We start from the raw sequence: 57,331 nt of genomic DNA, 5'->3' as shown, positions 1-57,331 counted from the left end.
GGCGCGAAGACGAACTGGAATCGGATCGCTTGGCGGTGCAGTACACCGCCGATGCCGGCTACGACCCCCGCGCCATGATTCAGGTAATGCAAATCCTGGAGCAAGCCGGCGGTGGGCAAAGCCGGGGACCGGAGTTTATGAGTACTCACCCAAATCCGGGCAACCGAGTGAGCGTGCTGGAGCAAGAAATTACGGAGCGTTTTCCGGGTGGCGTGCCTAGCGGACTGAAGCAGTAACGTTTAAACGCTGAAAAAATGAGCGGGGAGAAGTAAGGACGAGTTCTAGTAAACTCAATAATCGCCTTATTTCCCCCGCTTTTTCTCTTACAACTACTATTCAATGGCTGCGGAAACCCACCCTCACCTGCATTCGCTGCTGTTTGTGCTGAACCCCATTTCCGGCGATATCAACAAGCAGGATCTGGAGAGCACTATTACCGAATTCTGCGCCACGCGCGGACGGCAGGCAAGTTTTTTCCATACCACCGGCGAGCAAGACCTTGACCGGTTACGGGCCCATCTAGCTGCCCAAACTTACGATGCTGTGTTTGCCGCAGGCGGCGACGGTACCGTAAACTTAGTAGGGGAGGCCCTGCTGGGGGGCAAAATTCCTTTGGGTATTTTGCCTTTAGGATCGGGTAATGGCTTATCGAAAGACTTGCGCATTCCGCAGAACCTGGAGGAGGCCCTCACGCTCATTTGGCAACACGACCTGCGCCCCATCGATACCCTGCACGTCGGGGGGCATTTTTCGGTGCACCTCGCCGATTTAGGATTTAATGCCTTGGTAGTGGAGCGCTTTTGCAGCGGCGACTCACGCGGACCTGGTGCCTACGTGCGCATCGCTTTGCAGGAATACCTGAACTACGAGCCCACTACCTATCGCATAGAGACGGACCGGGAGGTGTTTGAGGGGTCGGCTTTTATGCTCACCATTGCCAATGCCAGTACGTTTGGCAGCAATGTGGTTATCAATCCCAATAGCCACCTGGATGATGGCGAGTTCGAAATATGCTTGATTGAGCCGTTTCCCGCTACGGCAGCTTTAGGTATTCTCTATCACCTCTACACCGATGCTTTCGATACGTCGGTGTACACGAGGCGCCTGCGCTGCCACCGCGCCAGCATCCAGGTACCCGGTCAAACGGACGTACTCGTGCAAGTAGATGGTGAGCCCGTATACGTAACTACGCCCATCAGCGTGGAGATTAACCCCTGGAGTTTGCAGGTGCTGATTCCCGCGCCGCAGTAGGGCTCCCATTGTAAATGCCCCCCAGAGCCGGCAACAAGCGTCGGCGGAAGGCTTCAGGGGCCCGCTCGGTACCGTCGGCATTGCCGGGCTCCAGAGTGCGCAACCAGGCCTCGCCATTCTCATAAAAATCGAGCGCGAAAAAGCCTTTGTGCTCGTGCGTAAACGTGGCTTTGCCACCCTTGCCTACATAAGCCGTTTTGCTACCCGAACCACTGACCAGATAGTGACCATTCTTGTAGTCAAAATACTGCAGGTTGTGGTCGTGACCGGCAGCGTAGATGATGTTGGGAAACTGGTGCAGAACCCGCAGCAGGCGGCGGCGCATTTTGCGGTAGCGCGGATGAGCCATGTCTTCTTCAGCGCCCACTAAACGTCGGTATATCGGGAACAAGGAGCCAATGCCTGGCAGAGGCACGTAGGCGCGCTTGTGCACGGCAGTGAGCGGAAATACGTGCTGCTTGGTGGTGAATTGACCCCCGTGCAACGCATTTGAATAAAGCGGGTGGTGGCCAGCAATTACTATTTGCTGGTGCCGGTTGACTTCCAAAATCCTGAGTAGTTGCTGAAACGGCATGCGGCTATCGGTGGCTGTGCAGCCATCCGCAGCACCCAAAGGACGTTTGCCATGCTGCACCCACCATTGGGTATTGAGCACGACGAGTAATAGCTTGTCAGCTAGTTGTACCGTTACGGGGTCCGGGCAGCCGCCGGGGGGCAAATACTGAGCATTGGGCAAATGCTCCCGCACATAAGCCTCTTGGCGAAGCAGGTACTCCAACCCGTTGCTGCGGCCTTTGTTCCAGTCGTGGTTGCCGCTCAAAAACACGACGCGGCCGGGGTAGCGCAAGGCTTCCAGCTGTATATCCAAGCGGCGCTCGGCGGCTGTGCGACCCAGGGCCGTTTCGGCCGGCAATCCTGTAGGATACACGTTGTCGCCGAGCACCACGACAGTGCTATTGGCGCCGGCCTCTTCCAGCCAGCCGCGCAGCAGGTTTAGCACTGGGTCGCGCCCATCGGTGGCTACGGCGCCCAGGTCCCCGACCAGCGCAACCCGGTGGCGCAGGCGAACTGCGGGATCTGGCTCCTGCTGCTGCCAGTCGCGCAGGGCGGGGGCAATGTAAGGTAAGCGCCGGTAGCGCCGCTCCTGGGTATAGCGCCACAGCAGCCAAGCTATCACCACCACATTGATGGCCAGCAGAATATAGAATAGAAGAGTGGTAGTTGGCAAAGCAAAAGTCAGATGTACAGCAGCTTATACGCACTATATGCCGCGTAGTATAGAAGCTTATAACCTTAGAAAGTGTTTTGCCCGCACATTTCGACTCTAGGTGGCTTTTTCAATGTTAAAGCTCTGGCAACAAGGTAGACCGTTGTTTCGACTTATTCACCAAATGCTTAAAAGCCAAGCTTGCTAATAGGAGCTGACTTCCAGCCGGTTCGCCTAGACACTGTCGAGCGAATTTCCTGGCAAAAAGATGAGCCCAAAAGCTGGTTGGGGTGAGCATAATGCCAGCCGCAGCTCCACAAAACTTGCGTTCTATACTTAGCGTAGCTTATCTTAGAAAGGCCCCCTAGAGCCCCGCAATGCAATGCGGGCACACGTACCTCGCCGCCCCGTACGCTCACACAGGCAGAGGTAGACGGATGATGAAGATCACTTCTTAGAGTGACTTAAAACAGTGCCGCTGGACAACAGAACAGCCACATTTGCCTATTATCTTAACGGGTTCTACTGCCATGACTCCTACGCTACTTATCCTCACTGACTTTCTCATGGGAGCCCACCGGGCCCTGAACCTGGCCGTGCAGCTGGCCCAGCCCCTGAATGCCCACATTGTGCTGCTGCACGTGCACCGCAACTCCCTGCTCGATCCGGAGCGGCTGACGGGTAAGCTCACCAACCGGACCGAGGAGGCAATAAAGCTGGCTATGGATAGCCTGACCAGCAACCAGCCTGTACCAGTAATAGCGGAAATTGGGGTGCGCGATATGCAGGAGGCGGTGCAGGAAAGCATTAAGCGCTACAATCCGATGCTGATTGTGCTGAGTCGGCCCGAAACGGAGGCTTCGCCCGATGAGCTGGTAACGACCACCGCGCTCAAGCTGCTGCGCTCACACCCATATCCCTTACTTATTGTGCCCCCCGACACAAGCCAAGTAGGGCTGCCCAAGCAGGTAATGCTCGCTGCCGATGGCGACCTGTTTGCCCTAGGCGAACATACGCATGCCATCCGCGACGTGCTTAATGCCTTGCAGGCTCACCTGACTGTGGTGCACGTCACCGAATCGGCTACCCGGCACACTACCCACCAAGCCTTGCAAACAGTAGTGCGCACCGGCCTTATCCACGACCTGCCCCGCGTAACTACCTCCCACATTTGCCACACGTATCCGGCCGAAGGCATCATGCAGGCCATTGCCGAGCAGCGCCCCGATTTGCTGGTACTCATTGCGCGCAAGCATCGCTTCTTGGAAAGCTTGTTTCATAAAAGCGTGACGGCGGAGCTGTTGCTGCACAGTCCGGTGCCAGTGCTGGTGTTGCCCGCCTCACGGGAAGCGCGAACCCAGAGTAACCGGTCAAACACTCGTCAATTTTTCGCGGCTCCGTAGGCTGTACGCCGCCGGATGCATGAATTAGGGTTGGGTGGCTTAACAGGAAAATCAAGCTAAGCTTGAGACCAATCATCTTACTTGCTGATTGATCTCATGGAGCCTGACGGGGAAAAAGTGAACCTTTGAGCTGCAATAAGCCAGCTGCATGAGCACTTTCTCTCAACGCTGGCTGGCTATTGCGGGCGCTTTGCTTGTAGCAGCGCCCGGTCCGCTGCTCGCCTCGTTTCATCTTTCCTTTATGACCCATCCGTTTAAGGCCCTCAGTCTGTCGTATAAGCAAGCTCCCCTAGCAATCCGAGAGCAGGTATCCCTCGACGAAGAGGCCTGCGATAAGCTTCTAGCCTACCTGCACCGCCAAGGCCTCACCGACTTGCTGGTACTTAGTACCTGCAACCGCACAGAAGTATACTACGCCGCCGAAACCGACCAAAGCCATACCATTATGATGGCTTTGGGGCACGTAAAAGGTCTGGCTGTCACCTACGCCTGGCAAACCTATTTTACCAGTTTTACCTCCGCCTCAAAAGCTGTTCAACACCTGTTTGAAGTGGCGCTTGGCCTCGATGCGCAGGTGGTAGGCGATATGCAGATCAGCAGCCAAGTGAAACGGGCCTACCAGCGCTCGGCGGATGCGAACGTTGCAGGCCCATTTTTACACCGCCTGTTGCATACCATCTTCGCCACCAACAAGCGCGTGCAGCAGGAAACCGCCTTCCGCGACGGAGCCGCTTCCAGCTCGTACGCCACTTTGGAGCTGGTGCAAGAACTCACCGCCACCCTCAGCCAGCCGCGCGTCCTAATCGTGGGATTAGGAGAAATAGGGACTGATATCTGCCGGCATTTTGGCAAAAGCAAGCGCTTTGCCCAAGTCACCATCTGCAACCGCACCGCCGCTACTTCCGCTGCTCTGGCCACCGAGTGCGGCTTGCAAGTGCTCGATTTCGCCGACTTAATCCAGGGCTTGCAGGAAGCAGATGTCGTGATTTCCGCCATCTCTACGCCTTCGCCCTTTTTCACCCGGGAGCTGCTAGCCGGCCTCGCTATTTTGAGCCCTAAGTTCTTCATCGACCTCTCCGTGCCGCGCAGCATTGCGGCCGCTGCAGAGCAAGTGCCCGGCGTGCTCGTCTACAACATCGACGCCATTCAAAACAAAGCGTCTGAGGCCCTGGCCCGCCGGGTAGCGGCCGTGCCGCACGTGCGCGCCATCATTGCCGAAAGCATAGCAGAACTGCTGGAGTGGAGTCGCACCATGCAAGTGTCGCCCGTTATTCAGAAGCTGAAAAGCACCCTAGAGGAGATGCGTCAGCAGGAAGTAAGCCGGTTTCAGAAGAAGATGAGCCCCGAGGAAGCCAGCCGGCTAGACGAGGCCACCAAGTCCTTGACCCAGAAGTTTCTGAAGCTGCCCGTGGTGCAGCTCAAAGCTGCCTGTCAGCGCGGCGAAGCCACTGAACTGCTGGCTATGCTCACCGAATTGTTTGCGCTAGAAGAGCTAGAGCCGCAAGAGTAGCGCTACGGGACGAGGCGGTGATATAGGCTAGTCTTCTCCCACCAAAAAATGCCCCCCAGCATATTGTTTTGCGTCGCCCAAAAGCTGCCCTGCACACAGTTCATCTGAGAGAAAAGCCAGGTGTACTTAAAAGCAGTGCACCACTGTTTTACGAATGCATCATAGGTCACAGTAGAAGCAAAAAGCCCCCCAGGCGTCAGTTGACGCCTGGGGGGCTTTTTTCGGTCAGGTACGGTTTTTAAACTACCAAATAACCACCCGTTCGCTGACTGGCCGCCACATGGCGTCGCCTTCTTTGATGTTGAACGCCGTATAGAATGCCTCCAGGTTTGAGAGCGGGCCATCAACCCGGAACTTAGCGGGGGAATGGGGGTCGGTGAGCACTTGCGTCCGCAAGCTTTCATCCCGGGCTTTGGTGCGCCAAATAGCGGCGTAGGATAGGAAGAAGCGCTGGTCGGGCGTCAGACCGTCAATGAGTTGGGTGCTCTTGCCCTGGGCCGTTTTCTTGAAGGCCTGATAAGCGACCGTCACGCCGCACAAGTCGCCAATGTTCTCGCCCAGGGTGAGCTTGCCATTGACGTGCAGCGTGTCGAGGGCTACGTATTGGTTGAACTGCTTGGATAGGGCTGCGCCCCGCGCCTTAAAGTTTTCCAGGTCCTCTTTGCTCCACCAGTTACTGAACCGCCCTTGCGCATCGAACTGGCTGCCCTGGTCGTCGAAGCCGTGGCTGATTTCGTGCCCGATGACCGTGGCAATGCCGCCGTAGTTGACCGCGTCATCAGCCTTGGGGTCGAAGAAGGGCGGCTGCAAAATGCCGGCCGGGAACACAATCTCGTTGTTGAGCGGGTTGTAATACGCATTCAAGGTGGGCGCTGACATGGTCCACAGATTGCGATTCACAGGCTTGCCTACCCGGCCAAAACCATCCCGGAATTCAAAGGCCGTAGCCGCTTTGACGTTGCTGAAGTAGTTGGGCCCAATTTGCAGGGCAGAATAGTCTTTCCATTGATCGGGGTAAGCAATCTTTCTTCTGATGGTGCCCAGCTTCTGCATCGCCTTTTCTTTGGTTGGGGCAGTCATCCAGCTGTTGGCTTGAATGCGCTCACCGAAGGTAGTTATCACATTTTGCACTAGGTCGTCCATGCGCTTCTTGGCATCGGCCGTGAAATATTTCTCCACGTACACTTTGCCCAGAACTTCGCCCAGCATGGCATCCGTGACATTTACTATCCGCTCGTTTCGGGGCCGCATCTCCGTTTGGCCGGACAAAGCAGTAGCGTAGAAGGCAAAGTTGGCGTCGGTGAAAGGCTTGCTCAGGTACGGGGCCGCGTTACTGAGCAGGCGCACCTTTAGGTAGTCTTTCCACGTGTCGAGGGGCGTAGCGGTCAGTTCTTTGCTGAGGCCGTCCAGAAACTCGGGTTGCGCCACAATTAGCTTGGTCGAGGGAATGTTCAGCTTCCGAAACATAGCCTCCAACCCTAACAGCGGAAACTGCTGGGTCGATTTTTCCGGCGTATAATAATTCAGTAATTTCTGGATATTCCGGTTCTCTGTAGCGGTCCGAGCACCCACGGCCAAGCGGGTTTCCAAGGCCATAATAGCCCCGGCTTTAGACTTGGCGGCCGCTTCGGGAGTGCCAGCGAGCTGGAGCAGCTGTTGCAGGTAGGCAACGTACTTCTCCCGGATGGCCACGGCTTTTGGACTGGCATCGGTGTAGTACGACTTCTCGGGCAGCCCCATTCCTCCCTGGCCAAGTATCACCGTTTCGACGTCGTTGCTAATTGGGTCGGCAATGTGCCCAAGACTAAACAAGGGCGAAATATTACCGCTTAGCCCCGTCGCAAACTGCGTTGTAGTTTCGGTCACAACTCCTTGCGGGCTGGTGATGGCATCAATGCGCTTCAGGTCAGCTTGTATGGGTTGAAGTCCCAGCTTGTCAATGGCGGCTGTATTCATGCCGCTGTTGTAAAAGTCCTGTAGCTTTTGCGCGTCGCTGCCGGGTTTGTTTTTCTGGGCGGCAGTGGATTTTATTAGTTCCTGTAGTCGAGCCCGGGTTTGTTTTCGGATGATGCCCCAGCTCCCCCACGAAGCCTCCGTAGCGGGAATCTCATTGGCTTTAAGCCAGCCGCCGTTCGCGTAGCTGTAAAAATCATTACCAGGCTTCACCGTTCGGTCGATGGTAGTCTGGTCCAAATGATTTTGCTTGGCTTTAACAGAGTAGGATTGCTGGGCTTGCACGGAAATAGCGCAAGTGAAAATCAAGAGGGAAGACTGAATAAACGTTTTCTTCATACCATCGGCGTTGAGAGTTAAGCCGAAAGCTATATTAAATACTTTCAATAAAATACTGTAATTTTTTGATGCTATTGGATTAGTGCCTGTATAATGAGTGAGACGTTCTTCTGTTGAGCTTAAATAGAAAATATCAGTGCTTTAAATTAAAACGTCCTCAAGCCTTTGAGCTAATGCCTTGGTTTAATTAGGTAGAAAATTACCTTGAGTATGCTCATGTCCCTAGTTCGCTTAAATAGGAAAATCATAAGGACTAAATACGTCCGCTATTCGAACCATGACACACCTAGGCCTTATGATTTTTAACCGGTTAGTACAATTTGCGCTAAGCCCACTCTATGTCTTTGCGCAGCCAGGCTTGGGTAGCTGCTTCGGCCGAGCCGGGGGCGGGCTGATAGTCGTAATGCCAGGCGGCCAGCGGGGGAAGGCTCATCAGGATAGATTCGGTGCGCCCGCCAGTTTCCAGGCCGAAGCGGGTGCCTCGGTCGATGGCCAGGTTGAACTCCGCGTAGCGGCCTCGACGCACCAGCTGCCACTGCTTTTCCGTTTCCCCGAAAGGCAGGTTAGCATTCTGGCGCATAATAGTGGAATAGGTGCGGCCGTACACTTCGCCCACCGCTTGTATGAAGGCAAACAGGTCGTCGAAGCTGCCATCTTTACCAACCGTTAAACGGTCGAAGAAAATGCCCCCCACGCCCCGGGTTTCCTGGCGGTGAGGCAAGAAAAAGTACTCGTCGGCCCATTGCTTGAAGCGTGGGTAATAGCTGGCATCGTGCTGATTGCAAACCTCCCGGATCTGCTCGTGGAACCAGCGGGCCTGCGCCTCGTCCACATAAATAGGCGTCAGATCGAGCCCACCGCCAAACCACGCTTCACCATTACCAGCCTCGAAGTAGCGTACGTTCATGTGGGAGATGGGTACCATGGGGCTGCGTGGGTGCTGCACCACCGATACGCCGGTGGCAAAATAGTTCGGGTCGGGCATGAGCAACTGGCGGGCCGCTGCTTCGCTCATCTGGCCCCACACGGCCGAAAAGTTTACGCCGCCCTTTTCCAAAATATTCCCGTTGCCGATCACGCGGGTGCGGCCACCACCGCCTCCTTCGTGGGCCCACTGGTCTTCCTTAAAAGTAGTGCCGCTATCGGCCTGTTCGAGCTGCTGGCAAAGCCAGTCCTGGAAGCTGCGCATCCATGCTTCGACGGTAGCGCGGGTTGTTTGGGTATCGGTGGTGTTAGCGGTTTCGGTAAGCATATGTTGACTTATAAGTTGTTTGTCAGCACGGTATGGAGACGCCATAGTTGGAGTCTGGTCGTTGCTGATGTTGTTTAAATATGTAGTAGTTGTCATCCTGAGCTTGCGAAGGACCTTATGCCCGATGAACGACTTGCTCAGGCGTGACAAGGTCCTTCGCAAGCTCAGGATGACAAACGACTGCCGTTCAATGGCGGGACTTCAACTATGGCGTCTCTACAGCAGTTTGTGCATTATTAGCTTAAAATGTTACGGTTTCAAGGCGAATCAAACTCCGGTTTTCTGCGGCTTGGCGCAAGGCGCAATGGTCGCAGCAGGCTTTGGTGGGCAAGGTGCTGGTGGGCAGCAGCAACACAGGGATGCGCAAGTGATAGGCGTTGGTTTTGATATAATGGGGATTGAAGAGGCGGCGAGTCAGGCAGCCATCAGCCGTGGCAAGAACCAGGAGCTGAGCGTTTTGCTGGGCGCAGAATTCGCTGATGTCTTCCAGCGCATCTTCCTCGGGCAATAAATGCACGGCCGCTTCGGGTAAGCTGGCGTGCACTTGCAGCATGGCTTTTTTCAGCACTCCAAGTCCTGTCGTGTTTGAGGGATAAAATTGTACCAGGTCGAAATGAGAATCGGAGGTGCGGGCCAGGGCCGTGAGCTGCGACAGGTGCTTGGTGTCGAGGGTGGCGAAGTTGCCGGATACAACCACCCGACTAGCTAGCTCGTGGCGGCCGGGGGGCACGATAAGCACTGGGCAGCTCACGCACTCTGGCAACTGGGTGAGGGGAGTGCCGGCGGCCGTAGCGGCGGCGCAGTCGGTGAGGGTGAGGCCAGTCACGACCAAGTCGGCGCGGTAGCCGGCTACCAGCACTTCGAGGCCGTCGGGTAGAGCCTCGGTGGCTAGGTGGTAGTGGTAGCTGAGGCGACGTCCATTCTGCCGGCTGAGCTGCTGGTAGCGCAGGCGCTCGGCTAAGGCTTGCAGGCGACCAAGCAAATCGGCGCGCTGCTTCGTGTCTAGCGAGGCACCGGTACACACCAGCACAATCTCGGCCGACAGGCGCAGGGCTAGCTTATTGGCATAAATCAGCGCGTTTTCGGACGCTGCCGTGAAATCAATGGGCACAAGAATGGTTTGCATGGCAACGACGCGTTGAGAGTGATCCGGAAATCCGGCTTGGTTCAGTACTTATTTTGAGTTGGGAGTCGGTGTGGGCGTTTCGCCGCGGCAGTAGTGCATAGTGGCCGGCATCTGGCTGGAGCGCTTGGTAGTTGTAATAACCTCGTGGCTCAGCTGTGGGCTGAGATAAGGAATGCCCAAGCCGAGCCCGCGCACGATAAACAACAGGGCTAAACTCGTTGCCAAAACTGGCACTGCCTGCCGCATCCGAGCCCGCCATGCGAAGGGCACTAGCTGTCCGGTAAGCGAAAGCGCTAGCATTAGGGGCAGCGTGCCCAGGCCAAACAGCGCCATATACTGCATGGCACCAAGCACGCCCGGCACGCTCAGCGCCCCGGCCAGCGCTAGATACACCATGCCACAGGGCAACAGACCGTTCAGAAGACCCGTGGTGTAGAGGGCGCCGAGAGAAGGTCGCTGGTAGAAATAGGCCAGCTTGCTTTTCACTTGAACCAACACGCCATCCAGTTTCAGGAAGGCAGCGGCCTGGCTCAGCCACCGCTCCGGTGCCACTACCAGTAATAAAATAAGCCCCCCAGAAACCAGCGACAGGCTTTGCTGCCAACCGGCCAACTTCAGGCCCTGACCCAACAGACCCGCCGCCGCTCCTAGCAGTGTGTAGGTAGTCACGCGGCCCAGGTTGTAGAGCATGCGCCCGGCTACGTAGCGCCAGCTGGGGCCACCCGCGCCCGGCAGCGCCAGCGCAATGGCCCCGCACATGCCTACGCAGTGGAAGCTACCCAAAAGCCCGAAAAGAAAGCCAGCCCAAAGCATTGGCGAGGTGGTGAGATTGTGAAGTGGGGAGTTTTTGCGCTAATAAGCTAGACTCTACTTAATGGTCAGTTCTTCTTCGACGAAGTACTGCTGGCCGCCGGCCTTAAAATCGATGCGCAGGCGCCAGTAGCCGGGTTGGAGCTTGCTGGTATTGAGCTGCTGGGGGGCTTTTTGGGTGGGCGTGAAGGGTAGCTTGAAGTCCAGCTTTTGATCGGAGGGGCGGAAGAAATGCACGGTGCCTGCTACCTGTTGTCCGGCCATGCTGGGGGGCAATTCCAGGGTCAGGCGCTGGGTATCTTCATTGTAGTGCACCTGTACCGGAGCCGGCAAGGCCGCCGTGCGGGCCACCGATTCCATGCGCTTTTGGTAGGCTATTTCCTGCTGGTAATAGTCGGCGCTGACCAGGTCGACGCTGGTGCGCATGGCCTGCTGCACCATAAAGCCGATGTAGCTGGCGAAGAGCACGAAGGTGGCAATGATGGCGTAGGGCCAAAAATTAAAGCGGGAGGTGGTCATGCGAACGGTCGAGGTAAGGCGGACGGCGAAGTCTGCCGATGATGAGGCGGCGCGGGCTACTGCGCTGGCCCGAGGAACTTGGTTTTGGTTTCGGCAATCAACTTCCCCTCGCTAAAGACGCCAATGCGCAGCTTCTGATTGGTAGCGTGCAGGGCCGACTTCGGCAGCTCGGCGAAAAACACGCCTTCCGTTATTCCCTGGGCGGGCAGCGTCAGGCCATTGGTACCGACGAAGGAAATTTGCCCCCCAGCCGGCTCCAGCACCTTTAGCGTAATTGGATAAGGATGATTGGTCTTGTTGATGACCGACACGTTGTAGAGATTGGTGATGGTGCCACGGTCGGTTTTTTGGAACAATTGGCCCGGCGTGCGCAACACCGTGGCCTGCACGTTGGAGCGCGACACCAGTAGAAACGTCAGCCCCATCAGCAGCACCACTAGCACGCCCGATAGCACTTTCACGCGGCCCTGCAACCGGAATTTGGTGCCTTGAGCAATGTTGTTTTCCGAGGCGTGCCGGATCAAGCCTTCGGGCTTGTTAATCAGGGCCATGATGTTGTTACAAGCATCGATGCAAGCTGTGCAGTTGGTGCATTCGAGCTGCTGGGCGCCGTTGCGAATGTCGATGCCGGTGGGGCAGACCTGCACGCACTGGTGGCAGTCGATGCAGTCGCCAGCGGTGCGCGTTTGGTTTTTGCGCAGCTTTTCGCGGGGCTCCCCGCGCTGGTAATCGTAGGCGACTACCAGGCTGTCTTTGTCGAGCATCACGCCTTGCAAGCGGCCGTAGGGGCAAGCAATGGTGCAAACTTGCTCCCGAAACCGGGCGAACACCGCGTAGAAAACGCCCGTGAACAGCACCATGAAAGTCAGGCCGCCGAGGTGCTGGCGAGGCGGGTCGGTGATAATGCTGACCAACTCATCGGACCCGATAATGTAAGCCAGAAACGTGTTGGCAATTAGAAATGAAATGACCAGAAACAGCGCGTGCTTGGTGGTTTTGCGCCAGAGCTTGTTCCAGTCCCAATCGGCGCGGTCGAGGGCTTTTTGCTGGGGCGCGTCGCCTTCGAGCCAGTACTCGATGCGGCGAAAAACCATTTCCAGAAAGATGGTTTGGGGACACACCCAGCCGCAAAACGCCCGCCCGTATACCACCGTGAACACGATGACAAACAGCACAAACGTGAGGGCCGCCAGCAGCAGAATAAAGAAATCTTGGGGCCAGAAGATTTGCCCGAGGATGATAAACTTCCGCGCCGGCAGATTCAGCATCAGCACCGGCAAGTCGTTGATGCGCAGCCAGGGGCCGGCAAATAACACCAGCAGCAAGCCGTAGCTGATCCACATACGGGCGCGGTAGAAGCGGCCGCTCGGCCGCTTCGGATACAGCCACACACGCTTACCCGCCGCATCTACCGTGGCGATAGAGTCGCGAAAGTCGTCTTTGGGATGGTAGGTGGTGGCTGACATCGAGGTGTGCTGATTAATGTGCGGCGGCTATGGTTTTGCTGGTTTTGCTAGCCGTTTCTTTTTCGCCCTGGGGCTCCTTGGCATTTGCCGGTTTGGAGCCTTGCAGCGATTGGATGTAGGAGGAAACTTGCAGAATCTGCTTGCCGGCGAGCTTGCCTTTCCAGGCTACCATGCCTTTGCTGGTGACGCCGAACTTGATGGTTTTGTACACCTGATTGATTTCACCGCCGTGCAGCCAGTATTCGTCGGTCAGGTTGGGGCCAACTTTGCCCTCGGCGTTGGCGCCGTGGCAGGGGGCGCAGTTGGTGGTATAAATCGACTTGCCGGCGCTCAGATCGGCGGGGGCTGTGAGGGCGGTATAGGTCGTGAGCTTGTTGGGGTCGTCGGGCTCGGTAGATACCAGCAGGGCGGCCTGCTGCATTTCGGTTTCATATTCAGCCGTTTGCAGCTGCCCGGCTTTGGCCACGTGGTAGTAGCCCAGGTAGCCAATGGCAAACACGATGGTGAAGTAGAAGCCGTACTTCCACCAGGGCGGCAGGTCGTTGTCGAACTCCGTGATGCCGTCGTACTCGTGGCCCATGTCCTCGTCTCGATACTGACCGGTTACCAAGCGGGCGTCGCCAATGAGCAGTCCCAGCACCTTGCCGCTCCAGGTGTCGTGCACGGTGGGCAGTTCGTACACTTTGCGCAGCTGGGGCTTCATCTTCACGATAATCATCGTGAAGAGCAGCACAAACACCATCAGCACGAGGGCCAGCGTGCTCAGCAGAAACCAGAACAGCAGCATCTGCGCATCGGGGCTTCCGGCTGTTGCGGGCGCGGTGGCCGTCGGCTGGGCCAGCGCGACAGTGCCGGACAGTAGCAAGCCTGCAGCCAGCGGCCAGCGTTTGGGATTCGGTACGCTTACCATGAGGTAACTCCTTTCTGCTCTTGGTTGAAAGACTTGTTGACTGCTTTAGCGCGGGCATTCCGGAAGTGCCGGTGCGTAGCCGAGGCCATAGAGGCGCCCGTGACCAGCACGACAATAAGCACGATGCCTAAAATGCCCCCCAGCAGCCAGAATAGCAGATCGGGACCCGTGGGAGCTGGCGCCGTGGGGGCAGTTTGGGCTGCTGCGAGCTGGGTGCCGAGCAGACCCAACGCAGTAAAGACGGTAGTGCGCTTGGTTAGCATATAACATCGTGTTCGAGGTGATTTTTCAGGGCTTCGTCTTCGTTGAGCAAGGGGAGCTTGCTCATGGTATCCAGGTGCTGACGGTTGGCGATGACCACGTAAATCAGCAGGGCCAGAAAGAAGAGGAAGAAGATGACGAAGGAGATAATGGGATAGATCTCGACGCCGGCAATGGACTGCAATACTTTCTTATCCATGGTGGATTGAGGTTGATTTATGAGGCGGTCATACAGAGCGCAGCGAAGCATCTCGCGTGTTTAGTTGTTTAGCTGGGCAACATCAGCACGCGAGATGCTTCGCTGCGCTCTGTATGACCGCCTTATTGGTGAGTTACTGAGCCGAGGCCGCAGCCTGCTCGGGCTTCACTTTGATATCAGTGCCTAGGCGCTGGAGGAAGGCAATCAAAGCCACGATTTCCTTGTCTGATTTCACTTCGATGTCTTCCTTTTTCAGCTCCTGCACGATGCCCTCAGCCTGGCGGCGCGCATCGGCCACGGCTTGCTTGTCGTAGCCAGCGGGGTAGGGCGTGCCTAGCTGTTGCAGCACTCTGATTTTGGCGGGCAGGTCGGAGTAGTCAATCTCGTTTTCAAACATCCAGGGGTAAGGCGGCATGATAGAGCCGGGCGACATACTGGTGGGGTCCATCATGTGGTTGTAGTGCCAGGAGTGCGGATATTTGCCCCCCAGGCGGTGCAAATCGGGGCCGGTGCGCTTAGAGCCCCACAGGAAGGGCCGGTCGTACACAAACTCGCCCGCTTTGCTGTACTCGCCGTAGCGCTCGGTTTCGGAGCGGAAGGGACGCACCATCTGGGTGTGGCAGTTCGAGCAGCCTTCCTTGATGTAGAGGTCGCGGCCCTGCAATTCCAGCGACGTGTAAGGCTTCACCGAAGCAATGGTCGGCACGTTGGAATCGACGAGGAAGGTGGGCACCATTTCGACTACGCCGCCAATCAGGATGGCAACCGTGGCACCAATGGCTAGCTGCAAAGGGCGGCGCTCGATCCAGCGGTGCCAGTGGCCGGCATCGGCGTGCGGATCCTGGCTGGCGGGCAGCAGGGCCGGCGCGTGCGCTTTCTCAGCGGCCAGCAGCGTACCGGCATTAGCTGTTTTTATCAGGTTGTACACCATCAAAAACACACCGCTCAGGTACAGCACCCCACCGATACCACGCATGTAGTACATGGGCACTATTTGCAGCACAGTTTCGAGGAAGTTAGGGTATTGCAGCATGCCTTCGGCATTAAACTGCTTCCACATCAAGCCCTGAGTAAAGCCGGCCCAGTACATGGGCAAAGCATAAAATAGGATGCCGATGGTGCCCAGCCAAAAGTGGGCGTTGGCGAGTTTCTTGGAGTGCAGCTCGGTGCGGTAGAGGCGGGGCCACAGCCAGTAAAGCACGGCGAAGGTGAGAAAGCCGTTCCAGCCTAAGGCGCCAACGTGCACGTGGGCTACTATCCAGTCGGTGAAGTGGGCAATGGCATTTACGTTTTTCAACGAGAGCATCGGACCCTCGAAGGTGGCCATGCCGTAGGCCGTAATGGCCACCACCATAAACTTCAGCACGGGCTCCTCGCGCACTTTGTCCCAGGCGCCGCGCAACGTCAGCAGGCCGTTGATCATGCCGCCCCAGCTCGGAGCAATCAGCATCACGGAGAATGCTACGCCCAGACTTTGAGCCCAGTCGGGCAGGGCGGTATAAAGCAAGTGGTGAGGTCCGGCCCAGATATAAATAAAGATCAGGGACCAGAAGTGAATGATGCTTAAGCGGTAAGAATACACCGGCCGGCCGGCGGCCTTGGGCAGGAAGTAGTACATCAGACCCAAATAAGGCGTCGTCAGGAAGAAGGCTACCGCGTTGTGGCCGTACCACCACTGTACCAGCGCATCCTGGACCCCGGCGTAGGCCGAGTAGCTTTTCATGAAGCTTACCGGCACTTCCATGGAGTTCACGATGTGCAGCACGGCTACCGTCAGGAACGTAGCGATGTAAAACCAGATACCTACGTACAGGTGCCGCTCGCGCCGCTTGGCAATGGTGCCAAACATGTTCCAGCCAAACACCACCCACACCAGCGTAATAGCAATGTCGATGGGCCACTCCAGCTCGGCGTATTCCTTGCTGGTAGTGTAGCCTAATGGCAAAGAAATGAGGGCGCTAAGAATGATAAGCTGCCAGCCCCAGAAGTGAATCTGGCTGAGCTTTTTGGAGTACATGGCCGCTTTGCACAGGCGCTGCAGGGAGTAATACACGCCCATGAAAATGCCGTTGCCGACGAAGGCGAAAATAACGGCGTTGGTGTGCAAGGGCCGGATGCGCCCAAACGTGGTAACGGCCGTGTTCATGTTGGCCTCGGGCAAGGCCAGCTGGAAGGCGGCCAGAATCCCGACCAACATGCCGGCAATTCCCCAGAATACGGTGGCGATACCGAAGTCGCGGACGATCTTGTTGTCGTAGAAAAACTCATCGACCGCGCGGGTTAGGGGGCGTTTTACCGGCGGCGGCTCGGGAAGAGTAAGTAGAGGAGTAGGAGCGACTTCCATACGTGAAGAAGTAAGTGGTTTACTGCTTCAAAGGTCTTCCGCGGCGTATTCCGGTAGCATGACGGATGTCAAGCCTGGGCGTGATTGATGTCAACCAGGCTAGGTTGCCGTTACCCCACACGCAAACCGCCCCAGCAACTCCTGCTTATGAGGAGTTGCTGGGGCGGTTTAATTATTGAGATGAATACGAAGTGGCTACGACACCTTCACAATGGCTTTGCCCGTATTTTCACCCTCAAACAAACCCAGGAAAGCTGCCGGAATCTGGTCGAAGCCTTCGGTGATGGTTTCATCAAATTGCAGCTTACCCTGCCTGTACCATTCACCGAGTTTCTGCATGCCCTCGGGCCAGCGACTTAGGTAGTCGCTCACGATAAAGCCCTGGAGCTTCGTGCTCGTCTTCAGTAGCTTGCCTTCAGGGCGCGGGCCCATAGGTACTTCAGTGGCGTTGTAAGTGGAAATTTGGCCGCAGAGGGCAATACGGGCGTGCTTGTTCAGCAAATCGTACACGGCATCGGTAATTTTGCCCCCCACGTTGTCGAAGTAGCAGTCGATGCCGTTGGGGGCGGCAGCGGCCAGCGCAGCCGGAATGTCGGCGGTTTTGTAGTTGATGGCCTCATCGAAGCCCAGTGACTTCAGGTACGCTACTTTCTCGTCGGAGCCAGCCGTGCCGATGACGCGGGCGCCGTGAATTTTGGCCAGCTGACCCACTACCGAGCCCACTGCTCCGGCCGCGCCCGAAACGACCACCGTTTCGCCGGCTTTGGGCTGGCAGATGTCAAGCAGACCGAAGTAAGCCGTCAGGCCGGGCATGCCCAGCAAGCCGAGGTAGTAGCTAATGGGCGCCGGTCCGCTGGGCACGCGGTTCAGCCCCTGCCCATCCGATACGCTGTAAAGCTGCCAGGGCAGGTTGCCGACCACGATGCTACCCACTGGCAACGTGTCGTTCTGACTTTCCACTACTTCCGCCACCACGCCGCCTGCAATGGGCTGGCCTACGTCAAACGGCTCTACGTAGGACTTGGCATCGCTCATGCGGCCGCGCATATACGGGTCAACGGATACGTAGCGCATCTTGAGCAGCACCTGGCCGGCGCTTGGCTGGGGCATGTCACTGGTTACAAACTTGAACTGTTCAGCCGTGGGCCGACCCTTGGGGCGACTGGCTAAGAGGATGGTTTCGTTTTGCATAAGTGGGAAGTATCAGGTAATGGCAATAAAAAAGGTCATCCTGCCTACACCTTAGTCAAGATGACAAACGGGTGTACGCAGGATGACCAGTTGGCAAACGCAATTAGGCGTTCGTCGTGGTGGTGAGATTTACTTCAATGTTGCCGCGGGTGGCGCGGGAATAGGGGCAAATGCCGTGGGCGGCTTCTACCAAAGCCTCGGCCTGGTCTTGGGCGACGTTGGGAATGTTGATGCTCAAATCGGCGGAGATGCCATAGCCGCCATCTTCGGCTTTGCCAAAGCCAATCAGGGCTTCCACGGTTACGTCGTTGAGCTTCACGCCGGCCTGACGGGCCGCTACGCCGAGGGCGCCTTCAAAGCAAGAAGCATAGGCCGCTGCAAACAACTGCTCGGGGTTGGTGGTGCTGGGTTTGCCGGGGCCACCCATTTCCTTGGGCGTGCTCAAGCCCAGGTTCAGTACGTCGTTGTTGGTAGTGATGCTACCGTCGCGGCCACCTTTGGCTTTGGCTTGTGCAGTGAAGACTTTTTCGATTTTCATCGGAAGAGAAATTGGGTTGGAGTAAAAGACAGCTCGCCTACTCAGGCGAGCTGGGTTAAAAGCTGGTGTAGCTGCTTGCGCAGGATGGTAAATTCAGTGGAAGTGAGCTTAAGTTTTTCAAGGAGCTTTTCCGGTATGTGGCTGGCGCGCTGCTGAAGTGCGCGCCCGGCAGGCAGCAACCGGATGAGCACTTGTCGTTCGTCGCTGGGGTCGCGGCGGCGACTCAGCCACTGCTTCTGCTCCATGCGCTTAAGCAAGGGCGTCAGCGTGCCGGAATCGAGTAGTAGCTGCTCGCCTAGGGCCTTCACCGTCAGCTCCTCGTGCTCCCACAGCAACAGCAGCACCAGGTACTGCGGATACGTCAGCTCCAGCTCTTGCAGGTAAGGCTGATACGCTTTGGTCAGCATGCGCGAGGCGGCATAGAGCGGGAAGCACAGCTGATTTTCAAGCTGCTGGGCTGGGTTCGAAGGAGAAGGAATGATAGGCTTGCTCATAGATTTCTGAGTGGTAAACCAGGATGGATTGTATAAGTTTTAATTGTGCACAATTGAAATGATAAATAAATATGAATTGCTAGAGTATAAGAGGCGGTCATGCAGAGCGCAGCGAAGCATCTCTACTGCAACGGTAATCTCAACGAAGCGGGAGAGATGCTTCGACAAGCTCAGCATGACAGTTACTGTGGCAACGACCGTGAGGAGATGCTTCGCTGCGCTCTGCATGACCGCCTGTTTTATACAATACCCTCTATAATTACTTCCCCATTTTTGCCGGCGCTGGCTCATCTTCTTCATCAAACAGCATGCGCACTGACGGCGTGTATTCGTCGTCGTATTGCCCGCTGCGGACGGCCCACAAAAAGCCCCCCAGGAAGGCTAGCGCCACTAATAAGCTGATTCCAATCAGCAAAAAGATAATGGTCATGGTGGTAGCGTTATAGGTTGTGGCGGCATGCGGCCCAGCGCACGAATACCGTGGCTACGATCATCACGCTCAGAGAGCTGATGGGCATAAGAATGGCCGATACAATGGGCGTAAACAGGCCTTGCACCGCCAGCGCCAGCCCGAAGCCATTGTAGCAAAACGATAAGGCAAAGGTGCCCAGCACCACCCGCAGGCAAGCCCGCGAAAAGCCCAAGAAAGTAGCCAAGCGTCCAAATTCGTCGGCGTCCAGAATGGCGTCGCAGGCGGGGGAGAAGTTGGTGAGCTTATCGGTAAGAGCAATGCCGACGTCGGCGGCGCGCAGGGCCCCGGCATCATTGAGGCCGTCGCCAACCATCACGACCGTGTGGCCTTGGGCGCGCTGGGCCGCGATGTAAGCCAGCTTATCGGTGGGCGACTGACGGAAATGCAGGTCGGCATCTTCTCCGAACAGCGTTTGCAAGCGGGTGCGCTCGGCATCAGTATCGCCGGAGAGCACGGCTAGGCGGTAGCGTTGGCTGAGGCTGGCTAGCACCGTTGCAAGCGCAGGCCGGTACACATTGTGGAAAGTGAAATAGCCAGCCGGCTCCTCATTCAGCGCCACGTACACGCGGGTTTCGGGGGCTTCGGGCGGGGCCTCAGCTGCCGTTGCGGCTACTTGGGGGGCTTTTTTGAGAGCTAAATTTGATAGGAAGCTGCTTGTAGAAGCTACATTCGCAAAGGGCGTTGAATTGCTGCTTCCTTTCACAAATGCCGCCCCCCCGAGTCGCACAGTGTCGCCCGCTGCGGAGGTGGCGCTGAGGCCCTGGCCGGGGTGTTCCTGGCAAGTCGTTAGCGGCAGCGCCTCAGCAGCCAGCTCCCGTGCTAAGCGCTGGCTAAGCGGATGCGTAGACTGCGAGGCGGCCGTAGCAATCAGCTGCTTTTCGGCGGCAGATAAGGGGCGACCGTGGTAATGCACCTCGGCTTGAGTGGTATCGGTGAGGGTACCAGTCTTGTCGAAAACCAGCGTGTCGGCGCGGCCCAGGGTTTCAACTACTGCTGAGTTTTTGAGGTAAAACTTATGCCGACCTAGCACCCGCAACGCGGCCCCGAGGGCGAAAGGCGTAGTAAGCGACAAAGCGCACGGACAGGCGATAACCAGCACCGAGGTAAAGGCGCGCCACATCATGGATGTGTCGCGCGGGCCCCAGTACACGAGTGTACCAGCCGCCAGCAGCAGCGTGACGGCCACAAAGTAGCGGCCCACGCGGTTGGCGTAAGTTTCGAGGCTGCCGTGGCTTTCTTCTTTGGCAAAGGCGGGATTATTCCAAAGCTGAGTTAAGTAGCCCTGCGACACCTCGCGCACTACTTCCAGCTCCACGGCCTCGCCCAATTGCCGGCCGCCAGCGTACACCAACTCCCCAGAGGTGCGCGCCACCGGCGTACTCTCACCCGACACAAAGGAGTAGTCGATCTGCCCGGCGCCGCGCAGCAGCACGGCATCGGCGGGCACTACCTCCTGGTGCCGCACCCGAATGCGGTGGCCTACTTTCAGCTCTTTGACGGAAATAGACTGCTCGCCAGCAGGCGTGAGCAAGGTCACGGCGACGGGGAAATACGACGTGAAGTCGCGGTCGAAGCGCAGGGCGTCGTAGGTGTGCTGCTGCACCCATTTGCCAATCAGCATGAAAAAGACCAGCCCGGTAAATGAGTCGAAATAGCCCGGCCCGCTGCCCGTGAGAACCTCGTAGGTGCTCACGCTAAACAGCGCCGCCAAACCTAGGCTGATCGGAAAATCCAGGTTGATGTAGCGTTGGCGCAGTCCCTGCCAGGCCGAACGGAAAAACCCCTGGGCGCTAAACAGCAGCACGGGCAACGCTAGCACCAAGCTCACGTAGCCGAAAAAGCGCCCAAACTCGCCCTGCAATTCCTCCACAAACGAGAAGTAATCGGGCAAAGCCAGCAGCATCACATTACCAAAGGCAAAAGCCGCCAGCCCCAACTGATAGTATACCGTGCGGCCGGCGCGGTGGGGCTGGGCACCTAGCTCGGCCAGCGTAATCTGTGGTTCGTAGCCCACGGACGCCAGCAGCTGCACTACCGCTTTCAGGTTGGTTTCGGCCAATAAATAAGTGATGGTGATTTCCTTGCGCAGAAACTGCACCCGCGCTTCCACAATGCCAGGGTTGAGGCGAGAGAGATTTTCGAGCAGCCAGATGCAAGAAGTGCAGTGCATCTGAGGTACTTGCAAGGTAAGGCGGGCCCGCTCGGCTGAACGGAAGCTCAGAAGCTGGGCCTGCACGGTGTCGGAATCCAGGTAGTCGAAGCGGCCGGGCAGCTCTACTTCTTTTACCTTCAGGCCGGGCCGCTCGTCGAGGCGGTAGTAAGTGCAGAGGTTGTTGGCGTCGAGCAGCTCGTACACGGTGCGGCAGCCGGCGCAGCAAAACGATTTATCAGCAAGCTGTAGGGGCTCTGGGTGGCATTTATCGCCGCAGTGGGCGCAGGCAAGCTGGGTTGCGGGTGGGTCGAGAACGGCGGACACGGCAGCTACAGTAGGTTCAGTTACAAAGCTCCGCGCCGGCCCTATCCGGATCGATGACGACTATCAAGCACGCGCTTGATTGATGTTAAGCCAAGGGGAGCAATCGTACGTGACCTTTGGGTTGCAGCACGGAATGTATAAGCCGTGTATTTCGTAGTTAATCAGCGGGCTCCGCCGTCCGCGCTACAGGCCTTGTTATGCGTCAGTCTTTTTCGCTTGTATTGGTAGCCGCTCTCTTTGTGTGGGCTGGCATGGTGGGGGGCATTTCTTTCCTGGAAGCGCCGCTCAAATTCACGGCCCCGCACATCACTGTGCCGCTCGGTGTGGGCATCGGCCGCATTGTATTTCACGCCTTAAACAAGGTAGAAATCGGGCTCTGCACCTTGGCCGTAGTGAGTGCTTTGTGTGTGGGAGTCAGCAAACGCGTAGGAGTGGGGCTGGCTCTGCTCAGCCTTTTGCTGCTGCTGCAAACCTTCTGGCTGCTACCGGCCCTGGACGTGCGCGCGGAGGCGCTGCTAAATGGTACTCCGCCGCCGCCCAATTCCCTGCATCTGGTGTACATAGTAGTGGAGGTCATTAAGCTGCTCAGCCTGCTCGCTACGGGTGGGTTGGCGTACTTTGCTTTGAATAAAAATATCTACTCCCGCGCCGTGCGCCAGCTGATGCAGTCCGCCTAAAATGCCCCCAGGGCCTTTTCTTTGCTCGTTCTAGCCATTGCCTTCTATGCCTACTTCCCGCCCCGATATCCAGACTGAAACCGACATAAAACTGTTGGTTGATACCTTCTACGATAAGGTGAATACCGATGCGCTGCTGGCGCCCATCTTCAACGACGTAGCCCACGTCGATTGGCTGGCCCACCTGCCGCGCATGTATGATTTCTGGAGCGGCCTGCTGCTGCACACCTCGCGCTACCAGGGCCGACCTTTTCTCAAGCACATTCCGCTGCCCATCGACGGCACGCATTTTCAGCGCTGGCAAGCCTTGTTTTTTCTGACTGTCGATGAGCTGTTTGCCGGCCCCGTGGCGGAAGAAGCCAAGCTGCGCGCCCGGAATATTGCCCACGTATTTGAGAGCCGCATGCGGCCCAATCCACTTTCGATTCTATAAGACCAAGCTTCAAATCACTTCCGCTTATTCTGAAACAGGTATTTTCACTTAATCAGCCCATTTTATGAGTATTGAAACCATTACTTCAGAAGTTGCGGGCAACGCCGCGTTAGATCATCCCGCGCAAGTAATGGATCTGGAACACGCATTAGTGCAGGCCAAGGAAGCGCAAAACTGGAAATCCAGCGACCGGCACGTGGTTCCACTTTTCAAGTCGGAAAGCCTGCGCCTGGTGCTCATGGGTCTACATAAGGGGTCTGAGCTGAAGACGCACACCGCTCCCGGTATCATCACCGTGCAAGTGCTCGAAGGTCAAATTACATTTCATACCGCTCAGCAGGCATCCATTTTGACAGCCGGGCAGCTGCTACTGTTGCCGGCCGGTATTCCGCACAGCGTGCGGGCTCAGCAAGACTCATTTTTTCTGCTGACAGTAGCAGTAGTGTCATCCAAGGAATAACGATTCTTAATTATTGCTACTGCCAAAAAGCTCACTAATATCATGTTGACGCTTTATTAAAATCTCCTATTGAAGACACAGTAGCTATTATGGCTGCTTATAGCTTCGCTACACATAAGGCTCACTATCTTGAGCTTATCGTACTTATGTACGTTCATACAGGCAATTCTCGGCGGGCCGAAACGCTATCAGCCGTTACATCGCTCGTCACGTTTCTAATTCGTTGGTTGAAGAAATGTGAAAAGCACAACTACCAATGCCCTTAGGGGAACCGTTGCTTCCTAATCTCTTAAGGGAAAGCAATCTTTGCCTTATCGTTCTGCCTTACTCGCTGAAGCCTCCCGCATGGCGAGTTCCCACTGCCGACGAGTCTCTTTGGGGGTTTTGGTCGTGATTACGACCATACCCCCGATCGAGTAGCTGCCCCCGATAGCGGACGCCTCTCGGCTAGCCAAGAACGTCAGCTTCTTGACGGAACGGGCCGTTATGAGGTGCTGAAAAGCGGGGCTGACAGGATAACGGAGGGGATATCCATCGAGTAGACAGGCTAAGCCGAGGCCTTCGGGCCGCGGATCGACGGGTGGCGGCGTTGCCAGTGTCACGCGAGGGCCAGCCATATAACAAACGCCTATTGAGTAGGGGCGCAGGCCCGCATCACAGGTCATGCGTTGGCGTATGGCTTCTATCTGCTGAGACAGCGGCCACTGCGTAACGGTAGCGATCCACGCATCGGAAGCGCTTGGGGTGGTATATACAACACAGCCTTCAGGCTGCTTGGCTGCGTCAGTTACCTGCTGCGCGTGTCCGGGTGAAACAATTAGGCCACTACTTAGGACCCCAAATAAAGTGGCTAACAAACGAGCTGACATCGCAACACAACCAGGAAAATGAATAACAATCGGACCTGCGAGAAATTGCTTTAAATCTATAGTTATTCCGCGATTTGCTACACGCCTCGGATTTTGTTAAGCAACTATTTAAAGATGAAGCAGTCAGAATCGATAGGTAATATTGACAGGGCAGCTAACCATTACACAACGGATATTGCCTTAAAGATTTTTAACTCACTTAGGTCATGTTCGTTGTGTAATGGCTACCTGCTTTGGCTTTATATATAAAAACTGATATTAAAAAAAAAGAAGGGGCCAGACTGCAAAATCTGCTTCTTAAACCTGCGCTGCTTCCAACAGAGAATTAAAGACAGCTTCATCTTCTGGTAGCCCTTGTTGGCGCCACAGTTCCACACCTTGGCGCATCAGCACGCAGGCTGGTAGCTCAGGAGTGCCAAAGCTCCGCACCACCGCCGGATGACTGGCTTCATCTACCTGCAGCACCCGAATACTGGGGCCCAGTCGACTTTGCAGGGCGCGGATAGATAGGGTAGAATGGGCGTTCGGGTCCGTCTCGCCAAAATGAGCCAGGGGCAGGAGTACCAGCAACACAGCCGTATCCGGGGGCGGCAGCACGGGTGGAGAAAGGGAAAGAGACATGAGCGGATACATTAGGTACGCTGTAAAATTACTTTCTGGGGTGGCCTGGGCTCCATGAGAGGCATCAATTGCGTGCTTGACATTTGTCATGCCTGCAGGCTGCGCTATTTTTTCCGAACTTGCCTCGTGCTCGTCGCTTTTTCCTCACGCTGCCTCTTAGCCGTTTACCTATGCCTCTAAACCCTTTTGAGCGCGCTATAACGGATGTTCTCATCACCCAAGCCCCTGAGTTTGTGGGCATATATGATGAAACCCAAAACGAGTTCACGCAAGTAAACCCGGCGGGCCTGCAATTGTTGGGCTATAACTCAGAGGAAGAGTTTCTGACCGAAGCCAGGCGGATGCTCCGCACGCCCGCACTTACGGTGGACGATTGGGCGACCCTGCGCCACCAAGCCCGGCACCAAGGACGCCAGTATATCGAAACGGAAGTAAGTCGGCCCGGCGGTGTATTTCAAGCTCGCATCGAGTTCACCTATTTTGAAGTGGAAGGCGCGCCTTATTATCTCGTGCGCCTGATGGAGCAAAACCGCCTGCACCAAGCCGAACGCGAGCTAGCTCAGAGTGTGCGCCGCTTCGAGGCTGTATTTGCCAATGCTACCATTGGAATCATTGTTTGTAACCGCGACGGAGTTATTGTATCGGCCAACCAGAAGGCCCATCAGGAGTTCAGCTATGAGGCGGGTGAGCTGACCGGACAGCGAATTGAAGCGCTGGTACCTAATGCGTCCGGGCGCGGGCACGAGAAGCAGCGTGAATCATTCAACGCCCGGCCATCGGTGCGCGCTATGGGGGCTCACCACGGCGACCTAGAAGCGCTGCGCAAAGACGGCTCGGTATTTCCAGTCGAAGTCAGCCTGAGCTACTTTTACCTCGATGAGGAACTGTTCGTGGTGTCTTATATTCTCGACATCACTTATAAGAAGAATGCCCAGGAAGCACTTATTGCGGAGCGGCAGCGCGTGGAGCGGCTCAATGCTGAGCTGGAGCAGAAAGTAGCCGACCGCACCCACGCCCTGCTCAGCACCTTGGAGCAGCTGGAACAGCGCAAAGACGAGCTGGCCAAAGCCTTAGCGGCCGAGCAGGAGCTAGGCGAGCTAAAATCTAGGTTTGTGAGCATGGCTTCCCACGAGTTTCGCACTCCGCTCACGGCCGTGCTTACCTCGGCTTCGCTTATCGAAAAGTACCCCGCCACCGAGCAGCAGGACAAGCGCCTGCGCCACCTGGAGCGCATCAGGCAGTCAGTAAATCATTTGAATGACATTCTAGAAGAGTTTCTATCGGTGGGGCGCATTGAGGAAGGCAAAGTAGAAGCCCGTCCGGCCCGCCTGAACTTGCCCGAACTGCTGCGCGACACCATCGTGGATGTGCAGGGCTTGCTCAAGCCGGGCCAAACCGTGCAGCCCCACTTCGCCTGCTCCGACCCCGCGTGGCTCGACCCTTCGCTGCTGCGCAAAATTGTGGTTAATCTGCTCTCTAATGCAATCAAGTATTCGGGCGAAAACTCTACCGTGACACTGCGAGCTACCTGCACTGCCGGCCAGCTCACGCTCACGGTTCAGGATCAGGGTGTAGGCATTTCGCCCGAAGATCAGGAACACTTGTTTGAACGATTCTTCCGGGCCCGCAACGTGACAAATGTGCCTGGCACGGGCCTGGGACTGTATATTATTGCCAAATATCTGGAGCTGATGCGCGGCACTATTGCCCTGCAAAGCACGCTGGAAGTAGGTACTACCGTCACCATTACCATTCCCTATGAAAACAATTCTGCTGATTGAAGACAACGACTTCATCCGGGAAAACACGGCTGAGATCCTAGAAATGACAGGCTACGCCGTCGTCACGGCTGAAAACGGGAAAGTGGGCGTGGAGAAGGCCTTGGCAACCAAGCCCGATCTTGTTATCTGCGATATTATGATGCCGGTGCTCGATGGCTACGGCGTGCTGCACATTTTCAACCAGAATCCGCAGCTCTCGGGTGTACCGTTTATTTTCCTGACGGCCAAAACCGAGCGCACTGATCTGCGCCGCGGCATGGAGCTCGGCGCCGATGACTACCTCACTAAACCTTTCGACAGTAGTGAGCTGCTCAGCGCCATTGCCGGCCGTCTCAGCCGTTTTCAACACCTCAAGCCCGAATATGACTTGCAGGCCGCTGGGGGGCTAAATGAGTTTTTGCATGATGCCCAGAAAGTCGGCAATCTGCAAGGCCTCACCACGGACCGCAAACCCCACGCCGTGCCCCGCAAGCAGATTGTTTACGCCGAAGGCGACGAGGCCACGCGTCTGTATTTTGTGCAGGAAGGTCGAATAAAAACCAGCAAAACCACGGCCGGCGGCAAGGAGCTAATTACGGGCCTTTACCAATCCGGCGAGTTCTTCGGCTACAAGCCGCTGCTCGAAGGCACCGCCCACCACGATACCGCCGTGGCCGTGACTGACTCCACCTTGCTCTACATTCCGGCCGACGATTTTACCCAGCTTTTGCTGCGCAACCCCGAGGTAAGTCAGCAGTTTGTGCGCTTGTTGGCGGGCCGGGTGCGCGAACAGGAAGAGCTGCTGCTGGATATGGCCTACAACTCCCTGCGCAAGCGCGTGGCTGACACGCTCTTACGTCTGCACGAGCAGCAGCGCACCCTCGACCCAACGGATCCGCTGATTCAGCTCTCGCGGGATGATATGGCAGCTCTGATTGGTACGGCGCCCGAGTCATTGAGCCGCACGCTGAGCGAGTTTCGGCAGGATGGCATCATCGAGTTGACCAACAAATTTATTCGGGTACAGCAGCCCGAAAAGCTGCGCCGCACCAACTGGTAAGGGCCGAAGCGTCGTTAAAAGTTCGGGGGTGTCAGGTTTTTGAAGTGCCCATTCAGCCGCACACGCTCCTTCAGGCGCTCGGTTTCGAGGATGATGGGCAACACATTTTCGAGGTGTTCCAGAACGATGGCTTGGCGCTCTAGCTCACTTGTGGCTTGTAATAGCTGGTATTCCTGCTCGGTGCTGAAGCCTAGATTGTGGGCAATGTCGTAGATACGGTAGTCGGGGGGCAAATCCAGGAAGATCTTGCGCAGCCCCAGCGTGTCATAAAGCTGGCGCACGTACTCGTTGATGCGGGCTTTGAGGCTGGGGTCTTCCTCAGGGTCGTCGAGAATGGTATCTACCTGGCCGGCGGCGTAAAGCTTGCCCGGCGCTTCGCGGTAGAATTCGCGAATGCGAAACACTCCGATGCCTTTGGTCTTTATGTCTAGCTCGCCGCTGTCATAAGCCTTTTCCACGCTTATCAGGCGTACTTCGGTGCCCAATTCGCTCACCCCATCATTTAGATAAGGCGGAATACCGAAGGTCAGATCGGACTCGATGCAGTCGCGCACGAGCTGGCGGTAGCGTGGCTCGAAGATGTGCAGATTGAGCTTCTCGCCGGGAAATACGACGAGGTTCAACGGAAACAGCGGCAGAATACGGGGCATAGAAACTCAACAAGATAGGCAGCGAAAGTAGGGTTAAACGCTGGAATTGGGTTGCTGCGCGCCCAAATGCGTTACTTTTGCCCCCCAGGCCTCAGCCAATGAAGCCGGGAGAGGTAAAGCTTTATTTGATGAAAACAAAAATCCGGCAGTTTGGGCGGCGCGCCTGGCGGGTGTTGCTGCAAATAGTGGCCGCCCTATTTCTGACTTCGCTGGCTTGGGTGCTTATTTATCGGTGGCTAGCCCCGCCCGCCACCTGGCTCATGCTCGACCGCCGGGCCCACGCACCCGTTGGTCGCGGCTACTACGGCATCCGGGAAGACGACCGCCGCATCGTGTATAATTTCAAAACCCTCGATGAGGTGTCGCCTCACGTACCGCTAGCCTTGGTAGCAGCTGAGGATCAGCGCTTTTTGCAGCATCGGGGCTTTGATATGGATGCTATTCAGCGGGCGGCTAAGCGCAACTTTGAAGGCGGTAAGCAGTTGGTGGGCGGTAGTACCATCAGTCAGCAGGTAGCCAAAAACGTGTTCTTGTGGTCAGGGAGGAGCTACTTGCGCAAAGGGGCGGAGGCTTACTTCACGGTCCTCATTGAACTGTTCTGGAGCAAGCGCCGCATTATGGAAATGTACCTGAGCGTGGCTGAAATGGGCGACTGCACCTTTGGCGTGGAAGCGGCGGCGCAGCGTTATTTTCATAAGTCGGCGGCCAAGCTCACAGCTTCGGAGGCGGCGTTGCTGGCTGGCGTGCTGCCTAATCCGCTACGGTTTCGGGCCAGCAATCCTGGGCCGGTGGCCAGGGCTAAGCAGCGCCGCGTGCAACGCAATATGCGCCGGCTGGGGGGCATTTCTTACGTGCGTGAGCTGCTGGAGGAGTAAGCGTAATCTAGTACACAACTCATCAAGCTTTCCTACATACCTCATTTATGAAACAACTTCTCGGATTGCTGCTCGGTGCGGCCCTGCTGCTCAGCTGCGCTACGTCGCGCCCCGGCGCCAGCCAGCGAAGCGACATCAGTCAAGTGCTCGCTACCCAAACAGCTGCCTGGAATCGTGGCGATGTGGCGGGTTTCATGCAAGGTTACTGGCAATCTGATTCGTTGGTGTTTATCGGTAAAAGCGGCCTTACCTACGGCTGGCAGCCCACCCTCGACAACTACCGCCGCAGCTACCCCGATGCCGCTGCCATGGGCCAGCTTACTTTTTCCAATCTGCGGATATCACCCATTAGCGCCGATGCGGCTCACGTGGTAGGCCGCTGGCAGCTAGCCCGTCCCGCTGCCGGCGACCTTGGGGGGCATTTTTTGCTTGTATTCCGGCGCATTGAAGGCCGCTGGGTTATCGTAGCCGACCATTCCAGCTAAGCAGATAGTCCAACTACAGAAAGAACGTCATGTAGAGGCAGAGCCGAAGCATCTCGCGTGTTTAGTGGGAGTATTACCCTCACATCAGCACGCCAGATGCTTCGGCTCCGCCTCTGCATGACCGCCAATAAAACCTACACTTTTGCGCTTTCGCGCAGCATGTCCAACACCATGTGCTCGGTGGGAGAGAGGACGTCGTTTTCGGTGGGGTCGATGTCGTGTTTGCGGAGATAATTGATAAGCTTATCGGACTCAAAGAGGTCCACTACTTGCGGATGAATGTAGTATTTGCTGCACACGGTAGGCGTGTTGCCTAGACCAGTAGCCACTTCCTTTACGGCGCGTTTTAGCACCTTGTCTTTAGGCAGCTCAGGCTCCTCATGAAGCACGCTTTCCAAGCATTCCACCATCTTCACGGTGCCACCCCAAGTCCGGAAATCCTTGGCTGACAGGCTTATGCCGGTGACTTCTTGTAAGTACTGGTTTACGTCGCCCGACTCCAACTCTTGGCGGTGGCCATCAGCGGAGTAGTATTGAAACAGGTGCTGCCCCGGTATCTCCTTGCACTTGCGCACCATGCGTGCTAAGCGACGATCATTAAGCGAAACGTCGTGGGCTACGCCTTTTTTGCCCACGAAGGAAAAACGCACTTCATCGCCCGATATCTGCACGTGGCGGTCGCGCATGGTGGTAAGGCCGTAGCTCTTGTTTTTCTTGGCGTACTCGCGGTTACCGATGCGGATAAACGACTGATCCATCAGCGTGAGTACCAAGGCAACCACTTTCTGCTTATCCAGGCCGCTGCGCTTCAAATCCTGCTGTAACCGCTCGCGCAGGGCGGGCAGGGCCTCACCAAAGGCTAGCAAGCGGCTAAACTTAGTAAGGCTTCGAGCTTGGTCCCAGGCCGTATGGTAAATGTATTGTTTGCGGCCTTTGGCATCGCGGCCCGTCACTTGGAGGTGAGCCGTGGGCGAGGGCGCGATCCAGACGTCGGTCCAGGCGGGGGGAATGACGAAGCTTTGGAGACGCGCCAGGGTTTTCTCGTCCGTAATTTCTTCGCCTTTAGCATCCAGATAAGAGAAGGTGCCATCGGGGCCGGGCTTACGCGTAAGGCCAGGCTTGGCATCGGTGAGGTAGCGCAGGCCGGCCAGCGCGGCTTGGCGGGCGGGGTCTTTATAAAGCTCATGCGCCTCTTCGAGGGGTGGCAGGTGCTTCTTTTTGGTTTTAGACCGAGGGGTGGAGGTCGTGGGCATAGAGCAAGACTGAAAGGCCCTCGCGATAGTTGGCTGGGGGGCATTTCTGTACGCAAAAGCGCTAAAAAAGTAGCACCTCACCATCCGAATTAGCTCCGCGGTATTTTTCCCTATCGGGGCAAATGAGCGGCTGCGCCAGGCTTACAAACGAACAGGAGTGTAGCGGTAAAAAAATATCAATCTCTCCTGAAATAAAAATTACGGGTTGAGCGTCTGAGATATAGCTGTCATCACCTACCCGCTGACAACGTCGGCAGGGAGCCTGCCGTATGGGAGGCCGCTGGCTTTGGCATCGTTTTTCGTCAGCAACTCCGTTCTGCTATTCTTCTTACACTCCTATTTTGCCCTATGCGTCGTATCTGGTCTAAACCCTGGCTGTTCCTTGCTCTATTGACCACTTTAGGCACAGCAGCCTGCTCCGGCGACGGTGATGGGGTGGTACTGTTTTCTGTGGAAGATGATAAAGCGCTCGGCCAAAAAGTAGCCAAGCAAACCGACTCTACTTACCAAGCACAAGGCCAGCTGCTACTGCGCAGCGCACCTAATAATCAGCGCGCTTACGCTCTGCTCGATGGCGTTGTAAATAAGGTGCTCAACTCGGGCCAAGTTCAGTATAGGAATGAGTTTCCCTGGGATGTAAAAATCATCCGGGATGATAATATCCAAAACGCTTTCGCTACACCTGGGGGGCATATTTATGTGTTCACCGGCCTGATTAAGTTTTTGGAAACCGAAGACCAACTGGCGGGCGTGCTGGGCCACGAAATTGCCCACGCCGACCGTCGTCATACGTCGCGGGCGCTGCAGAAAGAGTTTGGCATTTCGTTTTTGCTAAGCCTGCTGCTGGGCGAAAACCCGAATCAATTGGCGCAAATCGCTGCCAGCTTGGGTCAGCTTCGCTTCAGCCGGGAGTACGAAGTAGAGGCCGATGATTATTCTGTCCGCTACCTCAATGGCACTTCCTATTCTTGCGACGGGGCCGCTGGCTTCTTCGAAAAAGCCGCCCTGCAGGCCCCCGCTAGTGTGCCAGAGTTTCTGAGCACACACCCTAATCCTGACAACCGGATAGAGGCTATCCAGGCTAAAGCGCAAGAGCTAAATTGCAAGAAAAGCACCACCAACAACGCCAACTTTACCGAGTTGAAAGGGCTACTGTAAAAGTAGCTTTGCTCTACCTATACCAAGAAAGCCAGCCCTTTTCGGCTGGCTTTTTTTCGTTGTGCTGGCGCAACGCAACACTAGAGTTGGTTTTGCTCGTACTTCTCTCTTACTCTCCTGCTTTCCCTATGCCTTCCTTCCTAAACAAACTAAGTGATTTGGCTGAGCGAGCTGACGATTTGGCGATGCGTGCCCGTGCCCGTCTGGGGTTATTGCACCCACTTCAGCTCGTTACCTATCGCAGCTACGGCACGGCTGGCCGCCTCTATGTGAAAGGCCGTTTACTCACAGATAAAGGCATCGGGGAGCCTGGCGAGGGCGATTCGCGCTGGCAAAACCTACTGAATATGTACCGCCGCTTCGGAAGCAACGAAATTCCGGGGGCGCAACTAGTTATTCGGCCAGGTGATGGGAGCGAGCACCAGGTGGTGACAGACGAAGAGGGGTACTTTACGCTAAACATTGAGCCCAAAACGCTGCCCACCCCCATCGATTATCTGTGGTATCCGGTGGAGGTAGAGGTGGAGCAAGTGCCACGCAATGTTCCGCTGCCTCCCGCGCTCAAGCTCCCAGCGCACGTACTCATTCCTCCCCTCGACGCGGAGTATGGCATCATCAGCGACCTGGACGATACGGTTATTCAAACATCCGCCACCAATTTGCTACGCATGGCTCGCACGGTATTGGTGCGCAACGCCCATTCTCGCCTGCCTTTTGAGGGGGTAGCCGAGTTCTATCGCGCCCTGCAGCTGGGTCGCAATGGCAAGCGCAACAACCCATTTTTTTACGTGAGCAGCAGCCCTTGGAATCTATATGATCTGCTAGACGATTTTCTGGAGCTAAATGATGTGCCGCCCGGTCCGCTGCTGCTGCGCGATATGTCATTAGCTCGCAAACAAACCAAGCCCGAAGCCTCGGCGCACCACGGGCACAAGCTCCACGAGATTGACAATCTGCTGCTCACGTACCCCGAACTGCCCTTTGTGCTCATCGGCGATAGTGGGCAGGAGGACGCCAACATTTACCGCGAAGTAGTTCGTCGCTACCCCGGTCGTATTCTGGCTATCTACATACGCGACGTGGAGCACCCCGGCCGCGCCGCCCTCGTAGAGCGCGTGGCCCAAGAAGTGATGCATGAAAAAGTAGAGATGCTGTTAGTGAAAGATACAGTGCAAGCCGCCGAGCACGCGGCCAAAATAGGCCTGCTTTATTCGGAGGCAATCCCGGCCATCGAAAACGAGAAGCAGAAGGACCAAACGGCAGAGGAGCCAACCTTGTAAATAAAGTCCGGGTCAACTTAACTCAGTCGTCTAGTTGTACTTCAAAAAAGCCCCCCAGAGTTGCTCTGGGGGGCTTTTTGCGGCGCAGCCTAATTCATCATTTATTGATTTTTATTAAACATAGCCTCAGGTTCCTTCCCGGTCATAGGCGTGCATTTTTACTCCCTTATCCGTTTTGTCGCTGGTTTCGGCGCTCTTAATCAACTCATTGCCCGAGTGAGTATCAAAATAGCGTGTTTTCTTGCTCCAGCCCTGCACCCGCGACGAATCCGTGACCTGATCGGAGTTGGGGCCGCCGTAAATGTTGAGGCGCGGCCCCCGGCGGACCTTGCCGCTTACTTCAAACACGTCTTTGCCTTCTAGCCCATGCAAGGTTATTTCCTCGGTTTCGGCGGTGCGAAATACGCGCCGATAAAACACTGAATCCTGGTCAGGTTTGCCCCCCAGCGTGTACACCGTCACAGTGGTAGTGGAGTCGGTGAGGCGCTCCACTACAAAACGCTCATCTTGATCGGTGCCCACTACGGTAACATGCCGGGCTAGCAGGCGGTAAAAGTCGCGGGCCGCGGTGGGCAGCTTGGTGCGCCGAGCCTGCAAGGAACGGCTGATAAAGGCGCCCTCGCGCTCGTACACCGGGGGCGGCATGCGATGCACGGCTTGCGCAATGACCGAATCGGTGAAGCGGCGCTGCAAGTCCAGGGCAAGCCGCTGAAAATCGGCGCTAGTAACTTCATTCAACAGCCGCTCATCGATAAAGCGCGAATTGCGAGTCAAGCCCTCGATGCTTTCATACTCGGGCCGAAAGGTGCGAAACTTAGCCACGAAGAAGGGCCGGCTGACAATCCACGGAATGATGCCATCCTTAAAGCGAAAAAAAGCCTGGTCGCGGTCTTGGGGCACAGGGCGGTAGATGATGCGCTCGTTGGGGCCAGGGTAAGCGGCCCAACTCCATTGTCCTTCGTGCCGATCCCAGTCACCAATCCACAAATCAAGCAGGCGGGCGCGGGCAAACGCTAGCTGGTCGACGCGATGATTGGGCGAAGCAAACCGGTCGCGCAGGAGATTGTCGCTCTCCAGCAGGTCGGTGGCATTACCAAAGGCGGGCGTCAGGCTGGCCTTATCCTCAAACTTTTCCTCCAGTAGCACGAGCTTTCCCTGAAATAGCTCCGAGGCTTTGCCCAAGCCGCTTTCATCCGAGCGCACATAAAATGGTCGAGGCGTGGTGTGCAGCACCCCCGCCGCCTCCGCCAGCGGCGCTACCACAAAGGAACCGTAGGGGTTGGCCGCCGAGGTAGCATCGCGCACCAGGTTCAGAGCAAAGGTTTTCTGAAATATTTTGGGTAGAGTCTTGTAAGGATCTTTGTCGATACTGCGCAGGGCATACTCACGTCCTTCGGCGCCCACCAAGGTCATACTGGTACTTTGAAAACCACCCCCCAGCTTGCCCGGCTCCAAGCCACCCCGCACGGCCGTGCTCGGATCGAAAACCGGGACCCACACCGGCGTAGCCCATACGGGGCGATAGTGCTTACCCAGCAAGAGATTATGAATGGGGCCGCGCACGTAATGCCGTCCAGCCGTTACGAGGGCGCTGTCGGTAGGAGCGGTAGATGTGGAAGTAGGCAGGCGGGCGTCAGACTGGAAAAAATTCTCGCGGGCGCAACCAGCAAAGAAAAGCAGTAGGAGCGGAAGGGCGTGTAAACGAGGGGGCATGAACAACGGATGAGGCGCAACTTATTACCTTCAACGAAACTGAACAAAAAAGTGATAAAGTGTTACATTAACTCCAACGCAACCGCCCCCCGCACGTTTGCGCTATAAGACAACCGACTACATAAGTAGGCGGCTTACTTAGTAGCCCTATACTTGATAGTAGCCCTATTCCTGACGCTGTGCCTTTCTTACTGATCGTTTTGCAGCCTAGCCGCTTGTTGGGGCTAGTAGGAAGCTTACTGGCATTGGCTGCCTGCTCGGCGCCCGATGTGCCAGCGGCTACCCTTCCGGGTATCAGTCCTGATTCGACGGTGCAGACGGCGGCGGGCCCGCAGTACATGCGCGGCGCGGTGCATCGGTTTTTTTGGGGCGAGCACTACCGCCGCGACTGGGCCACTCCCATAGAAGCGAAAGTATTTAACTTACGAACGGCCGTGCCTGGCGGCCTGCGGCCCATACAAGCCGGTGGCAGCTTCCAAACCAAGAACCTGCGCCTCGTCGATACCAAAGGCCAGGAGTACGTGCTGCGCTCTGTTGACAAAGATGCCACTAAAGCCTTGCCGCCCCGCTTGCAAAAGGGCCCGATTGGCCGGTTGATGAAGGACCAAACCAGCGTAATACAGCCGTATGGGGCATATATAGTGCCGCGACTGGCGAAAGCCGCCGGCGTGTATCATACCAATCCGCGGTTGGTGTGGGTGTCCGATGATCCGGCCCTGGGGCAGTTTCAGGCTGAGTTTGCCAATGCCTTGTACTTGTTTGAGGAGCGACCCGACGGCAACCAGCGGGACAGTCCCAACTTTGGACGGTCGGCTATGGTGGAGAGCTCGCGCAAAGCGTTTTCCTCTCTGCTCACTACGTCCAACTACCGCGTCGATGCCCGCCATTATCTGCGCTCGCGGCTATTCGATATGTGGCTGGGCGACTGGAGTCGCCGCGAGGATCAATGGCGCTGGGCCAGCTTTCCCGGCCCTGGAGGCACTGTTACCTACCGGGGAATTCCCCGCGACCGTGACCACGCCTTTTTTAAGTTCGATGATGGCGTAATGACCCGCATCATCAGTTGGTTCAAAACCAACTATCAGAGCTTTAAAGAGGATATTCGGCTGAAAGATGTGGAGGGGCTGAACCGGGCGGCCCGGCCCATGGATAAGTCGCTGCTGACATTCCTTACCGCCAATGACTTTCAGGCCATTGCCGACTCCATGCGCCTCAGTCTGACTGATGAAGCCATTAAGGAGGCGCTCAGCGTGTGGCCTGCCCCCATTTATGCCTTATCGGGCGAAGAGTTCGAGCGTAAGCTGCGTAGCCGCCGAGCCCAGCTACCAGCCGTAGCGGCCAAATTCTATGAGTTGCTGGCCCGCGATGTAGAACTGCCCGGCACGGATCAGCCCGAGCACTTTGTGGTAGAAGCGCTAGGTCCTGACCAGGTACGCATCACCGTGCTGGCGCGGCGCGTGGCGCTCGAGGATAGTTTGCTCAATCAGCGCATCTTTCTGGCCCACGAAACCAAAACGATTAAGCTGTTTGGGCTGGGCGGCAACGACATATTTACGTTTAAAGGTACACCCGACCCGCAATTTGAAATAAGTGTATACGACGGCGCTGGCCAGGACCTTTTTTTAGCTGAAAAAGCCCCCCAGACCACTGATACCAATGTTACCATCTACGACAGTGGCGACGGCAACACCTCGTACTTGCCCACAGATTCGAAGATCAAAGTAGAAACCTATCAGCCCTTGGCCAACGAGTTTGACGCGGCAGGCTGGCTACTGCGTCACCGCTTGTATTAGCGCATATCTACCGGGGGCTACCTTCTTACAGCCAAGCTGCGGAAGCTAATCGGTGAGGAGCCACGCGGCCGCAGAGTCGCGGTCGTGGAAATGGTTGATGGCAAGTGGAATGGTAGAAAGCTGCCCTACGATCTGACGTGTGGTCTGGCGGCTTAACTGCTCGTGGCTCTGGATGATGGCGCACCGCCGATAGCCACCAGCTTTCACAGCCTGAGGCACCCAATCCTGCACCAGCCACTCGGCATCGAGGGGCATGATGGGACCCATGAGCTGATGATCGGTGAGGATGCGACCGTAGCGCGTATGAGCGAGCAACTCTAAAGCCCGGGTATACACTTCGCGCAGATTGGCGCTGCGCAGAGGCGCCGGTTTCCAGTCGATGCTGATATAGCCCACAGCGTGCTCTACTATGCTGGCCAAATCGTTGTGAAAATGCAGAAACTCGTTGGTTGGGTAAACTAACTCAGCCATGCAGAGAGCAGAATAAGCAGACTAAACACTACAAAGCGCCCCTAACTGGAGTCACTTCCAAACGCGTACAAATGCTAAGCCACTACTAGACAGTAGACGGCGATATATTTTGCTAAAACTATACTGACTGGGGAGCAAATTGTTTTTTCTGGCGAGGCTGAGCTTTGGCTCCCAACACGCTACTTGAAAATCTTCACCTTGTCCTTGTGCTTGGTGCGTAAGTATTGGCGGATAATCTGCTGTACGTCCTTGTTGTCGCCATAGGGCTGTATTACCTCGCGGAAGTCAGCCAAGCGGCGCGCCGAAAACTCGCCATCGACGTAGCCGAAGCCTAAGTAGCGGCCGTTTTCGACCACCACAATGGACTTTTCATCGGCCCGCCGACCCTTACCAATCACCACAAAGGAGCCGTGCTCGAAGGTGAAGCTCTCAATGGCCTCATCTACGCGCAGGTTGTACTCGTCTGGCGACTCAGCGCCCACGCAGGCGCCTTTGCAGCGGTGCACTTGGTAATCGAAGCAGGCGCCCTGAGTTTTGTACAAGTCGCAGAGCTTCTGGCAGAGGTTGAACTTAGATACTTTGTGAAATAAAAACCCTTTGGCCTTGAACTGATTTGCTAAGGCAATAAGCGGCGTGGCGGGGTTGTCAGCGTCCGCGCGGCCGTAGTAAAGGTGCTTATAGCCTTTCTCATCCTGGCGCAAATAAATGCCAGCCGGAAACACGGAACGGCGCTGGGCGCGATTGTAAAACGGCTTCATGCGCTTTATCTCCGCCGACTCGTAGAGCAGTGCCACCAGCTCCGAGCCCGTCAGCTCCCAGGTAATATCGGATATGCTGTTCTTGAACTCAAGTGACTTGCGCGACTTATAATCGACGGCGAAGTGCTGCTGAATGCGTTTATAAATGTTGATGCTTTTGCCTACATAAATCACCTCGCCCTGCTCATTGTGAAAGTAATACACACCTGCTTCCTGGGGCAAAGCAGCTACTTTCTCGGGGGTAATGTTGGGGGGCAAAAGTGCGGTTTTGATGGCTTCCTGCACGGCCGTCACGCGCTTGGCACTGGGCTTTTTGGTAGCCACGGCGGGTCGGCCGCTAGGTGCCAGCGCATCTACGGAAGCTAAGGTGTCGGCGGGGCTCAGAGTGGGGTTAGCTAGGGCCTCGTCTTGCTGGGAAATTTTAAGCAGCCGATCAAAAAGAATGGCCGTAGCGGCCGCGTCGCCGGCGGCGCGGTGACGGCCTTCCAGCGGAATACCGATGTTCTGACACAGCTTGCCCAAGCTGTAGCTGGGCTGGCCCGGAATAAGCGAGCGACTGAGGCGCACAGTGCACAGCGTTTTGCGCGAGTAATTGTAGCCTAAGTCCGCAAATTCTTTTTTCAGAAAAGAGTAGTCGAAGCGCACGTTGTGAGCCACAAACACGCAGCCTTCCGTCATTTCCACCACTTTGCGCGCTACTTCATGGAAGCGAGGCGCGTCGCGTACCATATCGTCGGTGATGCCCGTGAGCTGGGTAATGAAGAAGGGGATGGACCGCCCAGGATTTACTAACGTCTCGTACTGATCTACGACCTGAGTGCCATCATGAATAAATATGGCAAGTTCAGTAATGCGGTCCTGCGTGGGCTGACCGCCAGTGGTTTCAAGGTCAATGATAGCGTACAAAGGCGAAGCGAATTTGAATTCTTAGTTGGCTAATCCTATTGGTAACAAAGATAAGCCCTACTAAGGTTGCAAAAAGAAATCACAGCCCATCAGTTATGCTAGTTGCCTGGCATACATCAAAAAACGGTCATATATAAAAAGCCGTCATGCAGGGCACAGCGAAGCATCTCGCTCGCCTCGTTGTTTAGCTTGGCAATGAAGCGAGCGAGATGCTTCGCTGTGCTCTTTGGATATTGAAGCACACAAAAAAGCCCCCCAGAATGCTCTGGGGGGCTTTTTAACTATTGGTTGAAATGCTACTAGCTTTTCATTGAGGTAATCTGGTTTTTAGCCGCAAGGATTTCACCGTGCTGCTTCTGAATTATATTTTTCACTTCAGCGGGCAGGCCTTCAGCCTTCAGTGCTTGCTCGTAAGCTTCGAGGGCCACACTATCACCGGTTTCACACTCGCCTAGAATGGCGTTGTCATTCTGACCAGTCACTACTGACTTAATATTGATCCAGCCACGGTGTACGGCGGCGGCGGCATCGGCCACTACGCCTTCAATCGTGTTGCCTTCAGAAGGATTGATGCCAAACTGGCTAGCATGCTGCTTCAACTCGGAAGCGAATTGGGCACGCTGCTGGCTAAACTGGCTCAGCTGCGACTTCAGTTGGGGGCTGCTGGCGCCTTCGGCCGCTTCCTGGTAGCCTTTGGCACCAGTTTCATTGATTTCAACGAGGTCGTTATAAGCGCGGGCCATGTTATTCGTAGCCATAGTAAGTTTGTTTTAGGTTGTGGGTCGGAAAAGAAAGCTCAGCCGCGTCAAGAAGCTGATCAGGAGTTTATACTAGGAATCTGCCCCCCAGGTTACGAGGCGCCCCGCACCCGCTGCCAGAGTCGGCCGAAAAACCCCGGCTCCGCTTTGCCGTCCACGACATCATCGCCAGCAGCTACATCACCAAGCAAGAAGCCAAAAGGCTCCGTGGCTTTAGATGAATCAAGCACCACTTTAATCACTGCTATTAAAGGAATGCTGATGATGATGCCCGGCGTGCCCCACAATTCGCCCCCCAGAATAAGCGCAATGATGGCTGCCATGGGGTTGATACTCACTTTGGAGCCCGTAATCATGGGTGTGATAAAATTGCCCTCCAGAAACTGCACAAACACAAATACCCCAATCACACCTAGCGCTTTAAGCGGCGAGCCCGTCTCGACGAGCGTAATCAGCGCCGGCAGGGCTGAGCCAATCAGGATGCCGATATAGGGAATGATGGTGAGCACGGAGGCAAACACGGCGAAGAAGATGGCAAACTTGACTCCCAGCACCAGCAGGCCAATGGCATTGAGGATAGCCACAATCACAATCACCGTAAGCAAACCCGTGATATAGGCCTGCACCACCGTCCTGATGCTGTCAACGGTGTGGAGCACGGCCGTGCGCTTCTCCGGGCTCACGAAGCGAAACATAAACTGCCGGATGTGGTCGCGGTAATACAGGAAGCAGAACATGTAAATCGGCACCAGCGTGAGCACACTCAATACATCAACGGTCGTATTCAGAGTAGCGCCTAAGTAGCCGCCGGCTTGCTTTTTGGCCGTTTGGAGCGAGGAGTCAATGAGCTCGTCCTTGCTAATGGGTTGAATGCCAAAGCGCTGAGCTAGCATCTGTTGAATCTCATCGAAATACTGCACCAAGCGGTCTTGAAGCTTGGGTATCTCCGCCTTGAACTGAGCTATTTGGGAGCCAAAGGCAAACACGATAGCCGCCAGCGCAACAATGACCAGCAGCAAGCAGAGAATAATCGCGAACACGCGGGCCAAGCCCCAGCGCTCAAAACGCTCGCACAAGGGCAGCAGCAGAATAGTAAAGAGCGCCGCAAACGTCAGGGGTAGCAGTACACTGTCGAGCTTCCACAGCACAAAGACCAGCAGCGACATTCCTACCAGTAGTAGGCTGTAATAAATGATGGGGGGCAATTTTACCTCAGCTGGCGTAGTATTGGGTCGCGGCCCATTGAAATGGTTAGAAGTAGGAAGCATTAGCTAAAAAAATTAGGAGAGCAGAGGAGGGGGAAAATAGTGAAAGAAGCAAGTAGGCCCAGTTTGTGAAATGAACTAAGGCTTCGGAATGCTGGTTTTAGTCAGGAAAATTTGCTAAAATTACTGGCTAAACAAAGCCTCGTAGCTAAGTCAGGGAAGCCTTTGAGCCATCCTACGGACAGCATACGGGAAAAGGCCAATTTTCTGCGTTATTTTACCTCAAATTTGATTACCTAGTTTACATGGCTGACGAACAACTCCCCATCGCCCCCCAACACGCATACACCGAAGACAGCATCCGTTCCCTTGATTGGCGCGAGCATATTCGGTTGCGGCCCGGTATGTACATCGGCAAGCTCGGCGACGGCTCGGCCTACGACGACGGTATTTATGTGCTGGTAAAGGAAGTTATTGACAACTCCATCGACGAGCACGTGATGGGCCACGGCCGCACCATCGATATCAAAATATCCGACCAGCGCGTGCAGGTGCGCGACTACGGCCGCGGCATTCCGCTGGGCAAAGTGGTAGACGTGGTGAGCAAAATCAACACCGGCGGCAAGTACGACTCCAAGGTTTTCCAGAAATCAGTAGGCTTGAACGGCGTGGGTACCAAGGCCGTGAATGCGCTCAGCAGCTACTTCCTGGTGCAAAGCGTGCGCGAAGGACTGATGAAGTCGGCGGAGTTCTCGCAGGGCAAGCTGGTGCAGGACCCAAAGCCGGTGAAAACCTCCCAGCGCAACGGCACGCTGATGGTGTTTCAGCCCGATGATACGGTATTCAAGAACTACCGCTTCATTCCGGAATATCTGGAAAATCAGATCTGGAACTACGTTTATCTGAATGCGGGCCTCACGATCAACTTCAACGGTCAGAAGTATTACTCCGAAAACGGCCTGCTCGACCTTCTCTCGCGCAAAGCCGACGCGGAAAGTTTGCGCTACCCCATCATCCACCTCAAGGCTCCCGATATTGAGTTGGCGCTAACGCACGGCAACGACTACGGCGAGGAATATTATTCCTTCGTGAACGGGCAGTACACCACCCAGGGTGGTACGCACCTGGCAGCTTTCCGTGAGGCGGTGGTGAAAACCGTACGCGAGTTTTACAAGAAAGAATACGACGCGGCCGACATTCGCGGCTCTATCATCGCCGCTATTTCGGTGCGGGTGCAAGAGCCGGTGTTTGAAAGTCAGACCAAGACCAAGCTCGGCTCCATCAACATGGGCGAGGACGGTCCAACTGTGCGCGGCTTCATTTTGGACTTCGTAAAAGAGCACCTCGACAACTACCTGCACAAAAACCAGGCAGTAGCCGACGCGCTTAAGCGACGCATTGAGCAGAGTGAGCGGGAGCGCAAAGACATGGCGGGCGTGAAAAAGCTGGCCAACCAGCGCGCCAAAAAAGCCAACCTGCATAACCGCAAGCTCCGCGACTGCCGCTTCCACCTCGGCGAAGGCAAGCAGGAAGCTGAAGCCCTCACCACGCTCTTTATCACCGAGGGCGACTCCGCGTCGGGCTCCATCACCAAGAGCCGCAACGTGGAAACGGAAGCCGTATTCAGCCTGCGCGGTAAGCCGCTTAACTGCTTCGGGCTGAAGAAGAAAATCGTGTACGAGAATGAGGAATTGAACCTGCTTCAGCACGCCCTCAACATTGAAGAAGGAATTGAGCACTTGCGCTACAACCGCGTCGTAATCGCTACCGACGCCGACGTTGACGGTATGCACATTCGCTTGCTGCTACTCACTTTCTTCCTGCAGTTCTTCCCCGATCTGGTGCGTAATAACCACGTTTTCATTCTGGAAACGCCCTTGTTCCGAGTCCGCAATAAGAAAACGACCATTTACTGTTACAACGAGCAGGAAAAGCAGGACGCTATGCGCAAGCTGGGTCGCAACCCCGAAGTAACGCGCTTCAAAGGCCTCGGCGAAATTAGCCCCGATGAGTTTGGTAAATTCATTGGCGAAAACATCAAGCTGGAGCCCGTTATTCTGCAGTCCGATCGCTCCATTCAGCAGGTCCTGACTTACTATATGGGCAAGAATACGCCTGCCCGCCAGGAGTTTATTATTGACAACTTGCGGCAGGAGAAGGACTTGATTACCTCCGATGTGCTGCCAGTAGAAGAAGTAGCCGAAGAAGATATGGCTTTCGCTTAAAGCTCACATTATCAATCAACGAAAAGCCCCAGCCGACACGTATCGGCTGGGGCTTTCTCGTAAAACGAGATGCTGCAGGGATTTTTCACTAGTTATGAGGTGAAAAGTCGCGCTACTTTGCCTCCTGAATCTCTTTTATAGCTGATTCTACCAATGCCTGCGTCTGGGCCGCAGTTGGCCGCGCGGCTTGCTGTTGCTGTATCTGCTTGAGGCCGCCAATGACTGGTTCGGCAACGCCAAATGCTTTGAATTTCACAGCTAGGTCTTTTATACGGGTAACGCCTTCAGTCAACGCCGTTGGGTCTTCGAGGCGACCTAGCATCGGTATAATGCCGGATAGCATCTCGAAACGGCCATTGGGTTCAGCTGCGTCATACTTGCTTCGGATGAGCGGCCACTGGGCCGAGCCGCCTGCTTGCCCATATACGTTCACCAAAGCCACGGTCAACGCCCCTTTGTTATCGGCCTCGAAAGCCGTGGCGCGGGCCAGCGCTTCCTTCGGCTGAAGCGGCAGCAACCCCAGCAGCGCCGCCCCTTGCACCCTGTACGATTTGCTGGCGAGGCTTTGGGTAAAAAGCTTGCCATAGCGCTTATCCTTAAGTGTGCCTAGCGCCGTTAGCGCCGCCGCGCGCACCTGCACCGATGAGTCGGTGGCCGCTAGCTTTGCCAGGACTGGCGCGGCTTCTCGACGCTGGGGGGCATTTTTTAGGTTGAGGGCTTCCACTGCCAACTGCCGCAGACTGGGCGATTTATCTCTGAGGCCAGCTACCAATATTTTGCGGGCTACCGGGTCGGTTGCTTTGGCTTGTGCAGCATTTATAGCCTCGCGCCGGTCGAGGTAATGCGGGGCATGGCGTTGCTGATACGCATATTCGGCCAACGATTTATTGTCCTGCTTCTGCCATACCTGCACTTTAGCGGCGTCTACATTGACTAGCTCGGGTTTAGCAAGGGCCGGAAAGTAGAGCGTATCTACGGCGTGCCGTAGGGTAGCGGGGTAGCGCTGAGCTCGGCCGCCGGTGTATACATCCACAGTGAGCGGCAACGTAAAAAGCCCCCCAGCTTGGGTTTGGCGTACTATTACAGCCTGCCGCTTGCGGGTCGCATCCCATTGGTAGTCAATGGTAACCACGGGGTGGCCTGCTCCGTAATACCATTGTTTAAAAAACCAGTTCAAGTCCTGGCCTGATACTTCTTCGAGGGCCAGGCGCAACTGGTGGGCCTCGCCCGTCCCGAAGGCATTTTGGGTGAGGTAGCGCTGCAAGCCCCGGAAGAACACTTCTTCGCCCAAATAGGAACGCAGCATGTTCAGAATGCTGCCACCTTTCTGGTAGGTCACGCCATCAAACATGTCCTCTTTGTCGGCATACTGAAAGCGAACTAAGGGTTTCGTGTAGTTATCTGGCGTACGTAAGTACTTGCGCAAGCTTAGGTCAGCTTGGGCGGCGCCGGCATCGGGGCCGTAAGCGTGTTCGGCCCAGATTATTTCGCAGAAGTTGGCAAACGACTCATTCACGGTCAGGTTGCTCCAGCTTTCGGCCGTCACGTAGTCACCAAACCAGTGATGGAAGATTTCGTGGGCAATTTCGCGCTCCACGCCCGCGTATTCCCAGTCGAGCAGTTCGCGGGCGGTACCCTGGGCCTGTTCGCCAAACAGGGAAGCCGTCGTGTTTTCCATGGCCCCGGCCACGTAATCGCGCGCTACAACCTGGGCATATTTATTCCAGGGATATACCACACCGAGGCGCTGGGAGAAGAATTCCAGCATCTGCGGGGTCTTGCCAAATATGGCCCGGGCCTGGTCGGCGTACTGCGGCTCCAGGTAATAGCTTACTTCCTTGCCCCGCCACGAATCCTTAGTAATGCGGAAGTCGCCGACGGCCAACATAAAGAGGTAAGGAGCATGAGGCTGTTCCATCTTCCAGGTGTCGGTGCGCAGGCCAGCCCCAGCCGGCTTCTGGCTGGTGAGGGCGCCGTTGCTCAGCGTCACATACTTGCTTGGTACGGTCAGGCTGATTTCCGAGGTCGTTTTTTGATTGGGCCGGTCGATGGTCGGGAACCATACCGACGAGCCTTCGGTCTCGCCCTGGGTCCAGATCTGCACGGGCTTACCAGCCACGGCGCTATCGGGATTGATGAAGTACAGGCCTTTGGCTTCTGAAATAGCGGCGCTGCCCTTCACCTTGGCCTCGTCGGGCTTGGCTGTGTACTCGATGTAGATGGTGTACGCCGCGCTGGGGGGCATTTCTTTGCCCAGGTTTACTCGCAGGTTTTGCTCATCAGCATACGTGTATTTCAGCGGCTGCATTGATGAGCCGTTTACCAGAGCCACCATTTTAATATCCATGCCCTTGGCGTCGAGGCGCAAGGAATCGGTGGGGTAGGCGTGAGGCTTCAGTGTCAGCCATTCCTTGCCGTAGGCGTAGCGTTTGGCGTAGTCGAATTGTAAGTCCAGCTTGGTATGGACTAAGTCGTTCACCCGGCGCTCCGTGGCGCGGTAGCTGGCAGCGGCAGGTTGTTGAGCATTAGCAGAAACGACGATGGCCAAGGTCACAAGGACTGGCAATGAGTTGAGGAAGAAGCGCACAGTTTGGGGAGGTGTAGTGGCTGAGGTAAGCGGACGTATCGAGTCTTCTTGTTAGTGCAGAAGCTCGCAAAGGACGGATTTCTTCCCCTTTATCATTTGATGCATAGTGGGCGGGTAACAGTTGCCTGCACCAAGCAGCTATTTGCCCCCAGCATAGCATAGAGAGTAAACCAATTCCTAAAGCAATAACCACCCTATGACAGCGGCTCCGGCGCCGCCGATTGAGCGGGGCGGGAGCGGTCATTAGGAAGGGGAATAAACTCCGCATTATCAGTCGGAGGCAGAGCAATGCGGCCCGCTTGCCAATCGGCCTTAGCCTGCTCAATCCGCTCCCGCCGCGACGACACGAAGTTCCACCAGATAAAGCGCGGACCCACATTTTCGCCCCCCAGCAGCATAAGCGTGCTGGCTTCTAGGGCTACAATGACGGGGTCTTGGCCCGGCGTAAACACCAGCAGCTGCCCCTCCGAGTAGCGGTGGCCGCTCACCTCGATCTGCCCTTTGGCTACGTAAGCGCCACGCTCCTGATGGCCCCGCGGCATGCCAAAGCGGGTACCTGGCTGCAACACCACATGCAAATAAAATAGGGGCGAATGGGTGCTTACGCCATTGCGCAGCCCAAACGCGTCGCCCGCAATCAGGCGCATCCACACCCCCGAATCGGTGAAGATGGGCAGCTCTTGGGGCTGATAATTTTTGAAGCTGGGGGCCGTTTCCTCATCGGCTTCGGGCAAAGCCACCCACGTTTGAATCATTTCCAACTGCCCGCCGCTCAGTGTGGCGGGGTCCTCAAAGCGCTCGGAGTGGGCAATGCCACTACCCGCCGTCATCCAGTTTACCTCGCCCGGCCGGATAATTTGCTCCACGCCCAAACTGTCGCGGTGCATCACTTGCCCGCCAAACAAGTAGCTCACTGTCGACAATCCAATGTGGGGATGCGGCAGTACGTCCAGAGACTGTAGCTGTTCAGCGGGTAAGCCAACGGGCCCAGCATGATCCATGAAAATGAACGGACCTACCATGCGCCGCTCCCGAAAGGGAAGAATGCGCCGTACGTCAAATCCAGCACTAATGGACGCTTGACGTGCATTGATAACTAAATCCAGCATAAGAAAAGCAGATGTAGATGGGAGGGAACCGAGCGGCTACCTACTTGTTAAATGAAAGATACTGCTTGTTTGATATTATGAATAAGCAAAGAAGGCTGAGGCCTTCACTTTACTTAAGGTCAAGCCACACTCAGCTCAAAAGATATTAATGATTGACTGAGTTCTATATTTGACTAATTTTTTTAGTATAAACTGTGCTACTTGCCAACATCATTGAGTAGATAAAACCTGTTCCAAGCCATAAAAAGTTAAGTTTACACTTGTGTTTGGCTAATATTATTGGGAACTTTATGAGCTTGCTACGCATTACAAATATTGCGTTCTGCGTAGCTAACGGTACTTTTGATACATCAGCTAGTTGTGCCTGTAAGCACAGCCCTGCTGATTTTATTCGTAGCTTTTACCCAAACTCTATGAGTTGACTCCTACGTTTTTTGCCTGTGTGATCTACTACAGACAGGTCCTTTAGTGAAAAGCCTTTTGGCCCTCCGGCTGGAAGAGAGGTACAAGAACATTAAGCGTGGCAAGCGCCACACCCCACTGTGTCAGAAGAGAAGAACCCCCAAGATCCGAATCAGGAAGAGCAGCCCAACCTATTTGGCGCCGGCGACTCCTTTGAGTTTGGGTCAGACTCGGCCGCACCCGAGGATGCTGATGGTCCATCGGAAACAGATGCGCCCGAGTTTGTAGTAAGTGCTTCCGGCGAACTGCTGTTGTCTGAGTCGTCCGATGACGTGCACGTCACGACCGAGCCTACACCCGTAACGGAAGAAACCGAGGAGGAGCCTAAGTTTGCCCCCGGCGAAACCATTCACGATGTAGCTACCGTGGCGGGCATGTACCAGAACTGGTTTCTGGACTACGCCTCCTACGTGATTCTGGAGCGCGCCGTACCCGCCATTGAAGATGGCTTGAAGCCAGTGCAGCGCCGCATCTTGCACGCTATGAAGGAAATGGACGATGGCCGCTTCAATAAAGTAGCCAACGTCATTGGGCAAACCATGCAATATCACCCCCACGGCGACGCCTCCATCGGCGACGCCATGGTGAATCTGGGGCAGAAAGACTTATTAATCGAAACCCAGGGTAACTGGGGCGACATCCGGACCGGCGACGGCGCGGCCGCACCGCGTTACATTGAGGCGCGCCTGTCCAAGTTTGCCCTCGATGTGGTGTTTAATCCCGACATCACCGACTGGCAGATGAGCTACGACGGCCGCAAGCGCGAGCCCACCACGCTGCCCGTCAAGTTTCCGCTCCTGCTGGCCCAGGGCGTCGAAGGCATTGCCGTAGGCCTGAGCACCAAGATTATGCCCCACAACTTCCGCGAGCTGTGCAAAGCCAGCATCGACGTGTTACGGGGCCGCGACATTCAGTTGTTTCCGGATTTCTCTACCGGGGGGCTTTGTGACATTACTAACTATAACTCCGGGCAGCGGGGGGCAAAAATTCGTCTGCGCGCCACCATCGAGAAGGCCGACAAAACCATGTTGGTCATTCGCGACATTCCCTACGGCACCACCACTACGGCGCTGATGGAAAGTATCGTAAAAGCGTCGGAAGCCAATAAGATAAAGATCAAGAAGGTAGTCGATAACACGGCCGCTGAGGTCGAGATTCAGGTGCACCTGCCCACCGGCGTGTCGCCCGACCTCACCATGGACGCGCTTTACGCCTTCACGGATTGTGAAATCTCAATTTCGCCCAACACCTGCGTTATTATCAAGGACAAGCCGCGCTTCGTAGGCGTAGAGGATATGCTGCGCCTAAGCACCCAGAAAACGGTGCGGCTCTTGGAGCGGGAGTTGGAAATTCGGCAAGATGAGCTGCACGAGAAGTGGCACTCGGCTTCACTGGAAAAAATCTTCATCGAGAATCGCATTTACCGCAAGATTGAGGAGTGCGAAACATGGGATGATATTCTGGAAACAATTGACGCTGGCTTGAAGAAGTTTGTGCGCGTGGAAGGGGAGAAGATGAAGGCCAACGACACACGCATTGTGCTGCGTCGGGCTATCACCCAAGAAGACCTCACGCGCCTGACCGAGATTCGCATCAAGCGCATCTCGAAGTTCGATAGCTTCAAAGCCGACGAGTATATCCAGAAGCTGGAAACCGAACTGGCAGAAGTCGCCGACCACCTGGCCAACATCACGCGCTACGCCATCAGCTATTTCGATGGCTTGCTGAAGAAATACGGTGCCGGCCGCGAGCGCAAAACTCAGCTTCGCACCTTCGACGTGGTAACGGCCCAAAAAGTAGCCGTAGCCAACCAGAAGCTTTACGTGAACCGACAAGACGGTTTCGTGGGCTTCGGCCTAAAAAAGGACGAATTCGTCTGCGACTGCTCCGACCTCGACGATATCATCGCCATCCGCCGTGACGGCTCGTTTATGGTCACGCGTATTGCCGAAAAGACCTTTGTAGGCAAGGATATCCTGCACGTGGGCGTGTACAACAAGAACGACGACCGCCTGGTGTACAACATGATGTACCAGGATGGTCCCTCGGGCGTGACCTACGCCAAGCGCTTCCTCGTAACGGGCATCACCCGCGATAAAACCTACGATCTGACCAAGGGGGGCAAAAACTCCAAAGTGCTCTACCTCACCGCCAACCCCAACTCCGAGTCGGAAATTGTGAGCATACAGCTCTCCGACAAAGCACCAGCGCGGGTGAAGCAATTCGAGTTTGACTTCGCGGAGCTGGCCATTAAAGGTAAAGGCTCGCAGGGCAACATCGTAACCAAACAACCCATCAAGCGCATCAAGCAGGAGGCCCTCGGTGACTCCACATTGGGCGGCCGCGAGATGTTCTTCGACAGCGTGGTAGGTCGCCTCAACACCGCCGGCCACGGCCGTTACCTAGGCACCTTCGACACGGATAACACGGTGCTGATTGTTTACAAAGACGGCAGCTACGAACTGAAATCTCCCGATCCGGCCCACCACTTCGATATGCCCAATATTTTGCTGCTTCGCAAGCTAGAGCCCGATACAGTGCTCAGCGCCGTGTATATGGAAGGCGAAACAAAGATGCACTACGTGAAGCGCTTCAAAATCGAAACGAGCACGCTAGAGAAGCGCTTCTCCTTTATTTCGGAAAGCAAAGGTTCCAAACTCCTTGTTGTAACGGCTAACCCTGAGCCGCTTGTGGAAATGAAGATACAGCGCGACAAGAAAGCGGACCGCGAAGTCGAAAAGCTACCCCTGCACTCGTTCATTGACGTGAAAGGATGGAAAGCGGCTGGCAATAAGCTCACTTACTATAAAATCCATTCTTTGAATCTGCTCACCGACGAAGGCCCGGAGCCGGAGCGTCGGGCGGCCGCCAAAAAGCGCGGACCGGCCACTATTCCGCGCCCCGCTGCGCCAGAGCCCATAGCGTCGTTGCCCGAGCTAACGGGCCCTGTGGAGGTGACCAACGAGGACGTAGAACGAGCCCAAGCAGTTCTGCGTCGCCCCAAATCACAGTTGAAGCTGTTTTAGTCTACAAAAAAGCCCCCCAGAAGTAATGGGGGGCTTTTTTGTTGGTGATTTGATTTATGGCCTTCTTTAAATGGGTATCTTATAACAAGTCAATTCCACCATTGCAATAGAGCAGAGCTTGATTAACTAATTAAAAAGCCCTCTAGGTGATTAATTTGGTATAAATGCCGTTTCTAAAATTAGAAAGGAAAGCTGCCTTTTGAACAGAGCTGAAAAACCGGGAGCTTCGCCTGAAATCTGCTCTAGTATATGTTGTCGCCCCGTATTTTCTGGCTTGTTGGATTGCTAGCTGCTCTACTGTTAGGCGGACGCAGCGGCATGGCGACTCCCGCCCCAGAGCCGGACGTAGCCAAGCTAATGGCTGAAGCGCGGGTACTACAGCGTAAATACCTCGATTCGGAAGCATTGGCAAAGTACGAACAAGTGCTGTCTATTGACGCGAAAAATTACGAAGCCCTGTGGCAGGCGGCCTTGCTGAGCGTACGGATTGGCACGCGCTACACCGACGAAACCCGGCGCTCGGCTTACTTCACCTCGTCGGGTCAGTACGCCTACAAAGCCTTTGTTATTAAATCGGATGGGGGAGAGGCTAACTACGCCGTTGCCTTGGCCCTCGTAAACCAGGCAACGCTGCTACGCGCCCGCGGCCGCCTGCTCATGTACAAGGAAATGCAGCCCTACGTTTTTCGAGCCGTCGCACGCCGCCCCGATTGGGCCGATACCTGGCAGCTACTTGGGCGCTGGCACTACCGCGTAGATCATTATAATGTGTTAGAACGCATATACAGTGAACTGATTTTGGGTGGCATGCCCTCGGGAGCCAGCAGCCACAAAGCCATTGATGCCCTGAAGCGTGCTCACGAGCTAGATCCCAAGCGTATTCAATTCTGCTACGATCTGGCGCGCGTGTATCAGAATCAGCGCCAACTGGATCAGGCCATTGCCGTGCTCGTTGAGTCGCAAAAACTTGAGCCAGTAACCAGTGAGGAACTAGAAGTAAGCCGCCGTTGTCGAAATTTATTGCAGCAGCTAGCTCGCAAAAACCGCAAGAGTACAGAGTCAACCTGAGCCAATAGTCACCGATGACAATGTAGTTGTAGTTGCTCTCGCTTTGTTAGGGTTGGGTTTATCTTTGGGAAACAAATGCGCCTTTTGTATAGCAGGCTACCGTTGCGCAGATGCTAACTCTCATCAATCCATTTTTGCACGCTTACGTGGCTTCTTTTCGCCGTTTTTTGCTTCTGCTTTTCGCGGCCGCTCTATGTTCAGCCTGCGATCAGACACCTACTGGCCCACCCGCCATGATGGTAAATCTGGCTACGGTGCAGAGTGGCCCCCAGCTGCAAGCCCAAACCTTGGAGGGCGCCATTGCCCGTCAGCCGCGCAAAGCCTCTCTCTACGCGCGCCGCGCTACTTTTAGGCTGGCTGCAAACCAAGTAGCCCCAGCCCTTGCTGATATTGAGCAGGCGCTGAGTTTAGATGAAGCTCCAGGTGAATTCCATTTTATCAAAGCGCGCGCCCTACGCGCTCAAAACCGCTTAGAAGCCGCGTTGGCCGCTGCTGCCGAGGCATCGAGGCGAGGATTTTCGTCCCCCGAGCTGAACTTACTAGTAGGGGAGACGCATTTAGCTGCCCGCCACCCCCAAGATGCCCTTGACCACCTGGACCGTGCGTTGCAGCAGGAGCCAGAACTAGCCGCGGCCTTGTTTTATAAAGGTTTAGCGCACGCAGCTCTGGCCGATACAGCCCAAGCATTGGACTATTTGCGTGCTAGCCTTGCCCGCGACCCACGGCAGCCCGAGATACTACATCAGTTGGCTTTTCTTTCTAACGCGAATCGCCGACCAGCTGCTGCGGCCGTCTATGCCACCCGCGGCCTGCGTTTAGCTCCCGCCCATGGCCCGCTCTGGTACGACTATGGGCGCCAACATGAGTTGCAAAACCGCCCTGATAGTGCCGTACGCGCCTATACTCGTGCGTTGGAACTCGACACAACCTTATATCGCGCCGATTACCGACTGGGCCTTGCAGCCTTCCAGCAACGTCGCTTCGCTGATGCGTTGCCGCACTTACAGCGTGCTCTTCGCCGCGCCTCTCGGTTGCCCAACGCTCGCCAGATGCTTGCTGAAAGCTACGAGGCTCTGGGCCGCTCTCCGGAGGCAATAGCGCAATACCGCTTGCTCGTAGCCGAGAACCCAGGCAATAAACACTGGACGTACCGAGTATGGAAAGCAGGCGAGCGTGCCCGTCAGTTGCGGGGTGATACGCTCCGTCGACCAGTCCGTCAAGCTGTTGAGCCAATCGAACGCTCGCTGCCATTGCTGCACTAAGCATCCTGGGGGGCGTTTTACAATGTATCTAATACGATTACCCGCCTACAAGAGTGGAAAAAAGCCCCTACAATATGCTGTAGTTACAGCATATGCTGAAAAGTGTGGCCCCAAGTCCATCCTAACCCACTAACTTGCGGGCTAACGCTGTTTGTAAAGCAAATTCCTTTTAAGCAATGATTGATATCACTCTTCCCGATGGCTCCGTGCGCCAGTTTGTAGATGGCGCAACGGGCTACGATGTGGCCGCTAGCATCAGCGAAGGCCTGGCTCGCAATGCACTAGGCGTCCGTGTAAATGGCGAAGTCCGCGACCTGCACCGCCCCCTCACTGAAAATTCCGCTCTCGAGATTCTAACCTGGAATGACGACGCAGGTAAGAATACGTTTTGGCACTCTTCGGCTCACCTGATGGCAGAGGCCTTGGAAGCCTTGTATCCAGGCGTAAAGCTGGGCATCGGTCCCGCCATCGAGAACGGTTTCTATTATGATATAGACCTAGGAGAGGGCCGGACTATTTCCACCAACGATTTCCCCCAGATTGAGCAGAAAATGCTGGAACTGGCAAAAAAGAAAAGCCAGTACGAACGTCGCGAAGTGCCCAAAGCCGAGGCTATTGCTTATTTCACCGAGAAGGGTGACCCTTACAAACTCGACTTGCTGGAGCGCTTGGAAGATGGCACCATCAGCTTCTATACCCAAGGCGACTTCACTGACCTCTGCCGCGGCCCCCACATCCCCGATACAAGTCCCATCAAAGCAGTGAAGCTGCTAAATGTGGCTGGGGCTTTTTGGCGTGGTGATGAAAAAAATAAGCAGCTAACCCGCATCTATGGCATTACTTTCCCCAAGCAGAAGGAACTCACGGAATACCTAGAGCGACTAGAGGAAGCTAAGCGCCGCGACCACCGAAAGCTGGGCAAAGAACTAGAGCTGTTTGCTTTTTCGGAGAAAGTAGGAGCGGGGCTACCACTATGGTTACCAAAAGGAACAGCCCTGCGCGAGCGCTTGGAGCAATTCATGCGCCGTGCCCAAGTTAAAGCGGGGTATCTGCCCGTGGTGACACCTCATATTGGCTCAAAAGAGCTATATGTGACCTCCGGACACTATGAGAAGTACGGCGCCGACTCATTTCAGCCCATTAAGACGCCTAATCCCGGTGAGGAGTTTTTCCTCAAGCCGATGAATTGCCCTCATCACTGCGAAATTTACAAAACGAAACCCCGCTCGTACCGCGATCTGCCGTTGCGATTAGCTGAATTTGGAACAGTTTACCGCTATGAGCAAAGCGGCGAATTACACGGTCTTACTCGGGTACGTGGCTTCACTCAGGACGATGCCCACATATTCTGCCGCCCGGATCAGGTCAAAGAGGAATTCGTTAAAGTGATTGACTTGGTGCTTTATGTATTTAGAGCACTAGGCTTTGAGAACTATACAGCTCAAATTTCTCTGCGCGATCCGGAGAATAAAACCAAATACATTGGATCTGACGAAAACTGGGCGTTAGCCGAAAGCGCTATTCAAGAAGCTGCCGCTGAAAAAGGCCTTCCAACGGTAACTGAGCTTGGTGAGGCTGCTTTCTATGGCCCTAAGCTTGACTTCATGGTGCGCGATGCTTTGGGCCGCAAGTGGCAGCTAGGCACCATTCAAGTTGATTATAACCTGCCAGAGCGGTTCGAACTAGAATATGTAGCGCCTGACAATTCGCGCAAGCGTCCTGTGATGATCCACCGTGCTCCTTTCGGGTCATTGGAGCGCTTTGTAGCTGTTCTGATTGAGCATTGCGCCGGCAATTTTCCTCTCTGGCTCTCGCCTGAGCAATTTGCAGTGTTACCAATTTCCGAAAAATACCAAGATTACGCTCAGCAAGTGTACGATCGTTTAGTGCAAGCCGAACTACGTGGTTCATTGGATAGTCGGGATGAAAAAATAGGCCGTAAAATTCGGGATTCGGAAATGTCGAAAGTGCCTTATATGTTGATAGTAGGGGAGAAGGAGCAAGAAAACGGTATAGTTTCCGTCCGTAAGCATGGCGAAGGAGATGTGGGAAGCATGCCGATTGAAGCCTTCATCCGCAGCTTCCAAAGTCAAGTAGCCGACATGATGGAAAGCGCCAGGTAAGATGAAATAGAATAAAACATGCCCGTTTTGCTGTTTTCTGCGGTAAAACGGGTATGTTTTTATATAGTCACTTTTTTAGATTCAAAAATTAAGCGGATATTTGCCCGCTGATTGAAACTCATCACGGCTCATTGTGTTGAGTTTAATAGTATCTAAAGATTATTCGCTCACCTTTCAGAAGGAGGACCAACTCATAGCAACCCCAAATCGCCGCTACATCCCCCGTGCCCAGGTGGAGGAGCCGTTCAAAATCAACCAGAAGATTACGGCTCGTGAAGTGCGCCTAGTCGGTGAAAACATCGAGCAAGGTGTTTATCCAATTGAGCAGGCCCGCCGCTTAGCCCAGGAACAGAACCTGGATTTGGTGGAAATCTCGCCGACGGCTGTGCCGCCCGTCTGCCGCGTCATTGATTACTCTAAATTCAAGTACGAGCAGAAGAAGCGCACCCGCGAGATGAAAGCTAAGGCCACGAAAGTGGTGCTTAAAGAGATTCGTTTCGGGCCCAATACCGACGAGCATGATTTTGCCTTCAAACTCAAGCACGCCCAAGAGTTCTTGCGTGAGGGAGCTAAAATCAAGGCATACGTACACTTTGTAGGACGCTCTATTGTATTCAAAGAGCGTGGCGAAATACTCTTACTAAAGTTTGCGCAGGCCCTCGAAGACTTAGCCAAAGTAGAGCAATTACCTAAGTTAGAAGGTAAGCGCATGTTTTTATATCTGGCTCCTAAAGTTGCTGTTGTTACTAAGCCAAAGCCTTCAACTCCTAAAGACGGAGGAAAGGATGGTAAGGATAGCACTCCTAAAGAGCTAAAAGAAGTTAAAGCCAGAGAAGAACAGGCTCAATAAACAGTAGAGTTTCTGTTATTCAAAACAAGCTAAGCTCTGGTCAAACTGATCCAGTATTTCCTTTTTCTCAATTCATACCACAATGCCAAAAGTAAAGACGAAATCCGGTGCTAAGAAGCGATTTACGCTCACCGGAACGGGCAAGGTGAAGCGGAAGCACGCCTTCAAAAGTCACATTCTCACCAAGAAGACTACCAAGCAAAAGCGTAATCTAACTCACGTTACGCTTGTTAGCTCAGCCGACATGAATCGGGTTAAGGATATGCTGAATATCTAAAGTGTAGAACGAGGTCGATAGGTTGTATAGATATTAATGACAACTCATCAACCTATATACTGCACTCTGATTTGTTGATTTGATTATTTTCCACCAGGCGCCCGGTCTACAAGACAAACTATGTCACCGGTCGCCAAAAAAAGTAGGTTATGCCAAGAAGTGTGAATAACGTGGCTTCACGCCATCGTCGCAAAAAGGTAATGAAACTAGCGAAAGGCTATTTTGGCCGTCGCAAGAATGTTTGGACCGTTGCAAAGAATGCAGTCGAGAAAGGTTTATTGTATGCCTATCGCGACCGCAAAACCAAGAAGCGTGAGTTCCGTGCCTTATGGATTCAACGTATTAATGCTGGTGCTCGTGAGCATGGTTTATCTTATTCTCAGTTCATGGGTGGCCTGAAAAAGGCTGGCATTGATTTGAACCGTAAAGTCCTGGCTGATTTAGCTCTGAATCACCCTACTGCTTTTCAAGGTATAATTGAAAAGATTAAGTAGAAGCAGACCTCATAACAAACAAAAAACGCTCACCTTAAGAAGGTGAGCGTTTTTTGTTTGTTATGAGGTCTGCTTCTACTTAAGGTTGTTTAGAGGCGATTTAGCTTTCTAATACTGCAAAGTTGGCTGCCGATGTCGGTCTCGGGGCACTTAATTTCCACTAATACATTTACCTCTTTGCTTGCCAGCATTTGAGCCCTCAGTAAGGGCGCACTCGCACTTGCATTGCTACGACGAATACAGCCACTTATTGAGCTGCATGGAAAAAAAACAGTAAAGTACAAGCATGTGAGTGATGATCGTAGGAGATTAATCTTCTTACCAATGCTAGATCCTAGTTAAGCCAGCCGTAATACACATCTATCAAAATCAGAGACCATTGATTATATCTTACATCGACCGATCATTGTGTTCACATATGTAATGAGTTTATTCAATATGTGAAACTACACGACTAATGATGTCATAAATAAAGAGATTTAAGACAAGTATTGAGGAAGCGTCAAGCTGTTACCGTGTTCAGGCATGAACTTTAACAAAATTTTAGTGTCTTATTTAGCATCACTTAGTCTAAGCTTCAATCTACAATTAACATTCGTAGGTGTTAGTTAGATTTTTTAAATACATTAGGTAGCACAGATACGTGGTCAAGGCAACTGTTACTATTTGCTAATAGAAGGAAACCTTGTCAACATCTTTGATTTCATGCCAAGACTCAAGTGTCTTGGCCTAACACACCATCGACGCAAGTTTTTTACATGTAGTACCTCTTTGTTATAAATCTGGGGAATGCCTTATTTCTTTATTTACATCTCATATATTAAAGCAGGAGTGAAACTTACTCGTTATAGCCAATAAGGAGCACAACTAGCCTTATTGTTATTATTAGCCTTCATCTTACTTAGAATGCTCGTAGTATCTTCCTCCTTGTTGGGGTGGTAT

At 54.9% G+C, this 57,331-nt stretch carries 48 protein-coding genes and 1 pseudogene (1 of these 49 cut by a window edge); 22 read left to right on the top strand and 27 right to left on the bottom strand.

Annotated features, from left to right (window positions below):
- Window positions 1-236, top strand: the 3' end of a protein-coding gene (locus ACW9KT_RS21305; RefSeq protein ID WP_457084218.1) for a M48 family metalloprotease. Its footprint begins 580 nt before the window's first position; 236 of the gene's 816 nt are visible here — the last part of the coding sequence; the start codon falls outside the window, past its left edge; its stop codon occupies window positions 234-236.
- 103 nt (window positions 237-339) lie between these two features.
- Window positions 340-1,251 carry a diacylglycerol/lipid kinase family protein gene (locus tag ACW9KT_RS21300; protein ID WP_457084216.1) on the top strand — a complete coding sequence of 304 codons (912 nt, stop codon included), beginning with the start codon at window positions 340-342 and terminating at the stop codon, window positions 1,249-1,251.
- Here the strand turns inward: ACW9KT_RS21300 and ACW9KT_RS21295 are convergent.
- Window positions 1,208-2,479, bottom strand: a complete 1,272-nt coding sequence (locus tag ACW9KT_RS21295; protein WP_457084214.1) for a metallophosphoesterase — start codon at window positions 2,477-2,479, stop codon at window positions 1,208-1,210. The two genes, ACW9KT_RS21300 and ACW9KT_RS21295, sit on opposite strands and share 44 nt — an antisense overlap.
- A 509-nt stretch (window positions 2,480-2,988) precedes the next feature.
- On the opposite strand from ACW9KT_RS21295, the gene ACW9KT_RS21290 reads away from it, so the two are divergent.
- Window positions 2,989-3,861 carry a universal stress protein gene (locus tag ACW9KT_RS21290; RefSeq protein ID WP_457084212.1) on the top strand — a complete coding sequence of 291 codons (873 nt, stop codon included), beginning with the start codon at window positions 2,989-2,991 and terminating at the stop codon, window positions 3,859-3,861.
- 241 nt (window positions 3,862-4,102) lie between these two features.
- A complete protein-coding gene (hemA, locus tag ACW9KT_RS21285; RefSeq protein ID WP_457084379.1) occupies window positions 4,103-5,371 on the top strand; it encodes a glutamyl-tRNA reductase in 1,269 nt (422 codons plus the stop codon).
- Window positions 5,372-5,614: 243 nt separating this feature from the next.
- Here hemA and ACW9KT_RS21280 read toward each other — a convergent pair whose 3' ends face one another.
- The 15 genes from ACW9KT_RS21280 to ACW9KT_RS21210 all read right to left on the bottom strand — a co-directional run bounded on the left by ACW9KT_RS21280 (window position 5,615) and on the right by ACW9KT_RS21210 (window position 21,721).
- Complete coding sequence (locus ACW9KT_RS21280; protein ID WP_457084210.1) at window positions 5,615-7,663, bottom strand: M13 family metallopeptidase; 2,049 nt, start codon at window positions 7,661-7,663, stop codon at window positions 5,615-5,617.
- A 325-nt stretch (window positions 7,664-7,988) separates the two neighbouring features.
- Window positions 7,989-8,915, bottom strand: coding sequence for an oxygen-dependent coproporphyrinogen oxidase (hemF, locus tag ACW9KT_RS21275; RefSeq protein WP_457084208.1), 927 nt, complete (start codon window positions 8,913-8,915; stop codon window positions 7,989-7,991).
- A gap of 241 nt (window positions 8,916-9,156) precedes the next feature.
- A complete protein-coding gene (locus tag ACW9KT_RS21270; RefSeq protein WP_457084206.1) occupies window positions 9,157-10,041 on the bottom strand; it encodes a universal stress protein in 885 nt (294 codons plus the stop codon).
- A gap of 48 nt (window positions 10,042-10,089) precedes the next feature.
- Window positions 10,090-10,854: a sulfite exporter TauE/SafE family protein gene (locus ACW9KT_RS21265; protein ID WP_457084204.1), complete on the bottom strand. Its 765-nt coding sequence runs from the start codon at window positions 10,852-10,854 to the stop codon at window positions 10,090-10,092.
- A 54-nt stretch (window positions 10,855-10,908) separates the two neighbouring features.
- Window positions 10,909-11,370, bottom strand: a complete 462-nt coding sequence (locus ACW9KT_RS21260) for a FixH family protein (RefSeq protein ID WP_457084202.1) — start codon at window positions 11,368-11,370, stop codon at window positions 10,909-10,911.
- Window positions 11,371-11,426: 56 nt separating this feature from the next.
- Window positions 11,427-12,836, bottom strand: a complete 1,410-nt coding sequence (ccoG, locus tag ACW9KT_RS21255) for a cytochrome c oxidase accessory protein CcoG (protein ID WP_457084200.1) — start codon at window positions 12,834-12,836, stop codon at window positions 11,427-11,429.
- 13 nt (window positions 12,837-12,849) lie between these two features.
- A complete protein-coding gene (locus ACW9KT_RS21250; RefSeq protein WP_457084198.1) occupies window positions 12,850-13,746 on the bottom strand; it encodes a cbb3-type cytochrome c oxidase N-terminal domain-containing protein in 897 nt (298 codons plus the stop codon).
- Window positions 13,740-14,009: a hypothetical protein gene (locus tag ACW9KT_RS21245; protein WP_457084196.1), complete on the bottom strand. Its 270-nt coding sequence runs from the start codon at window positions 14,007-14,009 to the stop codon at window positions 13,740-13,742. Before ACW9KT_RS21245 ends, ACW9KT_RS21250 begins: the two co-directional genes overlap by 7 nt.
- Entirely contained in the window at window positions 14,003-14,206 is a 204-nt protein-coding gene (locus tag ACW9KT_RS21240; RefSeq protein WP_457084194.1) for a hypothetical protein, read from the bottom strand. The genes ACW9KT_RS21245 and ACW9KT_RS21240 overlap by 7 nt, the downstream gene beginning before the upstream one ends.
- 133 nt (window positions 14,207-14,339) lie before the next feature.
- On the bottom strand, window positions 14,340-16,550 hold the full coding sequence (ccoN, locus tag ACW9KT_RS21235; protein WP_457084192.1) for a cytochrome-c oxidase, cbb3-type subunit I: 2,211 nt from the start codon (window positions 16,548-16,550) through the stop codon (window positions 14,340-14,342).
- A 195-nt stretch (window positions 16,551-16,745) separates the two neighbouring features.
- On the bottom strand, window positions 16,746-17,741 hold the full coding sequence (locus ACW9KT_RS21230) for an NADP-dependent oxidoreductase (protein ID WP_457084190.1): 996 nt from the start codon (window positions 17,739-17,741) through the stop codon (window positions 16,746-16,748).
- A 103-nt stretch (window positions 17,742-17,844) separates the two neighbouring features.
- Window positions 17,845-18,279, bottom strand: a complete 435-nt coding sequence (locus tag ACW9KT_RS21225) for an organic hydroperoxide resistance protein (protein ID WP_457084188.1) — start codon at window positions 18,277-18,279, stop codon at window positions 17,845-17,847.
- A gap of 41 nt (window positions 18,280-18,320) precedes the next feature.
- Window positions 18,321-18,773 (bottom strand): MarR family winged helix-turn-helix transcriptional regulator, encoded by a 453-nt coding sequence (locus tag ACW9KT_RS21220; protein ID WP_457084186.1) that lies wholly within the window; start codon window positions 18,771-18,773, stop codon window positions 18,321-18,323.
- A gap of 259 nt (window positions 18,774-19,032) precedes the next feature.
- Window positions 19,033-19,203 carry a cbb3-type cytochrome oxidase assembly protein CcoS gene (gene ccoS / locus ACW9KT_RS21215; RefSeq protein WP_457084184.1) on the bottom strand — a complete coding sequence of 57 codons (171 nt, stop codon included), beginning with the start codon at window positions 19,201-19,203 and terminating at the stop codon, window positions 19,033-19,035.
- 10 nt (window positions 19,204-19,213) lie between these two features.
- Window positions 19,214-21,721, bottom strand: a complete 2,508-nt coding sequence (locus tag ACW9KT_RS21210) for a heavy metal translocating P-type ATPase (protein WP_457084182.1) — start codon at window positions 21,719-21,721, stop codon at window positions 19,214-19,216.
- A 197-nt stretch (window positions 21,722-21,918) separates the two neighbouring features.
- On the opposite strand from ACW9KT_RS21210, the gene ACW9KT_RS21205 reads away from it, so the two are divergent.
- The 3 genes from ACW9KT_RS21205 (at window position 21,919) to ACW9KT_RS21195 (ending at window position 23,291) form a co-directional block, all read left to right on the top strand.
- Window positions 21,919-22,398 (top strand): hypothetical protein, encoded by a 480-nt coding sequence (locus ACW9KT_RS21205; protein WP_457084181.1) that lies wholly within the window; start codon window positions 21,919-21,921, stop codon window positions 22,396-22,398.
- Window positions 22,399-22,444: 46 nt separating this feature from the next.
- Window positions 22,445-22,831 (top strand): group III truncated hemoglobin, encoded by a 387-nt coding sequence (locus tag ACW9KT_RS21200; RefSeq protein ID WP_457084179.1) that lies wholly within the window; start codon window positions 22,445-22,447, stop codon window positions 22,829-22,831.
- A 64-nt stretch (window positions 22,832-22,895) separates the two neighbouring features.
- Complete coding sequence (locus tag ACW9KT_RS21195) at window positions 22,896-23,291, top strand: cupin domain-containing protein (protein ID WP_457084177.1); 396 nt, start codon at window positions 22,896-22,898, stop codon at window positions 23,289-23,291.
- Between the two features lie 311 nt (window positions 23,292-23,602).
- On the opposite strand, the gene ACW9KT_RS21190 is transcribed toward ACW9KT_RS21195, so the two are convergent.
- Window positions 23,603-24,160, bottom strand: coding sequence for a hypothetical protein (locus ACW9KT_RS21190; RefSeq protein WP_457084175.1), 558 nt, complete (start codon window positions 24,158-24,160; stop codon window positions 23,603-23,605).
- A gap of 297 nt (window positions 24,161-24,457) precedes the next feature.
- Entirely contained in the window at window positions 24,458-24,781 is a 324-nt protein-coding gene (locus tag ACW9KT_RS21185) for a thioredoxin (protein WP_457084173.1), read from the bottom strand.
- A 170-nt stretch (window positions 24,782-24,951) separates the two neighbouring features.
- Here ACW9KT_RS21185 and ACW9KT_RS21180 point away from each other — a divergent pair, with 170 nt between their 5' ends.
- Window positions 24,952-26,562 carry a PAS domain-containing sensor histidine kinase gene (locus ACW9KT_RS21180; protein WP_457084171.1) on the top strand — a complete coding sequence of 537 codons (1,611 nt, stop codon included), beginning with the start codon at window positions 24,952-24,954 and terminating at the stop codon, window positions 26,560-26,562.
- Window positions 26,540-27,601 (top strand): response regulator, encoded by a 1,062-nt coding sequence (locus ACW9KT_RS21175; protein WP_457084169.1) that lies wholly within the window; start codon window positions 26,540-26,542, stop codon window positions 27,599-27,601. The genes ACW9KT_RS21180 and ACW9KT_RS21175 overlap by 23 nt, the downstream gene beginning before the upstream one ends.
- 14 nt (window positions 27,602-27,615) lie before the next feature.
- Here ACW9KT_RS21175 and ACW9KT_RS21170 read toward each other — a convergent pair whose 3' ends face one another.
- Window positions 27,616-28,251 (bottom strand): LON peptidase substrate-binding domain-containing protein, encoded by a 636-nt coding sequence (locus ACW9KT_RS21170; RefSeq protein ID WP_457084166.1) that lies wholly within the window; start codon window positions 28,249-28,251, stop codon window positions 27,616-27,618.
- Between the two features lie 128 nt (window positions 28,252-28,379).
- On the opposite strand from ACW9KT_RS21170, the gene mtgA reads away from it, so the two are divergent.
- The gene (gene mtgA, locus ACW9KT_RS21165) at window positions 28,380-29,126 is read left to right on the top strand and encodes a monofunctional biosynthetic peptidoglycan transglycosylase (protein ID WP_457084164.1); all 747 of its coding nucleotides are present in this window, start codon (window positions 28,380-28,382) and stop codon (window positions 29,124-29,126) included.
- 47 nt (window positions 29,127-29,173) lie between these two features.
- On the top strand, window positions 29,174-29,611 hold the full coding sequence (locus tag ACW9KT_RS21160; protein ID WP_457084162.1) for a YybH family protein: 438 nt from the start codon (window positions 29,174-29,176) through the stop codon (window positions 29,609-29,611).
- Between the two features lie 134 nt (window positions 29,612-29,745).
- Here the strand turns inward: ACW9KT_RS21160 and ACW9KT_RS21155 are convergent, their stop codons facing one another.
- A complete protein-coding gene (locus ACW9KT_RS21155; RefSeq protein WP_457084160.1) occupies window positions 29,746-30,864 on the bottom strand; it encodes a DNA topoisomerase IB in 1,119 nt (372 codons plus the stop codon).
- A 348-nt stretch (window positions 30,865-31,212) separates the two neighbouring features.
- On the opposite strand from ACW9KT_RS21155, the gene ACW9KT_RS21150 reads away from it, so the two are divergent.
- Together ACW9KT_RS21150 and ACW9KT_RS21145 are read left to right on the top strand one after the other, a co-directional pair.
- Window positions 31,213-32,022 (top strand): M48 family metalloprotease, encoded by an 810-nt coding sequence (locus tag ACW9KT_RS21150; RefSeq protein WP_457084158.1) that lies wholly within the window; start codon window positions 31,213-31,215, stop codon window positions 32,020-32,022.
- A gap of 128 nt (window positions 32,023-32,150) precedes the next feature.
- On the top strand, window positions 32,151-33,302 hold the full coding sequence (locus ACW9KT_RS21145) for an App1 family protein (protein ID WP_457084156.1): 1,152 nt from the start codon (window positions 32,151-32,153) through the stop codon (window positions 33,300-33,302).
- Between the two features lie 126 nt (window positions 33,303-33,428).
- Here the strand turns inward: ACW9KT_RS21145 and ACW9KT_RS21140 are convergent, their stop codons facing one another.
- On the bottom strand, window positions 33,429-35,015 hold the full coding sequence (locus tag ACW9KT_RS21140) for a hypothetical protein (RefSeq protein ID WP_457084154.1): 1,587 nt from the start codon (window positions 35,013-35,015) through the stop codon (window positions 33,429-33,431).
- A 179-nt stretch (window positions 35,016-35,194) separates the two neighbouring features.
- Between ACW9KT_RS21140 and ACW9KT_RS21135 the strand changes: the two genes are divergently transcribed.
- On the top strand, window positions 35,195-36,808 hold the full coding sequence (locus ACW9KT_RS21135) for a hypothetical protein (RefSeq protein WP_457084152.1): 1,614 nt from the start codon (window positions 35,195-35,197) through the stop codon (window positions 36,806-36,808).
- A gap of 45 nt (window positions 36,809-36,853) precedes the next feature.
- On the opposite strand, the gene ACW9KT_RS21130 is transcribed toward ACW9KT_RS21135, so the two are convergent.
- The 4 genes from ACW9KT_RS21130 to ACW9KT_RS21115 all read right to left on the bottom strand — a co-directional run bounded on the left by ACW9KT_RS21130 (window position 36,854) and on the right by ACW9KT_RS21115 (window position 40,969).
- Complete coding sequence (locus ACW9KT_RS21130) at window positions 36,854-37,279, bottom strand: hypothetical protein (RefSeq protein WP_457084150.1); 426 nt, start codon at window positions 37,277-37,279, stop codon at window positions 36,854-36,856.
- A 179-nt stretch (window positions 37,280-37,458) separates the two neighbouring features.
- Window positions 37,459-38,943: an exonuclease domain-containing protein gene (locus ACW9KT_RS21125; protein WP_457084148.1), complete on the bottom strand. Its 1,485-nt coding sequence runs from the start codon at window positions 38,941-38,943 to the stop codon at window positions 37,459-37,461.
- 299 nt (window positions 38,944-39,242) lie between these two features.
- Window positions 39,243-39,701 carry a ferritin-like domain-containing protein gene (locus tag ACW9KT_RS21120; protein ID WP_457084146.1) on the bottom strand — a complete coding sequence of 153 codons (459 nt, stop codon included), beginning with the start codon at window positions 39,699-39,701 and terminating at the stop codon, window positions 39,243-39,245.
- Window positions 39,702-39,793: 92 nt separating this feature from the next.
- On the bottom strand, window positions 39,794-40,969 hold the full coding sequence (locus tag ACW9KT_RS21115) for an AI-2E family transporter (RefSeq protein ID WP_457084144.1): 1,176 nt from the start codon (window positions 40,967-40,969) through the stop codon (window positions 39,794-39,796).
- Between the two features lie 242 nt (window positions 40,970-41,211).
- On the opposite strand from ACW9KT_RS21115, the gene ACW9KT_RS21110 reads away from it, so the two are divergent.
- Window positions 41,212-43,131 carry a DNA topoisomerase IV subunit B gene (locus ACW9KT_RS21110; protein ID WP_457084142.1) on the top strand — a complete coding sequence of 640 codons (1,920 nt, stop codon included), beginning with the start codon at window positions 41,212-41,214 and terminating at the stop codon, window positions 43,129-43,131.
- A 112-nt stretch (window positions 43,132-43,243) separates the two neighbouring features.
- On the opposite strand, the gene ACW9KT_RS21105 is transcribed toward ACW9KT_RS21110, so the two are convergent.
- Window positions 43,244-45,718 carry a M1 family metallopeptidase gene (locus tag ACW9KT_RS21105; RefSeq protein WP_457084140.1) on the bottom strand — a complete coding sequence of 825 codons (2,475 nt, stop codon included), beginning with the start codon at window positions 45,716-45,718 and terminating at the stop codon, window positions 43,244-43,246.
- Between the two features lie 194 nt (window positions 45,719-45,912).
- On the bottom strand, window positions 45,913-46,827 hold the full coding sequence (locus ACW9KT_RS21100) for a pirin family protein (RefSeq protein WP_457084138.1): 915 nt from the start codon (window positions 46,825-46,827) through the stop codon (window positions 45,913-45,915).
- Between the two features lie 734 nt (window positions 46,828-47,561).
- Here ACW9KT_RS21100 and ACW9KT_RS21095 point away from each other — a divergent pair.
- The 7 genes and pseudogenes from ACW9KT_RS21095 (at window position 47,562) to rplT (ending at window position 56,389) form a co-directional block, all read left to right on the top strand.
- On the top strand, window positions 47,562-50,315 hold the full coding sequence (locus tag ACW9KT_RS21095; protein ID WP_457084377.1) for a DNA gyrase/topoisomerase IV subunit A: 2,754 nt from the start codon (window positions 47,562-47,564) through the stop codon (window positions 50,313-50,315).
- A gap of 249 nt (window positions 50,316-50,564) precedes the next feature.
- Window positions 50,565-51,383, top strand: a complete 819-nt coding sequence (locus ACW9KT_RS21090; protein ID WP_457084136.1) for a tetratricopeptide repeat protein — start codon at window positions 50,565-50,567, stop codon at window positions 51,381-51,383.
- Window positions 51,384-51,493: 110 nt separating this feature from the next.
- Window positions 51,494-52,645: a tetratricopeptide repeat protein gene (locus ACW9KT_RS21085; protein WP_457084134.1), complete on the top strand. Its 1,152-nt coding sequence runs from the start codon at window positions 51,494-51,496 to the stop codon at window positions 52,643-52,645.
- 176 nt (window positions 52,646-52,821) lie between these two features.
- Entirely contained in the window at window positions 52,822-54,768 is a 1,947-nt protein-coding gene (thrS, locus tag ACW9KT_RS21080) for a threonine--tRNA ligase (RefSeq protein WP_457084132.1), read from the top strand.
- A gap of 193 nt (window positions 54,769-54,961) precedes the next feature.
- Window positions 54,962-55,519, top strand: a pseudogene (gene infC, locus ACW9KT_RS21075) (translation initiation factor IF-3); the annotation flags it as partial.
- Window positions 55,520-55,700: 181 nt separating this feature from the next.
- Window positions 55,701-55,895 carry a 50S ribosomal protein L35 gene (rpmI, locus tag ACW9KT_RS21070; protein WP_187312636.1) on the top strand — a complete coding sequence of 65 codons (195 nt, stop codon included), beginning with the start codon at window positions 55,701-55,703 and terminating at the stop codon, window positions 55,893-55,895.
- Window positions 55,896-56,044: 149 nt separating this feature from the next.
- Complete coding sequence (gene rplT, locus ACW9KT_RS21065) at window positions 56,045-56,389, top strand: 50S ribosomal protein L20 (protein ID WP_084447465.1); 345 nt, start codon at window positions 56,045-56,047, stop codon at window positions 56,387-56,389.
- Window positions 56,390-57,331 lie beyond the last annotated feature (942 nt).

Source organism: Hymenobacter sp. HD11105 (genome assembly GCF_054051685.1).
This window is presented reverse-complemented; position numbering and strand designations above follow the sequence as displayed.

What these genes read in the sequence shown, in the direction of transcription:
- ACW9KT_RS21300 (WP_457084216.1), top strand. Translation starts at nt 340, where the DNA reads ATGGCTGCGGAAACCCACCCTCACCTGCATTCGCTGCTGTTTGTGCTG.
- ACW9KT_RS21290 (WP_457084212.1), top strand. Translation starts at nt 2,989, where the DNA reads ATGACTCCTACGCTACTTATCCTCACTGACTTTCTCATGGGAGCCCAC.
- hemA (WP_457084379.1), top strand. Translation starts at nt 4,103, where the DNA reads ATGACCCATCCGTTTAAGGCCCTCAGTCTGTCGTATAAGCAAGCTCCC.
- ACW9KT_RS21280 (WP_457084210.1), bottom strand. Translation starts at nt 7,663, where the DNA reads ATGAAGAAAACGTTTATTCAGTCTTCCCTCTTGATTTTCACTTGCGCT.
- hemF (WP_457084208.1), bottom strand. Translation starts at nt 8,915, where the DNA reads ATGCTTACCGAAACCGCTAACACCACCGATACCCAAACAACCCGCGCT.
- ACW9KT_RS21270 (WP_457084206.1), bottom strand. Translation starts at nt 10,041, where the DNA reads ATGCAAACCATTCTTGTGCCCATTGATTTCACGGCAGCGTCCGAAAAC.
- ACW9KT_RS21265 (WP_457084204.1), bottom strand. Translation starts at nt 10,854, where the DNA reads ATGCTTTGGGCTGGCTTTCTTTTCGGGCTTTTGGGTAGCTTCCACTGC.
- ACW9KT_RS21260 (WP_457084202.1), bottom strand. Translation starts at nt 11,370, where the DNA reads ATGACCACCTCCCGCTTTAATTTTTGGCCCTACGCCATCATTGCCACC.
- ccoG (WP_457084200.1), bottom strand. Translation starts at nt 12,836, where the DNA reads ATGTCAGCCACCACCTACCATCCCAAAGACGACTTTCGCGACTCTATC.
- ACW9KT_RS21250 (WP_457084198.1), bottom strand. Translation starts at nt 13,746, where the DNA reads ATGGTAAGCGTACCGAATCCCAAACGCTGGCCGCTGGCTGCAGGCTTG.
- ACW9KT_RS21245 (WP_457084196.1), bottom strand. Translation starts at nt 14,009, where the DNA reads ATGCTAACCAAGCGCACTACCGTCTTTACTGCGTTGGGTCTGCTCGGC.
- ACW9KT_RS21240 (WP_457084194.1), bottom strand. Translation starts at nt 14,206, where the DNA reads ATGGATAAGAAAGTATTGCAGTCCATTGCCGGCGTCGAGATCTATCCC.
- ccoN (WP_457084192.1), bottom strand. Translation starts at nt 16,550, where the DNA reads ATGGAAGTCGCTCCTACTCCTCTACTTACTCTTCCCGAGCCGCCGCCG.
- ACW9KT_RS21230 (WP_457084190.1), bottom strand. Translation starts at nt 17,741, where the DNA reads ATGCAAAACGAAACCATCCTCTTAGCCAGTCGCCCCAAGGGTCGGCCC.
- ACW9KT_RS21225 (WP_457084188.1), bottom strand. Translation starts at nt 18,279, where the DNA reads ATGAAAATCGAAAAAGTCTTCACTGCACAAGCCAAAGCCAAAGGTGGC.
- ACW9KT_RS21220 (WP_457084186.1), bottom strand. Translation starts at nt 18,773, where the DNA reads ATGAGCAAGCCTATCATTCCTTCTCCTTCGAACCCAGCCCAGCAGCTT.
- ccoS (WP_457084184.1), bottom strand. Translation starts at nt 19,203, where the DNA reads ATGACCATTATCTTTTTGCTGATTGGAATCAGCTTATTAGTGGCGCTA.
- ACW9KT_RS21205 (WP_457084181.1), top strand. Translation starts at nt 21,919, where the DNA reads ATGCGTCAGTCTTTTTCGCTTGTATTGGTAGCCGCTCTCTTTGTGTGG.
- ACW9KT_RS21200 (WP_457084179.1), top strand. Translation starts at nt 22,445, where the DNA reads ATGCCTACTTCCCGCCCCGATATCCAGACTGAAACCGACATAAAACTG.
- ACW9KT_RS21195 (WP_457084177.1), top strand. Translation starts at nt 22,896, where the DNA reads ATGAGTATTGAAACCATTACTTCAGAAGTTGCGGGCAACGCCGCGTTA.
- ACW9KT_RS21190 (WP_457084175.1), bottom strand. Translation starts at nt 24,160, where the DNA reads ATGTCAGCTCGTTTGTTAGCCACTTTATTTGGGGTCCTAAGTAGTGGC.
- ACW9KT_RS21185 (WP_457084173.1), bottom strand. Translation starts at nt 24,781, where the DNA reads ATGTCTCTTTCCCTTTCTCCACCCGTGCTGCCGCCCCCGGATACGGCT.
- ACW9KT_RS21180 (WP_457084171.1), top strand. Translation starts at nt 24,952, where the DNA reads ATGCCTCTAAACCCTTTTGAGCGCGCTATAACGGATGTTCTCATCACC.
- ACW9KT_RS21175 (WP_457084169.1), top strand. Translation starts at nt 26,540, where the DNA reads ATGAAAACAATTCTGCTGATTGAAGACAACGACTTCATCCGGGAAAAC.
- ACW9KT_RS21170 (WP_457084166.1), bottom strand. Translation starts at nt 28,251, where the DNA reads ATGCCCCGTATTCTGCCGCTGTTTCCGTTGAACCTCGTCGTATTTCCC.
- mtgA (WP_457084164.1), top strand. Translation starts at nt 28,380, where the DNA reads ATGAAAACAAAAATCCGGCAGTTTGGGCGGCGCGCCTGGCGGGTGTTG.
- ACW9KT_RS21160 (WP_457084162.1), top strand. Translation starts at nt 29,174, where the DNA reads ATGAAACAACTTCTCGGATTGCTGCTCGGTGCGGCCCTGCTGCTCAGC.
- ACW9KT_RS21155 (WP_457084160.1), bottom strand. Translation starts at nt 30,864, where the DNA reads ATGCCCACGACCTCCACCCCTCGGTCTAAAACCAAAAAGAAGCACCTG.
- ACW9KT_RS21150 (WP_457084158.1), top strand. Translation starts at nt 31,213, where the DNA reads ATGCGTCGTATCTGGTCTAAACCCTGGCTGTTCCTTGCTCTATTGACC.
- ACW9KT_RS21145 (WP_457084156.1), top strand. Translation starts at nt 32,151, where the DNA reads ATGCCTTCCTTCCTAAACAAACTAAGTGATTTGGCTGAGCGAGCTGAC.
- ACW9KT_RS21140 (WP_457084154.1), bottom strand. Translation starts at nt 35,015, where the DNA reads ATGCCCCCTCGTTTACACGCCCTTCCGCTCCTACTGCTTTTCTTTGCT.
- ACW9KT_RS21130 (WP_457084150.1), bottom strand. Translation starts at nt 37,279, where the DNA reads ATGGCTGAGTTAGTTTACCCAACCAACGAGTTTCTGCATTTTCACAAC.
- ACW9KT_RS21120 (WP_457084146.1), bottom strand. Translation starts at nt 39,701, where the DNA reads ATGGCTACGAATAACATGGCCCGCGCTTATAACGACCTCGTTGAAATC.
- ACW9KT_RS21115 (WP_457084144.1), bottom strand. Translation starts at nt 40,969, where the DNA reads ATGCTTCCTACTTCTAACCATTTCAATGGGCCGCGACCCAATACTACG.
- ACW9KT_RS21110 (WP_457084142.1), top strand. Translation starts at nt 41,212, where the DNA reads ATGGCTGACGAACAACTCCCCATCGCCCCCCAACACGCATACACCGAA.
- ACW9KT_RS21100 (WP_457084138.1), bottom strand. Translation starts at nt 46,827, where the DNA reads ATGCTGGATTTAGTTATCAATGCACGTCAAGCGTCCATTAGTGCTGGA.
- ACW9KT_RS21090 (WP_457084136.1), top strand. Translation starts at nt 50,565, where the DNA reads ATGTTGTCGCCCCGTATTTTCTGGCTTGTTGGATTGCTAGCTGCTCTA.
- ACW9KT_RS21085 (WP_457084134.1), top strand. Translation starts at nt 51,494, where the DNA reads ATGCTAACTCTCATCAATCCATTTTTGCACGCTTACGTGGCTTCTTTT.
- thrS (WP_457084132.1), top strand. Translation starts at nt 52,822, where the DNA reads ATGATTGATATCACTCTTCCCGATGGCTCCGTGCGCCAGTTTGTAGAT.
- rpmI (WP_187312636.1), top strand. Translation starts at nt 55,701, where the DNA reads ATGCCAAAAGTAAAGACGAAATCCGGTGCTAAGAAGCGATTTACGCTC.
- rplT (WP_084447465.1), top strand. Translation starts at nt 56,045, where the DNA reads ATGCCAAGAAGTGTGAATAACGTGGCTTCACGCCATCGTCGCAAAAAG.